We start from the raw sequence: 57,671 nt of genomic DNA, 5'->3' as shown, positions 1-57,671 counted from the left end.
AGCGCTCGGCATCTACGTAGGGCCGGGCCTGGTCCCAGGTGCGCTGAAACTCTTGCACCTGCTGTACGCCGTGGTCGTAGTGCAGCGCCAGCTCATCCCACAGCGTGCGGCCGCTTTTCATCTTGAAATCCCAAGGCAAGTGGTGGAACCACAGCAGGTACGCATCGGGGCAAGTGGCGGGGTTGCTGAACTGCGCAGCCAGCGGCTCGTGGTACTGGCTCACCGCGTCGCTGCCCGTCTTGGTACGGTCGAAGCCCACGCCGTTGGCGTCGGCCTGATGGTAGTAAGGTGGGGTCCAGTCGGCGCGCATTTTAGGCGGCGCCCACCACGGGCCGGGGCCGTAGTGGTCGTGCGTGGCCGACATGATGTGGTGCAAGCCCAGCGGCATCGAGTAATCCACAATGGCCTCGCGGCTGGCCAGCATGAGCTGCGTCATGGGCGTCACGAACTTAACGTTCCAGTCGGCTGCCGTGGTGGCCGGCTGATTGGCGCTGCCGGCGGCGTTTTGGAAAGTCAGCTTCAGCCACTCCTCGGCTATCTGGGGGCTTTTCATGTTGCTGTTCCAAGCCAGCCGCCCGAAGGCGTACCAGTTGGCCTGGGCGAAGTCGTGGCCGGTCCAGTTGGTATCCAAGCCCACGTTGGAAACGCCAGCCATGGCCGAGTGCGCCTGGCGGTACACGCTGCCGTTGGTGCAGCGGGCCACCGTGCTGCCGGGGCCCGCCTGGTAGGTGTCGCTTTGCAGGCACTCTTCCCACATGGGTGCCAGATACGCCAGGTCGATGTTGTGCCCGAGGTACTCTTGCGTAATTTGAAATTCGGGCATCACGGCCGTCTTTTTCAGCGCCCCAAACAGCGGGCTGAATGGCTCCCGCGGCTGGAAATCAACCGGCCCATTCTTCACCTGAATGATGACATTGTCGCGAAATTTGCCGTCGAGCGGCACAAACTCGTTGTAGGCCTGCTTGGCGCGGTCTTTATCGTTGGGACTGTACACGAAGGCGCGCCACATCACCAGACCGCCGTAGGGCTTGAGGGCGTCGGCTAGCATGTTGGCGCCGTCGGCGTGGGTACGGCCGTAGTCCTGAGGCCCCGGCTGCCCTTCGCTGCTGGCCTTCACCAAAAAGCCACCAAAATCCGGCACCTGCCGGTAAATCTCCTGCGCTTTGCCGCGCCACCACTTGATAACGGCCGGGTCCAGCGGGTCAGCAGTTTTGAGGCCTCCCAACAGCACCGGCGAGGAAAACTTCACCGAGAGGTAGGTCTTCACCCCGTACGGCCGCAGCACGTCGGCAATGGCTTTCACTCGGCCCAGGTACTCGGCCGAGAGTATCATCGGCGAGGCATTCACGTTGTTGAGCACGCTGCTGTTGATGCCAATGGACGCATTAGCCCGGGCGTATTCCTGCCACAGCTTCTTGTCTCGAGCAGTCACGACCAAGGCACTGTCCTTACGCCAGAAGATGGATTTGCCCGCGTACCCCCGCTCCACCGACCCGTCGGGGTTGTCCCAATGGTTCAGCAAACGAAGCTCATACGAGGGGTTGGAAACACCATCGGTTATCGGCTGGCCGGTTTGCTGACGCCGCAACAACTCGAACACCCCGTACAGCAGGCCCCGCTCGGTAGTAGCCTGCACACCCTGTGCGCTCAGTTGAAACCCGTCGTATTTGATGGCCCTGTCCTTCTTGAGCGTCAACGTGACAGTGGCCCCGGCGCGGCCCTGCCAGCCTTGCTGCAATTCCTGCTTGGCCGTAGCGATCAAAGCCGAGGTTTTGGTGGGTGCTACCACCGTTACCGGCACCGTCGCGTGCGGGCGCAGCCAGAGCTGGTGGCCGTCTTCGGCACGTAGTCCTAGCGGCGTGCTTAGGAAAAGAATGGAGAGAAAGAGCGTTTTCATGGGTGGGATGCGGAGGGGCGTATGGCGGCAGACAAGTAGTGCAAGCATCTATTTCACTGGTGCTACCCCCTTAGTTGTCTGCACGATAGGCTTGATGGTGCCGTCGGGGTTGTAGTACATGTCGTCCACGCAGATGGAACGCCGGTAGCTGCCGCCGGTGGGCAACGAGCCGTTGTGGTAGAAGAAATAGCTCTTGCCCTTGTAGTCGATGATGCCGGGGTGGGTGGTGAAGCTGTTGGGCACGTTTTCCTGGATGATGCCGCGGTAGGTCCAGGGGCCGGCGGCGCTCGGGGCCGTGCAGTATTCTATCATTTCGGGTTTGGTGCCGGCGCTGGCGTACACCAGGTAATACAGCTTTTTGCGCTTGTACAGCCAGGGGCCTTCAATGTAGTTTTTGGGCGTGAACGTGTTGATGGGACCAGCCAGCTCGGTCATGTTGTCCTTGAGCTTCACCCACTTGCAGCTGCCGTTGCCCCAGTACATGTATACCTGCTTGTCGTCGTCCACAAAAACCGTGGGGTCGATGTCGTCCCAGGCGTGCGGCTTGTCTTTGGTCATCTCATTGACGATAAGGGCCTTACCAATAGCATCTTTGAATGGACCAGTAGGCCGGTCCGACACCGCCACCCCAATGGCCGCGCCGCCCTGGCTCTGGTCATTTTTCTTGTGGAAGGTGGACACAAACCAGTAGAACTTGCCTTTGTGGTAGACGCACTGCGCCGCATAGGCATCACCAGTGGCCCAAGCAAACGTTTTGGGCGAAAGGCGCACACCGTAGTCTTTCCAGTGCACCATGTCGGTGGTGGAGTAGATGCGCCAGTCGGGCATTTTGTAGTTGGTTTCCTGCACCGAAGCCGTATCGTGGCCAGTGTAGAGAAACAACGTGTCGCGGTACACTAGCGGTGCTGGGTCAGCGGTGAAAACGTCTTTGATAATCGGGTTTTGCGCCTGCAAAGGCAGGTAGGCCGCCAAAGTCAGCAGGGCAACAAGTAAGGTCTTTTTCATAAGGCTGAGTGGTAGCTAGGGAGGGTTAGCGGGCTTTCAAGGAATAAGTACGGCCGGCTTCAGTGAGGAAATCGTACACCACCGACGGCGCTAGGGTAGGTTGCCGCGAAGTGGTTTTAGTTGATACCAGTGGGGATTTGACAGGTAGGGTCTGGTAAAACGGATTGGGGTTTTCACCCTGTGCTTCCCGTAGCTTCAAGCCGCTGGCCGCCGCCACAGCGCTGTGCACCCGCACCCGGCAGTTGCCCCCGAGCCGCGAGATGATGCGCACACGCGTGATTTTGCCTTGCTTCCAAGCCAAGTCTACCACATAGCCACCGCGGGCCACCAGGCCAGTCACTTCACCCGTGGGCCAGGCGTCGGGTAGGGCAGGCAGCAGGTCGATGGTTCCGTCGTGGCTTTGTACCAGTAACTCGGCCAGGCCCGCCGTGCAGCCGAAGTTGCCGTCAATCTGAAACGGCGGATGCGCGTCGAGCAGGTTAGGGTAGGTGCCGCCGCCTTCGCCCTGGCTGGCGCCTGCGCCGGAACGCAGGTGCAGTTGCTCGGTGAGCAACTTGTAGGCGTGGTTGCCGTCCTGCATGCGGGCCCAGAAGTTCACCTTCCAGCCCATCGACCAACCCGTGGACACGTCGCCGCGCTGGGTAAGCGTGGTGCGGGCCGCCTCGAACAAGGCGGGCGTACGGTAGGGCGAAATCTGCCCGCTTGGGTATAGCCCGTAGAGGTGCGAAATGTGGCGGTGCTGATCCTTGGGGTCGTCTACATCTTGCAGCCACTCCTGCACCTGCCCGTGCTGCCCGATTTGCATCGGGGCCAGCCGCTCGCGCAGGGTGCGCAGCGTATCGGTAAAGGGCTGGTCGAGGCGCAGCAATTCGGCGGCCCGGATGGTTTTCGAGAATAGATCGAACACCAATTGATTATCCATGGTGGTACCCGCCACGATGGCAATGCGTTTGCCATTAAGCGCATAAGTATTTTCGGGCGAAACCGACGGGGCCACCACCAGCCACTGGTGGGTGGGCTCGGGCTGTAAGGCATCCACCAAGTAAGTGGCGGCGCCCTTGAGCACGGGGTAGTAGTCGCGCAGAAACTGCTCGTCGCCGGTGAACTGGTAATGGTCCCAGAGGTGCTGGCTCAGCCAGGCCCCGCCCATGGGCCAGAGGCCGTACTGCGGCGGGTCCACCTGTCCGGTGATGCGCCAGATATCCGTGTTATGATGCAGCATCCAGCCGCGGGCGCCGTACATCTGGCGGGCACTCTGCTGGCCGGTCACGCTCAGGTCTTTAAGCATGCTGAACAGCGGCTGGTGCAGTTCGGTCAGGTTGGTGACTTCCGCGGGCCAGTAGTTCATTTCGGTGTTGATGTTCACCGTGTATTTGCTGTCCCAAGGGCCCTTAAGCTGGTCGTTCCAAATACCTTGCAGGTTGGCCGGCTGCCCGCCCGGCTGTGAGCAGGAAATGAGTAGGTAGCGCCCGTACTGAAAATACAGCGCCGCCAGGGCTGGATCTTGGCCGTTGGCGAAGTTTTCGAGGCGCTTGTTGGTGGGCAGCGCGGCAGCAGGCGTCACGCCCAGATTCAGGGTCACGCGGCTGAAGTAGCGCTGGTAGGCCGCTACGTGGTCGGCCAGCGCCTGCTTGTAGGGCTTGCGCACGGCCGCGGCTAGGTAGGCCGTAGCCCGCGCGGCCGGGTCGCCGCTCACGTCGTGGTAATTGTTGAAGTTGGTGCCGATGGAAATGTACAGCGTGGCACTGTTGGCGCGCTCTAGCCGGATGCCTGCGTCGGTGGTTTGCACGGTGCCGCCATCGGCCACAGCCTGTACTCGCGTCTGGAAACGGATTTTGCCCTCCTGGCCTTCGTGCTCACTGCCGCGACTATCCAGCACCAGTTGGTTATTTTCGGCGTGCAGGGTGTATTGCAGCAAACTTTCCTCGCTCAGTTGGCAGCTGATTTGGCCCGGCTTGCTAGCTGTGAGGCGCACCACCACCACTTGGTCGGGCAGAGAGCTGAACATCTCGCGGCGGTACGTTACGCCGCCGAGCTGGTAGCTGACCGAGGCCACAGCCCGGTTGATGTCCAAGTCGCGCTGGTAGTTGGTGGCGTTGTCGTGGCCGGGGAAGCTCAGGTACACGTTGGCGGCCATTTGGTAGGGCATACCGCTGTTGCCGGCGGGCTGCATCTTGGCTTGCGCCAGGGCCTGCGCTTCCACCAACTGCCCGGCTAACAACTGCTCCCGAAGCTGCCGCACCACCGGCAGGGCGTCGGGTTTTACGTTGTTGTTGGGGCCGCCAGCCCAGATGGTTTCTTCATTTAGCTGGAGCCGCTCGCGCTGCGGCGCGCCAAACACCATAGCTCCGAGGCGGCCGTTGCCGAGGGGTAGAGCCTCGTTCCAGTTGGCAGCCGGCTTATCGTACCAAAGCCGTAGGGGCGTCGGGGTAGTCTTGGGTGCGCCATAACTGGCCCCAATGCTCATCCAGCAAACCAGCAGTAAGAAAATTCCAAAGAGGCAATTACGCATACGTGAGAGGACGGGTAACGTGGCAAGGCCGCCAAGGTGATGACGAGCGGTTTTGCCAGCAGCAGGACAGCGGAAAGCAGAAATGACGAGCGGGTTTTATTTCTTGTACATTGGGTCGTTGCCTTGGTATTTCAGCCACTTAAAGGCGGCAGTGTTGGTGGTAGGCTGGCCCGAGGAGGTTGCGTACATCCCGAACAGGCAGCCAATGAAGCCCCCGGCCACTTGCGTACTCAGGAACTTACCATCCACTTTGTCCTTGAGCGTCGTCCAAGTTTTGCCGTTTTCCGAGAAATGGAAATTGTAGGTGTCACCCTGAGCCTGGATGCGTAGCTGCACGCTGGCTGTAGCCGACTTAAGCGGCGCTTGAGCCAGCAGTTCTGGCTGCTTCACATCGGCCGTGCTTTTGAACAGTTGAAGCATCGGCTTGCCACCATCTACCGATTTGCAGAGGTAGTAGAAGTGCTTCTCATCCTGGAAAACAACCAGGCCTGCCTTCTCGTTGGCCGTTTTTGGCGCAAACGTCAGCTCGGTTTCAGTGGTGCAGTACATGTGCTGCTGCCGCTTTCCGATGAAGGCCGGATTACCAGTTTCGGCCACCGTTTCAGGCTTCAGCTTCAGGGTGAGGCCTTTGGCTTTGCTCAGCGAAAAATTGGTGCTGTCCACCGTGCGCATAAACAGCAATGCCGGGTCAAGCTGCTTCTCGAAGGTGAGGGTGTAGCTGAAGTTGCCACTTTGGGGTCGGGCGCCGGGCTGTTTCACTTCCGGAAACTTAGCTTGGTAGCTGTACTGCACGCCATTCGGGCCCGGCTCCATCACCGGCCACTCGTCTTTCCAGGTTACGGGCACGATGAACGTTTCGCGGCCGGTGTTGTAGAAATTGCCTTCGTAGGGCCGCACCGCCAGGAAAATAGCGTAGGTTTTGCCATCCGGGCCTTCCACAAACTGCGCGTGCCCGGCCGAGGTGATGGGGTCTTTGCGGTCCTTTGGCAACTCGCGTTGCGAGAGGATGGGGTTTTTCTCGTAAGGTACAAACGGCCCTAAAGGCTCCTTGCTGCGGAATACCACCTCGGTATGGTTGACGGAAGTGCCCCCCTCGGCTGCGTATAGGTAATACCAGTCGTTGCGCTTCATCAGGTGCGGGCCCTCAATCCAGACCGGCTTCTTGCTGAGGTCTACGCCGCCGTTCACCACAATTTTGGCCTCGCCCACGGTTTGCAGCGTTTGCGGGTTTAGCTCAATGATCTTGATGGAGCGGTGACCGTCGTAGAGCGGCTTGTTGTCAGGTGGGTCGCTGTTGTAAATGACGTAGGCCTTGTTGCCCTCGAAATACAGCGAAGGGTCGATGCCACGCACCTGGGGCATAAATATTGGGTCGCTCCAGGGGCCGGCGGGGTTTTTGGCCGTCACTACGAAGTTGCCTTTGTGGTCAATTTGGGTGCAGGTGACATAGTAAGTGCCGTTGTGGTACTCAATGGCCGGCGCAAACAAGCCCCGCGTCATTCGGTCGCCCATGAAGTTCATCTGCGAAGGCCGGCTGATGACGTTGCCCACCTGCTTCCAGTTTTTGAGGTCCTTGCTGTGCATCACCGGAATACCGGGGAAGTAGGAAAACGTGGAGTTTACCAGGTAGTAGTCCGTGCCTACTTTCACAATGCTAGGGTCGGGATAGAAGCCGGTCATGATGGGATTAACCAACTCAACCGATTGTGCAAACAGCCCGAAAGTGGGCAGCAGAAAAGTAGCTGTACCGGCAATAAATGTTTTGATGCGCTTGATTTTCATGCTGGTTCGTCGAATGAAAACGATTGTTTGAGAGTGTAAAAGGGGGAACTGGCAATTAATTTTAATGGCTGCTACGTGCCAGCTTACTGCAACAGGCGCACATCATACACGCCGCCGGCCTCGGCCACCCGCTTGAAGCCGATAACCTTCGGAATTTGGGTGTTGGCGTGCATGCCGTTGAGTGCGTCTTGGCCAGCTAGCAAGAGCTTTAGCACCGCTTGATGCGAAAAGCGCTGGGCCAGCGTCAGGTATTTACGCTCGCCGGTCATGTCGGCTACGTCGGCAAATATTTCATTCAGGCCGCCGTGCTCACTGCGCATCATGTCCTGCAATTGCGCATCGATAAGGTTGGCCGTCAGGTCCAGAAACCAATCGGTGAGCTTGATGAGCATGCCGCGGGCTTTCGCGTTGCCAGCCACCACGTAGGCATCACGCAGGCCGGCGTAGGTTTTGTGCAGGTTGTAGAGTGGTACCCACTTTTGGTTTAGTCCGAAGCTGTTGGCCTTGATGTTGCCAGCCTTCACCTCCTGCCACATGGCCAGGCCGCCGGGCACGCCGCCCAGGTAGCCGTTGCCACTTTTCTGCTGGCAGGCTTCCAATTGGTCGATTAGGTAAGTAAGGCGCTGCTGCACCTGCTCGTTGCCGGTGGCGGCATACATGTAGGCTAGGGCCGAAAGATAGTGCCCGCCCATGTGGCCATCCAAGCCCGTATTTTCCCAGTTGCCGTAGCGCTCAGCCTTGGGTGGCAAACCCGCCGCAGCCAAATAAGGCGCTAGCAGCCGGTCGGGGTTGAGGGCCATTAAATACGCAAGGTCCGTTTGCTGGGCCACGCGGAAGGGGCTGTCCAGCAGGCGCACCGTCGACACCGGAAAGCTTTGTAGCGGCACCGTTTGCCCTATCCCCAATGCAGGAACCAGCCAAAGGGCCAGAATCAAGAATTTACCTTTATTCATTGGTGAGTTTTAAACGACGTGTTAACTGCGCACCAAGTGTTGGTCTAAGTTACCTAGCCCGCTGTTGTATGCTGGATGGGTGGCTTCACTTGGTACACACTTTGGCAATCTTGCGGAAACTGCGCTTCACATCATTTAGGTCAACTAACTGTCTTTTCCGACCTCAATCAGGTGGGGAATACTCAAGGACTTACACCAACCGAAATCTTCTCGCAGGACGTTTCGATGCCATACAGAACGCAACCGGACAGCGGGGCGGAAGCTGCGAGGCCTTGCGGTAGCGCACTAGTTTTGTGCCAGCCAGCACCTACTTAGCAGTTTGCACTACTGCTTGCAAAGCTGGTTTCGGCAAGTAGTCGCGGCCGAAGAGCAAGGGGTAGCTCGTGCGGCCTCTGATGGGCCAGTCGTTGAGCCAGGAATCCGTGTCGGTTACGCCCCACAGAGTAATGCGGTCAATAACGTCGCGGTGCTTATGAAACAGCGCAAACAAGTCGGCGTAGCGTTTCGTCAGTTTTTGCTGCACCGAGTCGGGCAGGCCCGCGGTGTACACGTTGTATTTGGTATCGGCCCCGAAGGTTTCAGCAATGTCGGCGCCCTGGCGCCGGCTCGGATTCGGTAGCACGTCAATGTCAAGCTCCGTGAAATTGACGTGTACGCCCAGCTTCGAGAAAGCCACAATGCTGGCTTCTACCTGCTCAATACTCGGGCGGGTCAGGCCGTAGTGGCCCTGCATACCAATGGCGTCTACTTTGATGCCTTTGGCTTGTAGGCTTTTTACCAGCTTGATCACGCCTTCCCGCTTTTCGGGACGGTAGAGGCTGTAGTCGTTGTAATAAAGTTCGGCCTTAGGGTCGGCTTTGTGGGCGTACTCGAAGGCTTTAGCGGCAAAATCTTCCCCCAGAATTTCCAGCCATTTAGTTTTGCGTAAGTCGCCTTGCTGGTCGTCGATGGCTTCATTCAGCACGTCCCAACCCCCAATCTTGCCTTTGTAGCGGCCAACCACTGTGTTAATGTGGTCTTCTAGGCGCTTAAGTAGCACTTCACGGCTCACTGTTTGGCCGGCTGCGTCTTCAAATACCCATTTCGGGGTCTGCTGGTGCCACATCAGAGTGTGCCCAACAATGAACATCTTGTTTTGCTGCCCAAAGGCCACATAGTCGTCGGCGGGCTTGAAGTTGTACTTGTCGGGTTGCGGGTGCACGGGCCCCCATTTCAGCAGATTCTCCGGGCTGATGGTGTTGAATTGCTGCTTGACAAGCGCGGTAGCCTTAGCATCTTGGCCGCTAATTTGGCGGTAGTTGAGGGCGGCACCTACGTAAAAATCTTTCTTAAACGCGGCCTTCAACGTCGGTTCTGTTTTCCGTCCGAAGCCAGATGCTATGCCAGCCAACGCAAGGCCAATCAGTAACTTAGTGGATTGTATTTTCAAGGGAATAGAAGATAAGCCGGAAATCAGTGTAGGAAGCGTGGGTGTAGGGAGTTGGTACTGGGCGAATGGAGTTGCTTACACTCTACGCCCTCAATTTGCGGCTGCCTAGCCACAATGAACGATGCTCGGTGAAGACTGGTATCAAGCAATAAAACCTTCCCAACTGGCCCTCCCCAGTAGGTTCCCACACCTTGTCTTAGATCAGCCGGTCTGGTTTTACTGCTTGATTCAGTGTTCGGAGTAGCGTTTTTAACTTACAACTACACTTGTTCAAATGTATCAAACAGTAAGGCGCAGGAATGCACATATTATTACAACAGATGTCGGAAAGCCTGCTGCCTGCTATGCCGCGAAAACCGCTGCTATGGGCCATAATGCTTTTACTGCAATACATCTGTTGTGCTCCTGTGAACATCCGTTGGCTTCTAGTGAAGTGCTGTAACAGCATTGATTTATCTACTTGAACATGGATATTGTGCTGTGTGCAAGGTGAGCAATTCACTAGCTCGTGCAGTATTCATGGCTATGTTTGATTAAGAGTACTGAATTGGCAACAGGCTACTTGCAAGTACAGCCATATGCTGTCCTCTACTGATCAGCTTTTATCCTCTTGCACCAAGCTATTTGGGTTGTTACCGTCCAAATGATTGTACTTTTCGCTATACTTTTGGTGATATGCCTGCTAATAAGCAAGTAGGCTGTATAATCGACGGCTAACCAGATGAAGCGAGCAACATGCTTACTTGTGTTTTGTAGCTTTATCTGGGGCTGCTATAAGTTGCTTGCCGCCAAGACTTCTATTTGGCGTGAATACTCCGCAACAGTATTTCTAATTGATTATCAAATGATAAGGCGCGTAAAAGTCAGACAAGAGGCAATGCAAAATTCTAATTCTTGCCATGAGTGATACCTTTCAACGCACTGGTTACGCAGCTACACTTCGGGCTTTATCCGGTGTGTTGTTGCTGCTTGGCCTGCTAATAGCCAGCCATTCTGTGTTGGCGCAGCCACCAGATGTCAAGTTCACTTCATTGTCATCCAAAGACGGCTTAGCTTCCAATACTGTTTATGCTATTCTTAAAGACCGATATGGTTTTCTCTGGATTGCCTCGGATGAGGGCTTACGAAAATACGATGGCTACCAGTTCAGCTTATACCTATTAGGCACGCATAAAACGGCGTCTTTCCAAGCCGTTGATATTTCAACTTTGCACGAAGACCAAGCTGGTCGGTTGTGGGTGGGCACCATGGGCCGCGGGCTATATTCTTACGACCGAGCCCATAATGCCTTTGTGGCATATACCGGATACAATGCACCGGGCCAGCAAATTAGTAGGTACATCAAAGAGGTGGATAGTGATGCGCTTGGCAACCTCTGGATAGTAACCGCTAGCGAAGTCAGGCAGTTGAACCCAAAGACAGGCAGAAGCATTTCCGTACCCTTTGCCCCGACAGCCCGCCCGCCTCGGCCCATAGTACCGCAATGCATGTATGCCGATAGTCAGCACCGCATCTGGCTCGGCACGGAGAGTGGCTTGTATCGCTACAATTCAGCAACTCAGGTGCTAGAGCCGTTTGCGCCGGGCCAAGAGGGCCTTATCGGCGACACCATCAATACCATCACCCAAGACCTGAACGGCCGCTTGTGGGTAGGGACCACCAATGGCTTGAACCGGCTGAGCGCCGATGAGCGCCGCTTCGATACCTTCAAGTTCAGGTACGACGACCCGCACACGCTGGGCAGCAACTTTATTTTCACGCTGGCGGCGGGGCCCGACGGCACGCTGTGGGTGGGCACAGAAGGCGGACTCGATATTATTGACGTGAAATCGGGGCGGGCAACGCGCCATGTGCACGACAGCCGCGACCCGTATAGCCTGAACAGCAAATCCGTGCGCAGCATCTTAATTGACTCGCAAGGTATCCATTGGGTGGGAACGTATAAGGGCGGGGTAAGCAAATACGACCAGAACTTAACCTTGTTCAATGGCCGACGCAACAACGAGCTGGACCCTTTCGGGCTGAATGCGCCTCTGGTTACGTCGTTTGCGGAAAAGCGCAACGGCGACGTATTCGTGGGCACAGACGGCGGTGGCCTGAACGTATATCACGTGAAGACAGGCTTATTTAGCCACCTCGACCTCAAAAGCCAAAAACGTGTCAACCTGGCTGGGCTACCCATTCTGAGCCTGCTCCTTGATAGGCATGAGCAGTTGTGGATTGGCACCTTCGACCACGGGCTGTTCGTGCTCAACACCAAAACCGGTAGCTACCGACAGCTGCTGCAAGGTCCGGGAAAACAACAACTGAGTAGCAATCAAATCTGGATTCTGAAAGAAGACCGCGCCGGTAATGTCTGGATTGGCACGAACGGAGGCGGAGTGAATATGTACGACCCGCAAACCCGCGTAATCACCAGGTTTATAAACGCACCCAAAGATTCGCTCGACCGGCAACTGCCTACCAACAACTACATCCGCGGCATTGAGGAAGACCTGGCAGGTAATATCTGGATTGGCTCCAGTGGGGGCGGGGTTGGCGTGTATCACCCTGGTAGTCGGGACTTTACTACGTACAAAGCAAGCCAAACCGGATTCAACATCGACTACATCACCACTATTGCGAAAGACCATCGGGGCAATATGTGGCTCGGTACAAACGGCAACGGCTTGTATCGGTTTGATGCTCGCACAAGTAAGTTTTCCGTCTATTCGAGCCGTGAAAAGCTGCTGGACGGGTTTGTGCACAAGATTCTGGAAGACGATGCCGGCGCTATTTGGGTAAGCACCAACCGGGGAATCAGCCGGCTGGATGTTAAGCAAGGCCAATTCACAAACTACTCGCGGGAAAACGGCTTGCAGGACAAAGCCTTCCTCAACAATTCGGGCCTTAAAGCAACCAGCGGTACCTTATTCTTCGGCGGCATCGAAGGCTTCAACTACTTCTCGCCACTGCGTCTGAAAGTCAACCGGAATGTCCCCCAAGTGGTACTCACCGGCCTGCGGGTCGATAACGAGCCCGTTGTGGTGGGGAAACAGTCGCCCTTGCAGCAGCACATCACCGTGGCCAAGGAAATCCGTTTGAACTACAAGCAGAACTTCTCCCTGGCATATGCCGCCTTAAACTACACGCTGCCCCAGAAAAACCGCTACGCCTACAAACTGGTAGGCTTTGATAAGGATTGGAACTACGTAGGAACCACCACCAGCGCGTACTACACCAACCTGGACCCCGGCGAGTACGATTTCGTGGTGAAAGCCAGCAACAACGACGGTATCTGGAATACCACAGGCACCCACGTCAAGATTGTCATTCAGCCGCCATTCTGGAAAACCATCTACGCCTACGCCTTGTATGTGGGCCTGGTCGGCGCGGCTCTGCTTTATAGCCGCTACCGCGGAATCAGGAAGCTGAAACAGGAGTTCGAGCAGCAGCAGGAACGCGAAGAAGTGGAGCGGGTGCGTAAGCTTGACTTGCTGAAAATCAAGTTTCTAACCAACCTAAGCCACGAGCTTCGCACGCCTATATCCCTGATTCTGGCACCTACGGCCAAGCTGCTCGCCCAGCAGAAAGATCCGCAGAGCGCGGGGCAGCTACAGGTTATCCGGCGCAATGCCCACCGGCTCCTGCACCTGGTTAATCAGCTGCTGGACTCGCGGAAAATGGAGGAAAACGAGTTGCGTTTGAGTTTGTCGGCGGGGGAGCTTACCGGTTTTGTGCAGGAAGTTTCTTCCTCCTTTCAGGATCTGGCCGAAATCAAGAAAATCGAGCTGTCGTTGCACCTCACATCGGAGAAGCTATACGTGCGCTTCGACTATGATAAGGTAGAACGAATTCTGGTTAATCTGCTGTCCAACGCTTTCAAATTTACTCCCGAAGGCGGGCGGGTGCGTGTGGAACTCTTCGCTTCTGCCGCCACACCTAATGCTTCCCAAAAAACCATCTGCCTCCGGGTAGCGGATACCGGCAGTGGCATCGACGCCAGCCAGCAGGAATTGATTTTCGAGCGGTTCTTTCAGGGCCATGAGCTTTCTACGGTGCTTAACCAAAGCAACGGCATCGGCTTGTCTATTACCAAGGAGTTTGTGGAGCTACACGGCGGCTCTATTGCGGTGGAAAGTGAGCTGGGCAAAGGTGCCACATTTACGGTGCTGCTGCCGCTAGAGTCGGATGTGCCGCTTGCAGAAAACGGCAGCCCGGCCGTTGCCGAAACACTGGCCCCCGTGCCGGACCGCAAGAAGCCGCCCAAGCCGCCGAAAAAGCAAAAAGGTGAGGAATTGCCGCACCTGCTAATTGTGGAAGACGACGACGATTTCCGCTATTATCTGAAAGACAACCTGAAGGACCATTACAAAATTACCGATGTGCTTAATGGCAAGGATGGCTGGTATAAAGCTCTTTCGTGCCATCCCGACCTTATTGTGAGCGACATTACTATGCCCTATATGGATGGTATTGCACTCAGCCGGAAGCTAAAATCCGACAAGCGCACCAGCCATATTCCCATCATTCTGCTCACGGGGCTCACGCGCGAGGAAGAGCACCTCAAAGGCTTGGAATCCGGAGCCAACGACTATCTGTCCAAGCCCTTCAACTTCGATATTCTGCATGTCAGAATCAGGAATTTGCTGGAACTGAACCGCACGCTGAAAACCACCTATACCAAGCAGTTGCAAGTGGTGCCAAGCTCCGTGGAAATAGAGTCGAGTAGTGAGCGGTTTCTCAACAATGTAGTGCTCTACATTGAAAAAAACCTTAAGAACACAAACTTCTCGGTGGAAGAGCTAAGTGAGCATTTTGGTATGAGCCGGGGCTCGATGTACAACAAGATACTGGAGTTGACAGGCATGCCGCCAGTGGAGTTCATCCGCTCGTTCAAGCTAGACCGGGCGGCGGTGCTCTTGCAGGAAAGTGACTTAACTATTTCGGAAGTGGCCTATCAGGCAGGTTTTGCCACACCGCACTACTTCACAAAATCGTTCAAGGCCAAGTTCAACATCCTGCCTTCCGATTATCGCAAAGGCAAGAAGCAGTGAGGCAGCCACCTCGGTTATTATATAATAAAAGCAGCCCCAGCCTAGTATCAGGCTGGGGCTGCTTTTTTACAGGCAGTATATATTTCGCCGTTTACTTGGTAATGATAAGCCGGGTGGTAACGGCCGTGCCGGGTGCGAGTAGCTGGCAGGTGTACACGCCTGCTACTAGCTTGTGGCTGTCGAGAGTGGCCTGATACTGTCCGCCAGCCATAACTGGCCCGTCGTAGAGGGTAGCTACCAAGCGGCCCAATGAGTTGTATACCCGTACCTGCGCTTTACCGGCAGCGGCGGTCCGGAAGTTCAGCGTGGCCTGGTCGGTGGCGGGGTTCGGATAGGCCTGCAACTCGGCAGCTTGGGCGCTGCCTGCATAGCTATTGTTCAGGCTACGCGCTGCGGGGCAGCTGGCATCGCCGTTTACCATTACGGTCACGGTTTGGGTGGCCACGTTGCCCGCATTATCGCGCACAGTAATGGTTACCGGGTTGGGACCGATGTTGGCGCAGGTGAACGTCCGCGGGCTGATGCTCATGGAAGCAATGCCGCAGTTGTCGGTGCTGCCATAGTCCACGTCGTTGACCTCAATGGTGCGCGTGCCGTTATTCAATGTTACGGCAAAACCAGCTGCCATAATCGTTGGCGCCGTGTTGTCTACTACTATTACCGTCACGGTCTGGGTAGCCACATTGCCCGCGTTGTCGCGCACAGTAATGGTTACTTGGTTTGGGCCGATGTTGGCACAGGTGAAGCGGGTTTTGTCGAGGGTCATGGAGGCAATACCGCAGTTGTCGGTGCTGCCATAGTCCACGTCGGCGGCCTCAATGGTGCGCGTGCCATTGGCTTCCAGCCCGACGATAAAGCCGGCGGCCAGAATAGTAGGGGCCTGCGTGTCGGCGTCGCTGCCAACGGTGTAAGTGCTGGTCGTGCTACAGTTGCTGTTAGGTGCCGTTACCGTTACGGTGTACACGCCGGGCACTACGCCCACCAAATCTTCTGTCGTGGCCGTGAAGTTATTCGGCCCGGTCCAGCTGTAGGTATACGTGGCCGTGCCGCCGCCCTGCGCCGTCAGGTTGATAATGCCGTTGTTACCCAGGCACGTAAGCGCATTGGTAATCCGGGCGGTGGTACTCACGTTGCAAGGCAGTATGGTATTGCGCACGTAGTCTTTCAACCACACCAGCGCCGGCCGCTCAGCCCCGTTGGAGTACGCTAGGTATGCTTCTGCATCAGCCCCTGGCAGCCAGCCGAAGTGCGATACGCCTTTCACGGCTGGGTGCTCCCAGAAAATAGGGAAAACCCGCTGGTACTCCGAGAGTTGAACGTCTTCTTCTACGCCATTGATGTCGAGCTCTGTAATGTAGAGCGGCAACCCGGTAGCTGCTAGCACGTCTAGGCTGCTTCTGAGGACCGCCGACGAGGTAGGCCGGGTAGAAAACGAGTGCCCCTGAATACCAATGGCATCAATGAGTTGCCGCTGTTGCAGCAGCGTAATGATGTTACGGTAGCTAGTGGCATTGGCCACCGAGTTTTCCACGCTGTAGTCGTTGAGCATGAGCCGGGTATTGGGGAAATACTCCCGGGCCAGCTTAAACGAGTTGATTACCCAATCCCAGCCGGTTGCGCCGTTGCCGCCCAAGGCGTTAACGTAGTTGCCACCGCCGTTGCCGGGAGTTCCGGGCGGGTCGTGCAGCGGTTCGTTCACCACTTCCAGCATATCGATATCCGGGTAGCGCTGGGCTACGGCCGCAAACCATTCTTTGATTTCTTCCAGTTGCTCGGCTGGCGGCAAGGTTTCAATCCAGGTTGGCTGTTGGTTGCCCCAAATCAGTACATGAAAGCGAAATGGAAACCCATTATCCTTTGCCAACCGATAGGCTGCATCCAAATTGGTCCAGTTGAATACGTCGCGAGTGCCTTCCACGGAGCCCCACTTGCCCGCGTTGCTCGGCACCACCATGTTCCAGTAGTTCGTGAAGTTGGTCAGCTGCGCCGGACTCCAGATGCCCCCGAAATACTTGGACTTACCAGTTGCCAACGGTGGCCCGGTGGGGGTGTAGGGTGGGGGCGGCGGCGGTGTGATACCCGCTTGCCCTAAGTTTAAGTTCTCGACGGTAAACGTGGTGTTTGAAGTACCGAAAGCAAGCTGATCGATATCAAGGCCGTCTTCACGAGCCCCAATTTGGATGGTCTGCGTAAGAGCATTGGCATTTACTGTAAACCGGATGGGTGATTCGCTGCCGCTGTTCACCAGGTTAAGCCGCGAGATATTAATCCACTTCCAGACTCCCGTTGTTGCCGTTCCTGCCCCGGTTACTATGTCAGTCGGCGCAGTAAAACCCGCCACGCCGAGGCCATTGACCGTAATCCAGTCGTTGTCGTTGGTGGGTGATTTCGTGCCGAAGCCGTTGCCGTAATAGAAACTGTCATCGTTGGCACCGGCGGGTCCCACCCGTACCCGAGCGTAGAGGCTATAGGAGCCCGCCGCCGGAAACGTAACCGAGTAAGTGATAATCCGCCCTGGTGTACCCGGATTTTGCGAATTAATGGTGCTGGTTGGCGTAACAGAAACGTAGCGCACGCCCGCATCGTCGAGCACGTTCCAATCGGCACCCACGGTGCCCGATTCGGCTTGTTGCGGAATAGGAAGGTCTTGAGCATGCAGTGCGAAGCTGCACAGCCCTAACCCAATTCCTAATAAAATGGGTCTACAGTTTTTCATAGGCTTACAAGTGGGTTTTAAAGAATGGAGTGGAAAGGAAAACGATTGCGCAAAAGATGATTGCTGAAACTGTTACTATCCAGCCTAGGACTGCCGGCAAAGTGACAGGTGTAATTCGCTTGAAGAGGTAGGAGTAAAGCTGTCATCCGCACTGTTTGGCATCCTGTGGCCGTGCTTTCAACTGGCAGTAGAACTGTCGCTACAGGCAAATCTACCACCGGTTGAAAGCGCCTAGCGCAGTCAAGTAATAAGAGTGCTGGAAGGATGCCGCCAAGTGGTGGCAGTGGCCCAAAGGTATTGGGTTGTGAAGCGCAGAAATGCGCATATTGTTACAATAGATGTCGTGCTATTTGCCTTGTAAAGCAGTCACGAAACAGCCTCAAAAAGGCAATACAGCCCCTAATACAATACATTTGTTGTATTAAAGCGTACATATATTGGATTTATTGCAGGGCTTGCAGTAGCAGTAATCGGCTGTATAAAGTAAGCAGAGCAATTCGCCCGAGAAATGTTTCAAAAACACTTCTTCGGGCAACTTAGAAAAAGTAGGATGGACTATTGAGTAGCAATAATGCAACCGTTGCGCAGATGCGCATGCCGGTACCGATATTCTTGGCGCCGTACGAACTAGCAGTTCGACTACAATAGCAGGAGCTTAGCTCTGGAGTAGTATTTTGCAGCTACTGCCTGCGGATTAATTTACGGCTGCCAGCAGAAATAGCAGACTCAACGTAATTCCGTGTGCCCGAAAATACACGCGTAGAAACTTCAGTGCAAGGCGCATATGTTCTTCCACCGCTTTTACCGAGACGCCTAACTCTGCGGCAATGGTGGCATACGAAAGGCCCTGCTGCCGGCTCATCAGAAACACCTGCCGGCGCTTGGGTGGAAGCTGTTCCAAAGCAACCTTGTATAAGTGCTCCAACTCCTCGTACTCCAGTTCGGTGCTTTGCGGCTCTAGTTCGGTGAGCGTGCTTTCCGTGCATTCTTGATACACCCAGTAATGCTGCCGCCGCAACTGGTTTAGAATAGTGCGGTACGCCGATGTGTATAAGTAGCCTTTGGCCGCGGTTAAATCATTGCCTAGCTCTCGGCGCTGTTCCCAGAATTTAAGAAAGCATTCCTGCACCACTTCTTCGGCCTCTGCCTGTGATTTCAGTTGGCTCATGGCCAACCGCAGTAAGCCAGCGGCATGTTGCTTGAAAAGCGTCTTGAAAAACAGGTATTCCTCACCCGAACGAGCGGAAAACGCCTCCTCCGAAAACTCTCTTGTAATTTCCAAGATGCTGCAGGTATTGAGAAAACAATGTTTCGCTAAACCTACAGAAATACAGGAATAATAACTAAGCGCCTAATAATTAATATTTTGATATGACAGTCAACGTTAGTCAAGGCTGTTTGCACTACTGACCTAGCAGTGAGTATCCACACACACACTCAAGTGCAATGAAGTTAAATTGAGCGTGCCAGCGCATACTCGCAACGTATCGTTCATCAAACAAAACGAGAATATGCGTTTTCATGCAACTGCTTCTTTGATTGATGTAATTTATTGTAATTCAATTGGTTGTAATGATTCAGTCGCTTGCATGAAAAATAATTACAGGAAAAGTGAATACTCGACCTAGGGTAGCGCTCAGGTGAGGTGTTGTATAGAGTAGGGAGCTTATTCCACTACCTATGCTTATGCCGGTTGATTTTGAGGCTTACTTACGGTACTCAAGGGGAGAATCTTCTCCGGAAGAAGCACGCGCGGTACGCCAATGGCTTGCTCAGCCAGCCAACAGCCTGCTGGCACAACACTGGATGAGCCGGTTTGCTGAAATGCTGGACCAAGAGGACGCCCTGCCTGTTGCAACACCCTCTATCCAACGGTTGGAGAGCCGGCTGTTTCACCAGCTGGGATTTGAGATAGAGGAGCCTACTGCTCCTGAGCTGCCGGAACCGGAAAGCATAGTGCGGCCTTTGTGGTATCGGTGGGCCGCTGCGGCAGCCATATTGGTAATGATAGCCGGTGGCGGCTGGCTATGGCAGCACCAGGAGGGGCAAGCATCGTCGGCTATCGGTGGGTATTACGCCACTGCCTACGGCGAAACGAGTACCGTGTACCTGCCCGATGGATCGGAGGTGAAGCTGAACAGCCATTCCACGCTGCGCTACGCCAACAATCTGCTGGACGGCAAAGCCCGCGAAGTATGGCTCGATGGCGAAGGCTACTTCTCCATCAAGCACTTGCCCGACAACCGGCGCTTTATTGTGCACACTACGGCGGGCCTGAACGTGGAAGTGCTGGGTACCAAGTTCACCGTGTTTCGGCGGCGGGCGCAAGCGCGGGTGGTGTTGCTTTCGGGCAAGGTGCGCGTGGACTTTGCCGATAGTAGCAAGCGCAAACCCGTTATTTTGAAACCTGGTGAGCTATTGGAAACGCGCGACGCTCAACCGAAAGTGGTGCACAAAGCTGTACGGGTAGATACGTACGCGGCCTGGAAAGACGACAAGCTCGTCTTCGATGAAACTCCGGTGGCTGAGGTGGCTACCCGGCTCAGTGATACTTACGGCGTGAAAATCATTGTGGCGACGCCTGCCCTCAACCAGCGCACCGTCACGGGTACGTTCCCCGCCGGGGAGTTGAATACAATCCTGCAAGTCTTGGAGAAAAGCTTCAAGCTAACAGTAGAGCGGCAACAGAATCAGATAGTTCTTTCCGAATAGTTTTCCCAAAATTCCCAACGCTTCTTATGAAACCAAATCCTACCCACGCCACGGGCGGAAGGAGGACGCGCGCCGCTTCGTTGACGGTTTGTGCCCTCTGTTTATACGCCGCAAACTCTTCTGCCTTAGCGCAATATGCCTCCAACCAGCAGGTGTCAACTGGCGCAGCGCAGCCAGCTTTAGTACCCCTGAAAAAGGTGCTTGCCCAATGGGAAAAACAGCATGGCAGCACCATTGGCTACGCCAGCGACTTGGTGCGCGACAAGCGCGTATCGCTGCAACTTGGGCAAGGTAGCTTGGAAGAGAACTTGGCAACGGTGCTGGCCCAGGTGAACTTGCGGTTCGAGAAGCTGAGCGCCAACCGCTACGTAGTTGTACCGGCCGCTACGGTTTCGCGTGTTCCTAATGCAAACGATTACGGCATCCAGGATGTCACGGTTACCGGCCGCGTGGTTGATGCCAAAGGGGAAGGGCTGCCCGGCGTTACGGTGGTGGTAAAAGGCACTACCCTAGGTGCCAGCAGCGCGCCAGACGGAAGCTTTACGCTCAACGTGCCTGCGAATAGTACTCTGGTATTCAGCTTCGTGGGTTTTGTGCGCAAGGAAGTGCCGGTAACGGGCGCAGCCAGCAACCTAACCGTCAACATGGTGGAGGATGCTAAGTCCTTGGACGAGGTAGTAGTAGTGGGCTACGGCACCCAGAAGAAAAGCGACCTTACCGGCTCGGTTAGCTCGGTTTCTTCGGAAGATTTCAACGTGGGTCCGCAGCTTAGCCCGCAGCAGCTGATTCAGGGCAAGATGGCGGGCGTGAACATCTCCCAGAACAGCGGCAAGCCCGGTGGGTCCAACACGGTCCGCATCAGAGGAGGTACTTCGCTTACAGGCTCCAACGATCCGCTGTACGTTATTGACGGCGTACCAATTTCCACGACCAGCGGCGTCAGCCAAGCCAACATTCGTGGCAACGGCACCGACGTTTTCGACCAGGAGCCCACCAACCCGTTGATGACGCTGAACCCGAACGACATCGAATCGGTGACGGTGCTGAAAGATGCTTCGGCTACGGCCATCTACGGCTCCCGGGGCGCCAATGGCGTGATTGTGATTACCACCAAGAAAGGCCGCGCCGGCAAAGCGCAGGTAACGTACAACGTAATGGCGGGCGTTTCTAAAGTGGCCAACACGCTGGATGTGCTTTCCGCCGACCAGTACCGTGCGGTAGTGAATGAGTTGGGCCTGACGCTGGATGATAAGGGCGAAAGCACCAACTGGCAGGACAAAATCTACCGGACCGCGAAAAGCCAAGACCACAGCCTTTCCCTGACGGGCGGCACCGACAAAACGCTGTACCGGGCATCGTTGGGCTACGGCGACCAGCAGGGCGTAATGCTGGGCTCCAACCTAACCAGAGCCAATGCCTCCATCAACGTCAACCACGCGGCGCTGAACGACAAGCTGAAGTTTGACTTGGTGGTGAACTACGGCCAAACCAAATCATCGGCGGCGCCGGTGTCCAACACGGTGGGCAGCGAAGCAGGTACCAGCATGAACTACGAGGCGCTGGTTTTCAACCCAACCTATCCGGTGTACGATGCCAACGGAGCCTACAACCACGTAGGGCCTTTCCGGGTCAACCCGGTTTCCTTTTCCACCGACATAACCGACGAAAGAACCGCGCAACGGCTACTGGGCAACCTTTCCACCACTTACAAAATCCTCGACCCGCTGAGCATCAACGTGAGTTTGGGGTACACCCGGCAGGAAGTTGACCGCAATTCCTTTATCCAGAAATCCAGCCCGCTCGGCGAAGGTCTTGGCGGCTACGCCAGCACCCAAAAGCTTTCCGACTACAGCAAGCTGCTGGAAACGGTGCTGCGGTTCAATAAAACCTTCGGCCGCCACGCCTTCGATGCCATTGCGGGGTATTCTTACCAGTATTTCCTGGGGGAAGGTGGCCGTACCACGGCTTCTGGTTTCCTGTCCGATTCTTTTAAATGGTACAGCCTGCAAGCGGCCAGCACCGTGGGCGGCGTCAGCAGCTTCCAAGAAAGTAACACGCTGATTTCCATGTACAGCCGAGTGAACTACGACTTCAACGGCCGTTTCCTGGTTACCGGCACCATCCGGCGCGACGGTTCCAGTCGGTTTGGGTCGGGCAATAAGTGGGGCTTGTTCCCCTCTGGCTCGGTGGCCTGGCGGATTTCGCAAGAGAAGTTCTACCCCACCAACCCAGTGTCGGACCTGAAAGTGCGGGCCAGCTATGGCGTAACCGGCAACCAGGAAATAGGCAACCTAAATTCGCTTACAACGCTGGGCGCCAGCAACCGCGGCTATTTGGTGGGCGGCCAGCGGGTTACCATTGTGCTGCCCCAGCAGTACGCCAACCCCGACTTGAAATGGGAGCAAACTGCTCAGGTGGACGTGGGGCTGGATTTCGGCTTGTTTGATAACCGCATCCACGGCACCTTCGACTATTACCGCAAGGAAACCACCGACCTGCTGCTGCGCATTGCCGTGCCTTCCCCTTCGGTGGTAACCACCCAGTTGGCCAACGTGGGAAGCGTGGAGAACAAGGGCATTGAGCTGGAACTGGGCGCCAACATCATCAGCAAAGGCGACTTCGACTGGAGTGCCGACGTGAACTTCAGCCGCAACCGGAACAAGGTGCTCAGCCTCTCCAACAACCTCTACAAAGGCGACAATATTCAAATAGCGCCGTTGCAGGGTGCCGGCCTGTCGGGGATATATGCGCAGCTGATTACGCCTGGCGAGCCGCTGGGTACTTTCTACGGCCGCAAGTTCATTGGGGTGGAAAACGGGGTAGAGCAGTTCGAGCCCGGCAACCAGGTTATTGGCAGTGCCCAGCCGAATTTCACCTACGGTGTCAGCAACTCCTTCCAGTACAAAGCCTTTAGTTTGTCTTTCAACATCAGAGGCTCCGTGGGGAATGATGTGTTCAACCTGACGGCCAACAACCTGGCGTACGAAAGCAACCTGCCCGGCCGCAACATCTTGGCCTCTGCACTGAACGACGGCATCGGCCGGGAGCAGCCCAAGCAGTATTCGTCGCGCTGGATTGAGGATGGCTCTTTCGCCCGCCTCGACAACATCACCTTGGGCTACACTTTCAACGTGAAGAATTCGCCGCTGTCCAACGCCCGTATCTTCCTGACCGGCCAGAACCTGTTCTTAATCACCAACTATTCGGGCCTCGACCCCGAGGTAAACGCCGAGGTGTCGGGTACCGGGGTGGCGCCGCTAGGGATAGACTACCTGAGTTACCCCCGGGCCAAGACGGTGAGCTTGGGTGCCAGCGTGTCTTTCTAATTGCAGTAAATCCCCTTTCGACTTAAGCAGATGAAACATATCATCACAAAAATACTGGTAGGTGCCGCCGTGGTGTTGGCGGGCTGTACCAACCTGGACGAAGAGCAATTCGGTAGCCTCTCCCCAACAACGTACTACAAGACCGAAGAAGAGGCCTTGTCGTCGGTGGTGGGCGTGTACCAGCAACTGTCTTACGTAGTAGACATTGGCGACCCATTCCGGATTGCTGAATTCGGTACCGACGAATTTCTGGTGCCCGGCCGGGCTAGCGGTGGCTGGTTCGACCAAAACAACATCGATATCATGTTGCACCAGGTGAAGCCTGATAACGCAACCACCGGCCGCGCCTGGGGCTTTATCTTCCAGGAAATAGGCACCGCCAATGCCGTAATTGAAAGCCTGGAAAGCTCCCCCAACAAGGCGAATTTTCCGGGTGTAATTGCCGAAGCGAGGGCACTGCGGGCCTACGGCTATTTCTACGCCATGGACTTCTGGGGCAACGTGCCCATTTTCACGCAAGCCCGGGTCGACCCCAAAAACCTGCCTACCAACAACAGCCGGGCCGAGGTATTTGCCTTCGTGGAAAAGGAGATGCTTGCGGCTCTGAATGACTTGCCCTCGGCCAACAACGTATCCGCTGCCTACTACCCCCGGCTCACCAAAGAAGCTGTGTACACGGCCCTAGCCACCTTGTACCTAAATGCCGAAGTGTACACCGGTTCTCCGAAGCGGACGGAAGCCCTGGCCATGTGTGACAATGTTATCAACTCGCGGGCTTACTCCTTGGAAGCCAACGTGGTGGATAACTTCAAAGCTACCAATGAGGTGAATTCCAACGAGATTATCTTCTCGTTTTCTGTGAACCCAGCCCGCAATGCCGGGGCCAACCAGTTTATGCTGTACGCCCAGCCCGCCCTGGACAAGCAGCGCTACAACCTGCCTTTCACACCGGCCAATGGCTACAGCACCTACCAGGAAGCCCTGGACCGGTACGAAACCGCCGACCGTCGCCGCAACCTGTTGCAGTTCGGTCCGCAAACCTACGCCAACGGCCAGCCGCTGGTAGACAGCCGCGGCGTGCAGTTGAACCTGGTGCCCGTGCGCGACTACATCAGCGCCCAGGACAACGAAGGCTACCGGGTACTGAAATACGTACCCGAAGGCGTCAGCTGGTCGGGCTACAATGCCGACAACGACTTGGTGTTGCTGCGCTACTCCGACATTCTGCTCATGAAGGCTGAATTGCTATTCCGCAACGGCAACGCCGCCGCTGCTCTGCCTTTGGTAAACCAGATAAGAACCCGCAGCAACGCTTCCCAACTTACCGCCCTCACCCTGAAAAACATTGAGGATGAGCGGGCTCGGGAGTTTATCTGGGAAGGCCAGCGGCGGCGCGACATGATTCGGTTCGGAACGTATTTCACTGGCACCTGGACCTTCAAAACCACCCAGACGCCCACGTGGCGGGGCATCTACCCTATTCCGGCCGAGCAGCTTACTGCCAACCCCAACCTAAAGCAGAATCCGAATTATTAATAGAGCAACGCAAGGCGAAGAATAGGGAGCGGCAGCGCGTCCTGTTCTTCGCCTTTTGCTTTTGCAGCTTGCTACACCGCCGAATTAGCAATGTGGCCTGGAGTAAGAGTTACTGAATTGAGAAGGACGCATGAGAAGTAATTTCTGGCTGGTCTGTTGTAGCGCTGTTTTCTGTTTGCTCGCCCCCGAAGTCTTTGCGCAAAAAGGTCCTGGGTTCGACTCGCTGGCTGCCCGAATTGATTTCTCGTACGTCGGGTACCAGGGGCGTAATGCAGTGCCGCCCAAAGTGGCGGCAGTAATCCGGGTAAAGCCCAGCGGAAAAGATGACACCCAGTTGCTTCAGGCCGCCATTGACTACGTAGGCGCGCTGCCGCTGCAAAAGGACGGGTTCAGAGGGGCAATTCAGCTGCTGGAAGGGCGCTACCTGGTGGCGGGGCAGTTAAACCTTGCTAAAGCTGGCGTGGTGCTAAGAGGCACAAGCCAAACGAAAACCGTTGTAGTGGCTACTGGCAACAGCCGCCGGGCGCTGCTTACGATAAGGGGAGAAGAGGCCGCTGCACTGTCTGAAGCGCGGCAAGTGCGAAACACGGTGCCTACCGGCGGGCGGGTGCTGACCCTAGACCAGACAACGGGTTTGCAGGTAGGAGACCATATTCTCATTGTGCGGCCCAGCACCAGCACCTGGATTGCCGACCTAGGGATGAACAAAGCCGAAGGCATGTTCACAGCCGTGCGGGGCCTGCGCTGGCCCACCGGTTCGCGCGACCTTACTTGGCGTCGCCAAATCACGCAGGTTGACCCGCAAACCAACCAGTTTACTCTTGATGCTCCCCTTACCACGGCCCTCGAAGCCCAATACGGCGGTGGTACCGTCCAAAAGGCGAACACCCAAAACCTAGCTCAGTCCATTGGGCTGGAAGGTTTTACTATTGAAAGCAGCTTCAAAAAAGCCAATCCGTTGGATGAGGAGCACGCCTGGATTGGTATCCAGATAGACCATGCGCAGGACGTGTGGGTGCGCGATATTACCGCCCGGCACTTTGTAAGCTCTGCCGTTAGGGTAGGGGCCCAAGCCCGCCGCGTAAGCATTTTGCGCTGCCGGAGTGAGCAGCCCGTTTCGGAAGTAGGGGGTTACCGCCGCATGAGCTTTCTGGTGGAAGGCCAGCAGGTAGTAGTAAGCAACTGCACCGCCGAGTCCGGGCTCAACGATTTTGCCATCGGGTTCTGTGCCGGCGGGCCGAATGTGTTTTTGAAATGCAAAGCCACCAACGCCCTCGGGGCCAGTGGCTCCTTCGAAAGTTGGGCCTCCGGAGTGCTATACGAAAACGTGACGGTAGACAAAGCTGGTCTGCGCCTGACCTACGACATGGACCGCGCCCAGGCGGGCGGCTGGACGGCGGCTAATTCCCTCATCTGGAATTGCAAAGCTAAGGGTGCGGAAGCCCAAGGTCCCATTCGCTATCCGAACCAAGTAGTAACGGCTCCTTATTCCTTGTACCAAACGCAGCTGGAAAGCCGATTAGGAAAGCACCGGTTGCCCGCGGAGAAGACTTCGGACTTATATAAGCCGGCATCTAAGGCTCTCCGAGAGTTTACTCTGCAAAATAGTAGTGCCGCCACCGTCAGCCCTAGCGTGCATCCTCTTCAGTTCGTGAACGGGCGTTTTGTGATAGACGGCCAAGCGGTGTGGAGCGGCACTACTGGCGACCAATTCTGGCGGGGACAAACTTTTCCGGGCGGCGAATTAAACTCAGGCGTCAGCCTGACGCGCTACGTGCCGGGCAAAGATGGCCCTGGCCTAACGGAGATTTTGCCACACCTCGCCAAAACCCTGCGTCAGCAAGACAACCGCTTCTACCAGAGCCTCACCGGCCTGTGGTACGACCGTCGCCGCGACGACCACGCCGTGCTGGCCCGCCCCGATGGCAACGTGTGGGCGCCCTTCTACGAAATGCCCTGGGCCCGCAGCGGCCAAGGCAAAGCCTGGGACGGCCTCAGCAAGTTCGACCTGACCACCTACAATCCCTGGTTTTTCAAACGGGTCAAAGAGTTTGCCTACTTGTGCGATGAAAACGGACTGGTGCTGTATTATAGCCTCTACGACACCCATAACCTGCTGGAATACGTGACGCATTGGGTGGATTATCCGTGGCGGCCCACCAACAACATCAACCAAACGAAATTGCCCGAGCCACTCCCGGCCAAGCCGTGGGCGCGGCTTCACCTCGGCAACGAGTTCTATGACCCCAGCAATGCTTCGTTGCGAAACCTGCACCGGGCCTACATTTTCCATACGCTGGATGAACTGGGAGGTAGCCAGAATATTATCTTCAACCTAGGGTTTCAGTTCAGCGGCCCGTTGGCTTTTCAGCGGTTTTTCCTGCAGACTATTGCCGAGTGGGAAAGCAAAAACAACCGCAACGTGCGGGTCGTGCTGAACACCACCAAGGACATTACCGATGCCATCCTGGCCGATGCCGACCTAGCCAAACAGGTCGACGTCATTGATACCCGCTACTGGCAATACCGCCCCGACGGACTGTTTTCTAACGGGGATGCGCTGTGGGCGCCGCCGAGCGGGCAAAACAGTTCGTTCCGGGAAATGGTAAGTGAAGCCTTCCTGCAAGCCAGCGACTATCCTTTGCCCACTACGCAGGAGCTGATGTACCGCCAAGTGCGGGAGTACACCAACCGATTCCGCGATAAAGCCGTGGTGTCCATTGCCAATGATATCAGCCCCATTCCGAGTTTGATGGCCGGGGGCGCGCAGGTTATCATGGGCAGCGCTAAGGACAGGGGCAACGGGCACCTTACTTTCGCATCCTTCGTGCAGCAACACCTAGCATCTAGGTTGATGCACCTGAAGCCCGACAATTCTTTCCTGAAGGACAGCACCCAAACTTGGTGCCTCACGGAACCAAGCCGTTCAACGGTGCTGCTTTACTCGCTTTCCGGCGCCGAAATAACGTTTTCTCAGCCATTTTCAAACGCCACCTACACCGGCACCTGGTACGATCCGCTCACGGAAAGCATGCTGCCGGCCGCCCCCATTAGAAGGCTGCAAGCCGGCTATTCCATCAAAAAGCCTACCTCCCGGAATTGGCTGCTGCTATTAAGCTCCGTACCCGAGTAGGCAAGCCGCTCGCCTGAAATGCCATTGGTTCTATTATTTTTCGTTGTCTATGCACGCTCCAAATTTCTTGTTCCGGCTAGCCGGGTTGCTGCTAGGCCAAGCGCTGCTGGCAGGTTCGGCGCTGGCTCAGCAGCAGCCGGCTCCGCGTGATACGTCGTTCACCACGTACAGCGCATTCCGCTACATCCAGAAAACGTACCCCGCCGCCCGTGTTGCCCGGCCCCCAGTGCCGGCCAGCATCCAGACGAAAACCAACGTTACGTACTGTACCCTAGGTAGCCGGGCGCTGCAACTCGATATTTTCTACCCCAAAGCCAAGCGGAAGGCAGGCTACCCGGCGGTACTTTTCATTCATGGGGGCGGCTGGCGTTCCGGCGACCGGTCGCAACACGTGCCCATGGCCCAGCAACTAGCCGCCAAGGGCTACGTGACCGTCACGGCCGAGTATCGGCTCAGCACCGAGGCCCTGTACCCAGCCGCTGTGCACGACCTGAAAGCGGCTATTCGCTGGCTGCGCGCCAACGCCAAGCAGTACCCTATTGATACCACCAAAATTGCCGTGTGGGGTTTCTCGGCGGGTGGGCAGCTGGCGGCGCTGGTCGGTACTACCAACGGCGATACGCAGATGGAAGGCAGCGCGTGTAACACTACCCATTCCAGCAGCGTGCAGGCCATCGTAGACGTAGACGGGGTGCTGGCCTTTATTCACCCCGATTCGCGCGAGGGCGACGACAGCAAAAGCCTCTCAGCAGGCACCCAATGGTTTGGGGCCTCTACCGCGAAAAACCCGGAACTATGGCAGCAAGCTTCCAGCCTCAACCACGTCACGGCCCAAACCCCGCCTATTATGTTCGTCAACAGCTCAGTTGATTGGATGCACGCCGGTCGGGAAGACATGATTCAAAAGCTCGATACCTATCATATCTACCATGAAGTGCACCCGCTTCCCAACACCCCGCATACTTTCCCTTTGTTTACGCCGTGGTTCGAGACAACGCTAAACTACACTGCGGCCTTTTTAAATAAGGTTTTCAAGCGGTAGTGAAGGCATATGGTTCGGTTGAACGAGTCGTCAGAACGATATAGAGACACATAGTTGCGTTCGGGCCGGCGCGCTCGACAAGATGCAACTATGCGTCTCTACGTCAGTTTCGCGGGCTTAACTAACTTAAACAGTATCCAAGAAGTCGACTCATCAGTGAATTTATGTCCTCAACTTCGCGCCTGAAATTCCAACTGCTTTTCCTTGCCTGCATGATGCTAGGATTGCTACCTAGCTTGGCCTGCGCCCAAGGGCCGGTAGCGCAGCCCAAAAATCCCGTCCGCCAGCTATTGAATAAGAAGGGCAAAATAGCTATTGCCGGTGCGCAGCTGTATTACGAGGAAACGGGCCGCGGCACCCCAGTCGTGCTGCTACACGGCCATTCCTTCGACCGGCGCATGTGGGACCCACAAGTGGCGGAGTTGGCGCGGTACTACCGGGTCATTCGCTACGATATGCGCGGCTACGGCCTTTCGTCGCTGCCGGTGGAAGGCCAGCAATTCCTGCACGCCAACGACCTGTACCAACTGCTCCAGGCCCTGCATATTCCCAAAGCTCACTTGGTGGGAGTCTCGCTCGGCGGCTTTGTGGCAGTAGACTTGATGGCTCTGCATCCCGAAAGCGTGCTGTCGGTGGTGTCGTGCAGCGGCAGCATCTACCCGAGGCCCGGTCCCGAAGAACCCATCACTGAAGCCGAAATTGCACGCCGCCGCACCGAAATTGCGCAGTTACAAGCGCGCGGTACTTTCGCCTTCAAAACTCAATGGCTGAAGTCTTTACTGAAATCAAGCGGGCCGGATTCCGTGCGGTCGGCGCCGTTGCTGCGCCAGATGGTGCAAGACTGGTCGATGTGGCAGCCGCTGCATGTCGAGCCCCGCGTGTTGCTCGGTCACTCGCTTGTGCCCCGGCTCCGAGCCCACCCGGTGCAAGTGCCGCTGCTGCTACTGGCCGGTGCGCGTGAATCAGCCGCTCGCCAAAAGGACAACGAAACGCTGCAACAACTCGTGCCCGGAGCGCAAGTGGCCGTAGTGCCCAACGCGGGCCATGTTGCCAACCTCGACAATCCGGTGGCCTTTACGCAGGCTGTTTTGCAGTTTTTGGCTACTCTATGAGGGTTGCAAATCATGCGCTACCTATCTGAAAGCCAACGCGTGAACCCATATGGTCTCTCGCAGTACCGAATCGGTAGTATATCCATCAATAACAAGGTTTGCTAATTAACACTAGCCGGAAGCTGCACCCGGTCGAGGATGCGGTGCAATTCCTGCTGTTCAGCGCCAGTCAAGGGCAGTAGCGGCGCGCGTAGCTCACCAGCTTCCTGGCCTAGCAGCTGCAAACCAGCTTTGATGGCGCGGGGCAGCCCTTTAGCCACAATGAATTGTAGTAGCTCAAACTGCTGGTAGAATAGCTGACGCGCTTCGGCTAGGTTCTGGCGCTGCACGGCTTCGTACAGCCCTATGTTTAGCTCTGGAATGAGGTTGGGAGCGGCGGTGCACCAGCCAGTAGCACCAGCCGCGAAAGCAGCCAAGGCCAGTGGGTTGGAGCCGTTGTAGAAGGCCACCTCTTCGCCCAGCAGCTGGCGCAGGGCCTGCATGCGCTGCACGTCGCCACTACTTTCCTTTATCATGGTCACGTTCGGGATTTCCAGCAGGCGCTTGAGCAGCGTGGGCGACATGTCAAGGCCACCCGTGGCGGGGTTATTGTAGGCCATAATGGGCACTGATATAGCAGTAGCTACCCGGTCGTAATGCCGGAAAATCTCGTCATCGGTGAGCTTCCAATAGCTCATCGGGATAACCATCACCGCCGCCGCGCCGGCCTGCTCGGCAAAGCGGGCGTGGCGCACCACGCCGGCCGTGGTGAGGTGCGATACTCCTACTAGCACCGGCACGCGGCCGGCTACTTGCTGCAAAGTCGTCTCGGTTACAGCTTCGCGCTCCTCGTCGGTGAGGTAGGGCAGCACGCCGGTGCTGCCGAGCGGGGCAATGCCATGCGAGCCGCTGGCCACAAGGCGCTCCACGAGGTGGCGGTAGGTGGGTAGGTCCACCGCGTTGTCGGCGGTAAAGGGGGTGATGGGGTAGGCAATGATGCCGTGAAAAGGGACGTTCGGATTCATCGAAGAAATCGGTTTAAGAACAGTGATTTACAGGTCACGGCCGCGCTCTTCGCGCAATGCTACCCCCAGATTTTGCAGCAAGGGTGCGTTTTCGCAGGCGATGTAGCGGGCACCGGTCGTTGTGCTACGGTTGCCGTGGTTGTGCCAGGCCCAGATAGGGATGTAGATGGCGTCGCCGGCCTTCCACTCCACCAAGCGGTCCTCAATCTGGGTGTAGCCCTCGCCTTCGATGACATAAATCACCGTTTCGTAGGTGTGGCGGTGCTGGTTGGTGACCTGGCCGGGTAGCAGCCCACCGATGGTCATGCTCAGAGCCACCGTGGGCAAATCAACGAAGAAGACGGGGTGCTTGCGCTCGGTCGAAAACTGGTCGTGGGCGCCGGCTTGCTCCACATTAGGGTGGTGCAGCTTTTCGGGCATCCGGACTTCGGGCCGGGCGTAGGTGCGGTGAAAATCGGCAGACTGGAACTTGTCTTGGGTTGCGGCCTCAACCGAGTTGTCAAGGGCAGTGTTGTTCATGAAAAAGAGGGGTAGAAAAAATGAAACCATGCGGCGCCGGCAACAACCTGTTTTGTATTCCGGGTTAGGGTAGATACCTGCGTTCGACTCTACAAAAATGTGCGTAGCTTGGCCCCCTCTATTCATCCAGTTTTCACAAACAAACGGGTCCAGTATGTTGCGCGCCTGGGATACCAACTTTCACCCAACCTTCGCGGCGGGCCGCGCCGTGTACTTGCAAATCAGCGAGCTAATTGCCGCCGAAATTCGCCGCGGCCGCCTCCAGCCTGGTACTGCCCTGCCCGGCACGCGGGAGCTAGCCAAGCAGCTGGGCGTGAATCGGAAGACAGCGGTGCTGGCTTATGAGGAGCTGCTGGCCCAAGGCTGGCTGGAGTCGCAGACTACCCGCGGCACCTTCGTATCGAGCCGGCTGCCCGAGACCAGCCCAACGGCCTTCGCGCCCGCTGCCAACGGCCCGGCAGCAGCCCCCGGCTTCCAGTGGCAAGACCCATTTGAGTTAGAGCAGCTGCCCACAGTGATACCCGGCGCCCTGGTGTTCAACGACGGCACGCCCGATGCCCGACTCGCGCCCGTAGCCACGCTGGCCAGCGCATACCGCCGCGTGATGCAGGGCCGCGGCCGCCGCAACCAGCTGGGCTACGACAGCCCCCTGGGCAGCCTACCCCTGCGCGAAGCCTTGTCGCGCATGCTCAACCAAGACCGGGGCCTAAGCACCACCCCGGCCAGCATCTGCCTGACGCGCGGCACCCAAATGGCCCTGTACCTGACCGCTCGCCTACTCATCCAGCCCGGCGACGTGGTGGCCGTGGAAAACCCCGGCTACCCGCCCGCCTGGCAAACCTTTCGGCTGCTAGGGGCCGAGCTGGCCCCGGTAGGAGTCGATGCCGAAGGCTTGTGCGTAGACGAGCTGGAAATGCTATGCCAGCGCCAAACTGTGCGGGCCCTGTACCTGACGCCGCATCACCAGTTCCCAACCACCGTGACGCTGAAGGCAGCGCGGCGGGTGCAATTGCTAGCGCTGGCTGCCCGCTATGGCGTGGCTATTATCGAAGACGACTACGACCACGACTTTCATTTCCACTACCAGCCCATGCTGCCGCTGGCCTCAGCCGACCCGCACGGCGTGGTTATCTACATCAGCTCGCTTTCCAAGCTGATTGCGCCGGCCCTGCGTATCGGCTACGTCACCGGCCCGGCGGCCTTCATCACGGCCTTGGGTCGGCTACGGGCGCTGATAGACCGCCAAGGTGACACCGTGCTAGAGCAGGCCGTGGCCGATCTGATTGAGGAAGGTGAAATCAAGCGGCACACCCGCCGCGCCCACGCCGAGTACCACACCCGCCGCGACGCACTAGCGGAGGCCCTGCGCCGGCTGCCGGGCAACTACGTGGATTTCGTGCTGCCCGCTGGCGGTATGGCCCTGTGGGTGAATTTTCGGGAAGACATAGACCTAGAGCGCGTTACCGAAGAGCTGGCGCGCCGTAAAGTGGTGATTACGCCCGGTAGCCGCTACTACTTGTCTGGGCCGGCCGCTAACGCCGTACGCATGGGCTACGCCGCCCTCACGCCCACTGAACTGGCCCACGGCGTAGAGCAGCTAGGGGCCGTGCTACGTCAGCGCGGAAGCTGACAGCCAGGCCAGCAGCAAGAAAGCCACGGCGCAGAAAGCGTAAATGCAAAAATGCCGCGCTACCAAAGCGCGGCGTCGTGCTCCGGGCAATCAATGCGGAGTTCGTGGCTTTCGAGCGGGATATTGAGCAGGTGGCAGAAGTGCTGACCGGGCCGCCGCCCGTAGTGGCGGCACGAAAAGCACATGCGCTGCACCGGAATGGTACCGGCCTGCTGCAACTGGTGCAGCATCGTCAGCAAGCTCAAATACAAGCTCAGCTTTTGGCGGGGGGGTAGGGCAGCTACAGGCGGGGTAAGTGGCGCGGCAAAGCGGCTGCTCTGGTCGGCTAGCTGCTCGCCGGCGGGGGTAAGCTGGAGCGAATGGCTTCGCAAATCGGCCGGGTCGGTGTGGCGGCTGACCAGCGCTTTTTGAGCCAGGGCTTTCACCGCATCACTGATGGTGGCGCGGCTCACCCGGTACTCGCGGGCTAGGTTGCTCACCGTGCCCTGGCTTGGCGCGTGAAAGCGCAGAAACACCACCACTTGCAATTGCAACGGGCTCAGGCCGCTATGGGTAGCTTCCTGCCAAAGCAAGTGGCGAAACACGCCGCTCAGCCGTTCGAGCGAGGCCACAATCTTGTGGTCGAGGTCTGGCGGATGGTTTTGCCGGTGGGGGTCGAACGGGCTGGCGGAATCAGCAGTCACAGGTGAAATCGTGGTAGTGGCTAAAAGGCGGCGCAAAGGTGCCGTTCACGTTCACCACCCGGTCGAGCCGAATACGCTCGCCGGTGTCGATAACCAGGTATTCGGCGAGGCCCACCGCGTCCCGCTCGCTAACCAGGTTTTTGAGCAGGCCGGTAACGGTGGTGAACTCCCAAAGGTCGGTGAAGTATTGCAAGTGGGTGTATGTGCGCAACGTAATAGTGGCTTCCAGTAAATCGTGAAAGCCGCAATCAATAGGTTTATAAGCAGTTAAGGCCATGGCGGGGAAGGCAAAAGGGGTGCCTACTGGCACCCCTGCATTTCAATGATGTAGTACCCTTGGGCTCTAATAGCGTCCACCACTTCCTGGGTGGGCTCCTCGATGTGGCAAAACCGGCATTCCTTGGCCGCCAAAGGTTGGCTTTCCTGGCCTTTCGTGGCCAGGTATTGGCGACCAAATTGGTAGACCTGCTCCTTGCTGGTTACCTCATCCGATACTAGAATGTCAAAGTGCATAACCGAACCGTCTTTCTTCGAGACGTAGGTGTCATAAACGGCAACTTCCATAAGTGTAAGAAATTGAGGGTTAAGTGTTTTACTGAAATTGATCTTGTTCTGCTTCGGCCAACGTAGCAGTACGCGGTACTAGAATTGTCCTTCCTTGACGTAGGGGTAGGTCCAGAGCGTGGCCGTGAGCGTGACGGCCTTAAACCAGGCCGCGTGCATGGCTTCTACTTCAGCCTCAGGGTGACCGCCGCGCTGCAAAAACGGCTTGATGGTAGCCGTGAGCGGCACGATGAACGCCGTGAGGTAGCGCAGATGAATGAGCGGCTCGGCCGTGGCCCCGTCGGTCGTGTTCTTCTTGGCGCTGGTGTGCCGTAGGCCGATTTCGTGCTGATAATCAAGCCACGCTTGGTCATAGGGCTTAGTGCAGATATCCAAAATCCACTGCCCGAAGCGGGCCCGAACGCGGGCTAGGTAGTCGCCATCGGGCTGCCCGTGCAGCGAGAAATAGCGCAGCAAGTGCGGGTGCGCTCCCACAAAGCCGTACCACACGTCGAGGATAGCATCGGTTTGGGGCGCTAGTACCGGCCCGGCCTGCGCCAGGGCGGCCACGTCAGCGGCCGAGAAAAGGACCGTTTGCTTGAGTAATTCTAGGTCCGCTAAGGTAACTGGGGAGCGGCTGACCTGCCCGTAGGCGTAGCCAGGAATCGGGGAATTTTCCATGGGGTTGGAGAAGTGAAAAGTAGTTGCGTGAGGGCAAAGCGGTGGCTGGCCAGGCAGAAAATCTGGCTAAGATTGTTTCCGAAAGAGAGGAGTTTAGCGGACTTCGGGGTGGTCGCGCCAGTAATTATTGGCGGCGGCGATGGTCGCAAATTCGGCGGCCACCGTCTGGCCGATGCTGATGAGCATCATCGGGTTATCGGCGTAGATGGCGCGCTGCTGACGGCGCTTTTCGTCGTCGGGCTGCGTGAGCTTGATGACCAAGCGGGCGAGCTTAACGGCAAGCTGGCGGCCTTCTTCCGGGGTAGCCGTGCGCAGGCTGTTGCCGGGTACGAGTTGCAAGTCGGACATGACGCGGAGGTTAGTTAGTGGCGGCCACCGAGTAAGGCAGCGATAGATTACCCGATAGCACCCCGTACACCTGGTATACGCCAAGCATGGGCCGCTTTTTATCGGAGGCGTTGACTTCCATGTAGCAGGTCACGAGGTCGAATTTGAAGTTCCGCCGGCGGTTGATGCGGTCGAGCGGCACCACCACGCGGCCGGTGTTGCCTTGCATCGTGACGGTGAAGCCGGGCGAATCCATGTACATGTGCATGCCGGGCGCGCTGGTGGGCGGCAGCTTGGGCGCGGCGCCCATATGGTCAAATTCCTTCACTGAGAAGCCGCCTGCCACGCGGCTGTCCTTGATGAGCACCACCCAGTGGGCGTGCCACACCAAGCCATCGTTGGTGTAGTTGCCGTCGCCATTCTCGTCCCACAGCGGGGTGTCCTCAAAGTCGGGGTGCGAGGTCAGGGCCATAGCTACGATGCCGTCGGTAGCGCCCATGCCGATGTCGGTGGACTTAAGCGTGGTGGGGAAGACATAGCCGAGCACCGGCGCACCGTCGGTTTTGCCGGCGGGCTTGGGCTGGGTTTTGCCAGCGCTGCCGGCCACCTGGAACTCAAATACCAAGGTTTCTAGCTCGGGCAAATACTTGATGGCTGCCTTCTTCGGGGTGTAGTCGGCATTCTGGTATGCCGCGCCTGAAGACTGCGCGACACTGCTGCCAGTCAGGGCGCTAAGCATCGCTAGAGTAAGCAAGGGCTTTTTCATGTGGGACATAAGTTGTAGTTGGAGAACGGGACAAAAGTAGTTGGCACTCCTAACCAGTTAATCACATTTTAGCACTGGACCAGGCAGCATATAAATACTGGCCCGATAGCCCGGAAAGGACTTGTGAGTCACCAAAAAAATATACAGGATAAATTTGTCCGGTATTAATTTGTGCCCTAGCTTTGCCATCAAAACCACCAGGTATGTTCTCCAAGGCGTGTGAGTATGGGATTCGGGCCGCTATTTACATCGGGCAGCAGTCGGCTGGTGGCCGCCGCGTGGGCCTGAAGGACATTGCCGCCGAAATCGACTCACCCGAAGCCTTCACAGCCAAGATATTGCAGCAGCTGGTGCGCGCGCAGCTGCTAACCTCCGTGAAGGGCCCCACCGGCGGCTTCGAGCTGACGCCTGAGCAGCTGCGCACCGTCACGCTTCGCCAGCTGGTGGTGGCCATCGATGGGGGCGCCATGCTGCAAGGGTGCGCCCTAGGCCTGCCGCAGTGCTCAGCCCAGCAGCCCTGCCCCATGCACTATCAGTTTTTGCCTATCCGCGACCAACTCAACGAGCTGTTGCGCACGCACACCATCGGCGAGTTGGCGAGCAAGGTGCAAGAGGGCTTAGGCTTTTTAAAGCAATTCAGCTAGTCCCCTTTTTTTGCTTAAATACCGGACAATTTTATCCTTTAATTTCTTTCTTATGACTACCGAACAAAAAGCCCTCGTGACGGCCACCGTCGGCACCCTCCGCGCGCACGGCGTGGCACTTACCACGCACTTCTACCGCCGCATGTTCGAGCACAACCCCGAGCTGAAGAACGTCTTCAACATGGGCAACCAGCAGAACGGCAAGCAGCAAATGGCGTTGGCGCTGGCCGTGCTGGCCTACGCCGAAAACATCGAAGACCCCTCGGTGCTGGTGTCGGCTGTCACCAAAATTGGCCACAAGCACGTCAGTCTCGACATTCGGCCCGAGCACTATGCCATTGTAGGTCGGCACCTGATTGCCTCCATCGGCGAAGTGCTGGGCGAAGCCGCCACGCCCGCGCTGCTTGACGCCTGGACCGTGGCATACGGCGAGTTGGCTAGCTTAATGAGCGGCCTGGAAAGCGGCCTGTACCAAAAAGCAGTCAGCCAGGAGGGCGGCTGGACGGGCTGGCGTCCCTTCGCCGTGAAGCAAAAAGTGGCTGAATCTGCAGAAATTACCTCCTTTTACCTGCACCCCGCCGATGGGGGTAGGGTAGCCGATTTTCTGCCTGGGCAGTACGTAAGCGTGCGTCTGTTTCTGCCGGAACTGAACCTGTTTCAGCCGCGCCAGTATAGCCTTTCCAGCGCGCCCAATGGCGAGTATTACCGTATCTCGGTGAAGAAAGAAGCCGGCAGCCAGCACCCCAACGGTATGATTAGCAACCGCCTCCATGACTTCGTGCGCGAGGGCGACATCGTGGAACTAGCCGCCCCGGCCGGCGACTTCACGTTGGAAACCACTAAGCAAACCCCCGTGGTGCTGGTGAGCGGCGGCGTGGGCCAAACTCCGCTGCTCAGTATGCTCGACTACCTCACCCTGACCGGCAGCCCACGCCAAGTGGTGTGGGTGCACGGCAGCCGTAATGCCCAGGTGCACGCCTTCCGGGAGCCGGTAGCCGACCTAGCGGTAGGCTACGAGAACGTGCAACAGCACATTTTCTACGATACCCTGGCCCCCGGTCTTGAGGCTAAGAACCACTACGCCGGCATCGTGGACCTGCAACAGCTCAACGGCGGTATACTGCTGCCCGAGGCCGACTATTACGTATGCGGCCCGGCTCCTTTTATCCGCAAGCAAGTGCAGGACTTAGCAGCCTTGGGGGTGCCGCGCGAGGCCATTCACTTCGAGGAGTTTGGGCCGGCTACGCTAAGTGTGTAGATGCTGGTAGACAGCTAGAGGTCGGAAGCGGAATGGCTTACTTCTTTATCTGCTGGGGCTTTAGCTCGTCCGGACTGTTTTTGGTGTACGTGCTGAATTGTTCTCGTGAAGGTGTCTCAAACAAGTCCTTCACCACGTTGAAATCAACTGCCGTAGCCGGCCGGAACTGTGCCGACTGCGCGTAGCGTAACAAGCTGTAATACAGCTGCCGGGCGGCCGGGCGCTGGGCGTCATCGGAGGCGGAAAGGTTGGCGCTGGATACCAGTAAGCGGCCTGACCCAACACGAGCTTCTAGTATTAAGGCTAAGCGGCGGTTGAGAAACCAGGTGTCGATGGGCTGCACAATGGGACGAAAACCGGCCGGGAAATCCTCCAGGTGCATCACCTGCGCCTGATTCACGATTTCCCACCACTGCAGGTTGCTGTGGGTTTCGGTAGGGAAATCAGCTAGGGCGGGGTGCACGGAGTCGGCCACAAACCCCGTGACGTGGGGGGGGCGCATCTTAAACCACGAAGTATTCCAGAACACGGGGGTGAAATTCATGGCTACTTCTTTACCCTTTACCACCTGGCCCGCCGCATTCAAAAATACGCATCCACCTTTAGCCAGTACCTGCCGGGCTTGCTCGTCGAGTTTGGTGCACACGTACACATTGCTTTTGGGCAGAGCGGGGAGGCGGGCCGGGTATACCCAGAACTGCCAGTCGTTGGCTATATCGGTGCCAGGTAGGGCTATTTCCAAGGTCAGGCGCGTGGCTTGGCTGATGGATGACAGAGGGAGGCGTACGTTGCCGAGGGGAGTGTTGGTGCCCGTAGGTACGGCTACCGGTGCAAAGCTGCCTTGCGCTATGGTGGCACCAGTGGCCGTTTTAATTGTCCAGCTTAGTGCGGTGGCGGGTAGTGCCTGCGGGCCGTAGTGGTACAGCTCGGCGGCGGCTTCAAAGGTTTCGTTGCTAGTAAACACGAATTTCGGCAGGCGTGCCAACGGCACTGTGGGCTGGCAAAAGCGCCGGTATTGTGCTGCCGTTACGTACCCTTTTTCTTGAAAAAACGGGTTCAGCACGCCTACCAGCGCCGTGCCCTGGCCCGGAAAATCCTGCAAGCCCAGCAGTTGAAACCCTGCTAAGTTAGGCGTACGGAGTGTGGCCTCAATTTCGTTCTTGTAGCATAGCGCCTGCAATTGGCCCGAGGCCCGCAAGAAGCTTTCGGCTTGGTCTGCCATGCCGTGGTCGGCGAGGTCTTGCTGGAACAGCTCCAGGTTACGGGCTCGGTACGCGCCGGTGTACTGTTTTATTTCCTTGAAATCGGGGAATACGCACCATTGGCCCATTTCGTGCGTCACGTAGGGCATAGTGAACTTCTCGATGGCGGTGCGGTAGTCGAACATGCTGTTCGGGCGCTCTTTCGTCCAGGGAAGGCCCCGCGCCCCGGATTTAATCATGTATTCGTTTTCGGGTACTAGCGGCCAGCTCATAGCTACCGAAGCGCCAGTGTAGAGGCGGCGGGTGTCACGGGCTTGCCAGTATTTCACGAAGTCGGCCAAGTATTTTGCTTGGTTGCGGCCTGCCGGCTCATTGCCGGCTGCCAGCAAGCAGTAGGAAGCATGGTTGCCATAGGCGGTGGCCATACGGTTGGTTTCGTCATAAATGAACTTATCGATGGGGCGCCCGTCGCCGAGCGAGGTGCCGTGGTTAGGCCAGCTGGGGCCTTCGGGTTGCAGGTAAATGCCCAGCTGGTCGGCCGCAACAAAGGCTGCCTCGGGTGGGCACCACGAATGAAACCGTACGTGGTTGAAACCATAATTTTTGAGCACGGTGAGCACCCGAGTCCAGGCGGGCACGTCGGTGGCAGGGTAGCCAGTTAGCGGGAATTCGCCGTTGTGCAGGTTACCGCGCAAAAACACCGGCCGGCCGTTTACCAGCAGCCGGTTGCCTTGGGTTTTGATGTCACGCATGCCGAAGGCAACCTGCTGCTGGTTGGTGGCGCCGTTTTTCAATTGAAGCGTGGCGGTCAGCTGATAAAGCGCCGGGTGAAACTCGTCCCAGAGCTGCACCGCAGTACTCATAGGCAGAGTCAACTCCACGGTTGTCTCGCCGGGGGGCGCCTTAAACGGAGCCTTGATGGGCGCTACCTGGTGCGGCGTGGCCGTATTAAATGCCTGCGCAGTGAGCAGTACGCTGCCCTTTGTAGTTTTGGATAGGGTGTTTTTTATTGATAGTTTAACTCGTGCCGATTGGTGGGCTACATCGGGGTATACCTGCACGCCGAGCAGTGAAACCGGCGGATGCGCTTGCAACTCCAACCGACCAATCAACCCGTTCCAGTTGCCCTGAATGTGGTCGGACACGCTGTGTGAGTCGGGCCCCACGTTCAGGATTTCCAGGCGGTTATCAACGCGCACCGTGAGCGTGTGCGTGCCGCTCGATAAGGCGGCGGTTACGTCGTATTCGTGTGCCGTTACCAAGGAAATCTGCTGCCCTATCTCCTGGTCGTCCACCCACACGCGGGTGCCGTAGTGGGCGCGTTCCAGAAACAACACTAGCCGCTGGCCGCGCCATTTCGCCGGAATGTCAATCGTTTTCTGGTACCAAGCCGGGCCCACGTAATAGGTGTTGGGCGTCAGCCAGAACGGAATTTTGAAGTTGTCGGGCTGGCGGTACTTGGCTAAACGCGGGTTGAAAAACCAGGAGCTGTCGTAGATAGTAGCCGTCCACTTGGTACGCAACGATACCGGGTCGCCGAGGTGGTTGTCGGTGAGGGAGCCGGGCAGGCTTACTTTTTCGGGCAGCGTTGTGGTAAACCAGCGGGCCGCCACGCCCGCGTCCTGCGGGTCGAGGCGGCAGCGCCATTCACCGGCCAGTGGTAGCACCTCAGCAGCTTGTAAGGCACTGGTTGACAAAACAAACCACAGGAAAAAGCCAAGATGGGCAGCTAGGCGCATGGGCAGCAGGGAAAAGTTATTTCGTGATTTTCAACGCAAGCCGATAGCGCGGAATGGCCTCCACGTTCTGTAGCTCGCTGACTTGCCCGCTCGCCGGAAAGGCGGGGCGTCGCCCATCTTCCAAATAGATAGGGGCGTCTTGGCGCAGTGGTAAAATACCAAGCAGCAGGGGCATTTTCAGCCCATCGGCTACCAAATTTCGGTAGCTGACGCGCCACGGAGCCCCATTGTAAAAGTCGTCGGTGAGGAGCCGGGACCCTGCACTCAGGCGGATAACGTCGCCCGCGTAGGTGAAGAGGAGAATGATGTCGTCGAGGCCGTTGAGCTTGGCATTGGTAAGCGTAAGGCGCCACTGCGCAGCCTGCTGGTAGGTGGTGTCGCTGGGTTCCACAACTCCCTTGGCCGGCCCACCAAAGCGCAAGGGCGGCACAATGCCACCGGCTTTCAAGAGGGCGGTTCGCGCCTCAATGCTGCGAACGGACGCAGTGGCCGTGTAGGTTTGAAATACGCCATCAGTGGGGCCTTGCTGCAAGGGCAGGCTGCCGCCGGGCGCGGCAGCTAAGGCCGGAAATATTCCAACTGTAAACGTTGGCTTGCCCTCGGCCTGCAATTGAATCTGGTTGTCTTGGAAGTAGATTTCCTGGGGGGTATACACAAGGCGCTCATTGCCCGCCAACGAGGCTTTCCAAGTCTGGCGGGCTTGCTCTTCGCTAAGCACGAGGATGCTTACGGCAGGCCCCGTGCGTGGCTGCACCGTCAGGGCTATATCGGTGCCCGGCTTAATGTTAGCCACCCGGAACTGCCCGCTGGTTGCCGCTACCGGGCCGGTTGGCGTGGTTACCGCTTGTACGGTGGCAGCATCGAACACCAGCTCGGCGGGAATGCCAGGCTGCGCGAAGAACACATAATAGGGCTCGTTTCCAACCTGTAGCTCAGTGAACAACTGGGCGGTGGCATATTTCAACCGGGCTCCATTCATGTTGAAATTGAACGGCCAGATAAAATAGCTACCTGTGGGCACCGTAGTGGGTGTTTGCGGCAACGTCAGCGTTTCGCCGGGCAGCCGTACCTCGAACTGCACTTCCGGCCGCTCGGGCATAGGATAGTTGCGCACGTAGTTGTTGCAAAACAGAAACCCGCTTTGGCCCTGCGTCCGCACCGACCAGCGTGGTACGGTCAGGTCACTGGCGCTGCTGGGCTGCACCTGGGGCGCGCGCGTGGTCATGGGCGCAAGTAGGCCGCCAAACTCGTTCAGGAAATAGTGTACCAGCTTGAGCTGAGCAAACAGCGGGCTTTCCGCGCCGGTTTCACTGAGGGGCGCCTGAAAGTCGTAGCCGATACGGGGCAAGTCGTTGTAGCTGTTGGTGCGGCTCGACTCCTGCAACCACGACAGTTTGCCCTGCGGATTGCGCCCCCCATGAAACATGTAGTAGCCGTACAGATTCACGCCCGAACCCAGCTGCACGGGCAGCATGGCGGCCACATCGGCAGGCGCCAGCAACGGCCGGCGGCGGTACATCACCGGCACTCCACTACCAAACTCGGCCCCCAAAAAAGGATAGTGCGCCAACTGCGCCGGGTTGTTGCGGGGTGCCGTTTCGCCGCCCTGAATGCCCAGGTTGCCGCCTTCACGGCTCTTGAAGCGGAAGTTATAGACTTCCACGGGCGGCATCTTGGCCGGGCCGCGGCCCCAGGGCTCGTCGGGGTAGCCGCCAAACACGGGAATAACCTCCTGCTCGGGGTAGCGCGCGCCCTGCCAACCCGTAACCGTGTAGAACGGCACATCGAAACCCTCGGCCAGCGCCATTTCCTTGAGCTGCTGGATGTGCACGGCGCCTTGGCCGGTTTTGCCCCGGTTGTATTCGTTTTCAAGCTGAATCCCGATAATAGGACCGCCATCTTTCCACAGTAAACCCTTGCTTTGTAAGCGGAGCTGATGCCAATAGGGTCGCACTGCCGCCAGGTAGGCGGGGTCGTTGCTGCGTAGCGCCGCCGCTGGGACTTGCTTTACCAGCCAGTCGGGGAAGCCGCCGTTGCGCAGCTCGGCGTGGTTCCAGGGGCCAATGCGGGCCAGTACCAGCAGGTCGTGCTTAGCGCAGAGCTGCACAAAAGCCCGAAAGTCCCGGTCGCCATGGAAGTTGAAGTTGCCTTGCTCTTCCTCGTGGAAAATCCAGAACAGGTACGTAGCCACGATTTGCACGCCGCCTGCCTTCATCTTGAGGAGTTGCTCTTCCCACCGGGCTTTAGGCAAGCGGGTGAAATGAAACTCCCCCATCACCGGTAGCCAGGGCTGCCCATTGCGAAGCAAGTACTGGCTGTTAACACCCAGCGTCTGGCCATTGGGGGCGGTGCTGGTGCCCAAGCGCAGATAGCCGGTTTCGGGTGGCGGGGCTGGCGCGGTGGCGTCTACCCTTAGCGGCCCTGGTTGGGCGCAGGCCACACCAAAACTGCCCGCGGCCACCAACAACCCTAAAAGCAAAGAGCGGATACGCATCATAGTTAGCTGGCAAATGGAAAGGAAACCGACTGGCGCAGCAACTGCTGGTGCGTATGGGCACCGGCGTGGCGTCCATCTTGGCGCAGCACCTCGGCGAAGGCCGCTTCCGCTTCCTCATGTTGCCCCAGGCCCAGGTAGCCCAGGCCCATCAGGTAGCGGCAGTGCAAGTTGTTGCGCCGGTTCAGGTCGTCGTCGAAGGTCAATAGGTCGGGTAAGGAAACGGCAAAGTAATCCAGCTTCACTTCGTCGTGCAGGTGCTCTTGGCCGTAGTCCAGCAAGCGGGTGAAGATAAGCTGGGCCTGTGCTGCATCTCCTAGCTTCAGCCAGGCCAGCCCTTGATAGAAAATCTGGTCGGGCTGCTGGTCGTTGTAGAACATGGCCGCGGCCGGTTCCTTGCTGCCAGCCGTGGCTTGCTGCCAAGCCAGTCGAGCCGCGTTGGGTGCACCTAGCACTTCATGGGCGCAGCCAAGCCAGTAGTGCCGGTCGTTTTCCTGCGCGCCGTGCAACTTGCCTTCGCCCAGGCTATGCGGGTACCCGGCGGCTAGGGCTTGCGTTAGTTTGGCTACGGCTACGGTGGGTTGGCCAGTGGATAGGGCGGCTTTGGCTAGTTCGGTGAGGCTGCGCAAATACTCTCCTGATACCTTGCCTTCGCCACCTTCCCAGGGGTGAAATTGTCGGGCCATTAAGAGTTTATAGGCTCGGTTTGGCTGTTCAAGCTGGTTGTAGAGGGCCACGCGCTCCAGGTACAGGTCGTCGCGAAATTCCACTACTGGCAGGTGGTTTTCTAGCAAGGAAAGCTGCTCGGCTAATGTTCGGTTCAGGCGGCGGTACAGCTGCGCCAGCTCCATCAGTACCCGGGCATCGGTGGGGTTCAGGGCAAAGGCCCGCTCAAAAGATTCCAGTGCTTTGGCTGGCTCGTGGCGCTTGTTGAAGTAAGCAATGCCCAGGTTGCGCAAAGGCGTAGCAAATTTCGGGTCGCGGGCGGCGGCTAACTCCCAAGCGGCAATAGCCTCGTTGTACTGCCGCTTGTCGTACCACAGATTGCCGAGCAGATACGGCGCTTGGGCATCGGTTGGGTTGAGGTTGGTGGCTAGTTGCAGGGCCGCAATATCTTCGAGCCGGTTAGGGAAATACCGGCCCGCGGGCGTGGTGGCCCCTTGCCGGGCGGCTACTAGGGCCTGGCTGTCGTCGCCTTCGAGCTGCCGGAAGCGGGCCAAATGGTAGGCTGCCAGCGGGTCGGGGTCGGCAAAGTAGCGGGCAACGGTCAGCAGCTGGATGGCCTCGGCATAGCGTCCCATGGCTCCGTGGTCAAGCGCGTATTCAATGAAATTATGCGCATTGCTGCGTGCCAGCGTTTGTAAGTGGGTTAGGCTAGCCTGCGCGGCCGTGGTATTTGTAAGAGCCCGATGTGCCAAGGCTTGTTCCAACAGCGCCCCCAGGTTGAACCCGTCGCGCTGTAAGGCCTCGGCACAAGTGCTCAGGGCCTCACTGATACGCCCCAACAAGCGCAGCGCAGCGGCTTTCACCACGTAGGCTTTGCTGCTGCGGGCATTGCGGTCCAGCGCCCAGTTGATGTGCTCCAGCGCCAGCGTATAGTGGCCCCGGGCTACATCGAGTTGCGCCACAGCAAAGTAGGCGGCGTCCTGCCAGGCGCTGCTCCAAGTGGCCTTGAAAAAGGCATTGTAGGCCTCGTTCGGGCGGTTTTGGTAGTGCAGGCTGAGGCCTAGGTTGTAATAGGCCTCGCTGTCGTAGGGGTTGGGGTTGCGTTGGGTGAGGGTGGCAATGGCCCGTCGGAAATACTCCTCACTCTTCACAAAGCAGCCTCGGCGCAAATACCAGGCTCCTAAGGCGTTGTTGCAGCGCGCATCCTGCGGGTCGCGGCGCAGGACCTCCTCGTAGTATGGCACGGGGCTGTAGGTGGCGTGGCGGTACTGTTCCAGGTGTTGGCCGGTTAGGAAGAGCTGCTCGTTGTTTGCCACTTCGGCGGGTTCAAGCGCTGGCTTGGCAGGTTGGGGTACCTCGTTTTGCTGGTTGGTAGCTGGCTCGTAGCGCAGCAACTCCATGCCGTAGCTATCCGATACCGTAAGCACCCAGTCATGCGGTGTGGTACCGGTTGGCAAGGCTACGCGCTGCTCGAACCGCTGCTCTGGGGCTAGGGCACGGATTTCGTCGAGAACCAACTGGCTGGCTACCAGCAGCTGCACTCGGCAGCTAGGTTGAGCGGACGTTACGAACACTTGCACTAGGGCCGCGTCAGGGCCAGTTGCTTCCACGTTCACCAGCACATCCTTGCTGGCATTTTTCACCACGCCCAAGGCTTGGTAGGGCAAAAAATACTGCGTGAACGACTTCTCCTCGTAGGGCATCAGCCAGCTAAAATCGGGCTGGTTATCCGTGAACATGCCCGTCATCAGCTCGATATAGGGCCCGTCTTCGTCGGTGAGGTTTCGGTCCCAGGCCTGGCCAAAATCACCGTGGCCCCAGGTCCACTGCTTCTTACCCGGCGACACATGGTGGTTGGCTACGTGCAGCAGTCCGGCCTGCGTGTCGTGCTCATAGCCACCCACAAAGTCGTAGTCGGAGTTGATGGCCATATAGGACGTCGGCACCGGGATATTCTTGTAGCGCGAAATGTCGGTGCCCGGTGAATAATCGACCTTGTAGTACGTGCCGGTGGCAACGGGAAAGGTGGATACGTCGCGTTTGCCGTGGTCGAACACCGCGTTTACATCGGGTGGAAACACCGACTGGTAGTCGTCGTTGACCTTGACGGCCGGATTGGCCCACCACAAAAACGTCTGCGGCAAGGGCGTACGGTTGTAGAGCTGAGCCTTGATTTCCAGGTAGGCTCGGTCGGGGTGCAGCGTGAAGCCGGTCAGGCCCTTGGTCCGGAACATGCGCTCCACCTCGTTCACCCATACCGTGCAACTGCCGTCGGCGTGCTCTTCCAGGCGAAAATCCACCGGCTCGAAGGTACTAGGGCGGTGGTGCTGCGGCCAGTTGAACTCGATACCACCCGAAATCCAGGGGCCGGTAAGGCCAACTAGCGCAGGCTTAATCACCTGATTGTAGTACACGAAATGCCGCTGCTTGAGCTTGTCGTAGGCCATCTGCACCCGGCCACCCAGCTCGGGCAGAATCATGATTTTCAAATACTTGTTTTCCAGAAACAAGCCGATGTAGTCCCGGTCCTGCTTCTCGTCGTAAATCTTGTCGATGACCGGGTGCGGATACACGGCGCCACTGCTGCCCTGGTACACCCGTTTCTCGAAAAACATGGGGTTCGGGTCGGGGGCGCCCACGCCGTAGGTTGGAATGGTTACGGTTTCCTGCCACACCTGCACGGCCCCGGAATCTGAGGTATTCATAAGCTGGTAAAGAATTAATGCCGGGCGAATGTGTCTTCCAACTGCTCTAGCGTCTGGCCCTTGGTTTCCTTCACGCGGGTTCGCACAAACAGAAAGCCCAGCAGGCAGATACCTGCGTAGAGGTAAAAAGGCCCATAGGTACCCATAGCCTGCGCCAGAATAGGAAAGGTGAACACCAGCACGAAGTAGGCGGCCCACAGTGCCACCGTGGCCACCGACGAAGCCACGCCCCGAATGCGGGTCGGAAATATTTCGGAAATCACCACCCACGTCACGGGCGCCAACGACAAGCCGTAGGTGCCAATAGCTGCCAGCACCACCACCGATACCAGCCCCGGCGCAGCGTGGTGTTGCAGCAAAAAGGCTAGCACCAGGTACAGCACCGCCAGCCCCAGCGAGCCAAACAGCAACAGGGGCCGCCGCCCCAGCCGATCTACCAGGAACATGGCAATCAGCGTGAACCCCAAATTGACAACCCCAATACCGACCGTTTCAAGCAGCTGCCGGTTCAGGTCGGCACCCACCGCTGCGAAGATGGTAGAGGTGTAGTTGAACACCACGTTGATGCCGCAGAACTGCTGAAACACGGCCAGCGCAACGCCCACCACTACGGCCGGCCGCACGCTCCGGTCCAGCACATCCCGAAACGATGGTTGTGCTCCGTTTGCCGGGGCGGGTTCCAAACCAGCCAGTGTGGTTTCAACAAAAGCGGCGTTGCCCATCTTGCGCAGCACCGCCTCGGCGCGGGCGCGCTGGCCGACTTGCGCCAACCAACGCGGACTTTCGGGCAGCCAGAGCACGCCTAGCAGAAACAGCCCCGCCGGCACCGCGCCCAACCCAAACATCCAGCGCCAGGCATCGGGGCCCATATCGGCCAGAAAGTAGTTGACGAGGTTGGTTATCAGAATGCCGATAACGATGGTAAGCTGGTTGATAGCCACGTTGCGGCCCCGGACGTGGGCCGGCGACACCTCGGCAATGTAGAGCGGGCTTAGCATCGACGCCATCCCCACCCCAATACCCGCCACAAAACGCGCCGCTACAAACATTTGAAAACCTTGGGCAAAAGCCATTCCCAACGAGGAGAAAGCAAAAATGCCGGCCGCCAGCAATAGCCCCGGCCGGCGGCCGTAGCGGTCGGCCAACTGGCCCGCTATTAAGCAGCCCACCATGCAGCCCAAGGCCAAAGAGCCAGTCAAAAAGCCTTCCCACCAAGCCGTGAGGGCAAACTGCGGCCGCAAAAAAGGCAACGCTCCGGAAATCACGGCAAAGTCGAATCCGAACAGGTAACCTCCCAAGGCCGCAATAAAAGCAATGCCCACAATGTAGCTGGACTGGAGTACCACCGGAGCGGTAGGCATAGGTGAGGTAGGCATAGGCGGGGGTGGGAGGAAGCGGAAACAGAACCGGCGGCAACAGCCAATCGGCAAGCAGGGGCGGCAAGCTGGGCTTGATGGCGTGGCCGTTGTTGGGAAACGAACAGGGGAAACCAGGTGAAGCCAAGCGTCAGCAAATATGGGAGCCTGCCCGCGTTATAGAAATGGTTTTTCCAACGAAAAGATGGACGATACAACGGCAGGCGAAACCCGTACTTTTGCTTGCCATGAAAGAAGGTTTTCAAGGGCAACGCGCCTACAGCCTGCCAGTAAGTTTGTTGCAGGAGGCGCAAAGCCATCCGCTCTGCCAAGGGCTATACGTAACAGATATTGGCTTTTACCCCGTAGCCCGCACGCACAAGCGCAACCGCCGAGCCGGTAGCGCCCAATATATTCTGTTGTATTGCGTGCAAGGGGCTGGCTGGTACCAATTTCAGCCCGAAGAGAAACGGCCTCTTAAAGCCAACCAATGGGTGATTTTGCCGGCGCAAATGCCCCATAAGTACGGTGCCGAAGAAGCTGCTCCCTGGACTATTTATTGGCTGCATTTCACGGGCACGCAGGCTCCGTCGCTCTATGCCTACCTGAAAGCCCAAGCACCAGCGGAGTTGCCTACCATTGTGCCCACCGACGAACGGTTTCGCTTGTTCGAAGACATCTTTTCTTCGCTCACGCTCTCGGCTACCCTAAGTGGCGTGGTGCAGGCCAGCGCCCGTCTGTCGCACTTTCTGCTTACGCTGTTGCCCGGTACTAGCCCATCACCCGCCGCCGATATGGGCAGCATCACGCAATCCATTCGGTTTATGCGGGAGCATCTGGCCCAGAACTTCACGGTGCAAGAGTTGGCGGCGCATACCGGCCTTTCGGCCTCTCACTATTCGGCGCTGTTTCGGGCGCAGGTGGGCCGCTCACCTATTGTCTTCTTCAACTTTCTGAAAGTGCAGCAGGCCTGCCAAGACCTTACTCAAAGCAAGCTGCGCGTCAAGGAAATAGCCACTAAGTTAGGCTTTGCTGATACCTACTATTTCTCCCGCCTGTTCACCAAAGTAATGGGCCTATCCCCGCGGCAGTTCCGCCAAACCGACCGAGCGTAGCCAGCAGCAGCTACTGCTAGATGGTAAGCCAATGGTTACAAGTGCTTAGCTGGCGCCCATTTTCTCGTTCTGGCGGCGCAGGCGTTGGCAGAGCACACGCAATACGTTGCGCAGCACTTCGCCACGTTCCTCCATTACATCATAGAAATCCTCTTGGTCGAGGCGAAAAGCTACTACGGGGCCGCAGGCGGCAGCAGAAGCGGAGCGAGGCTCGGCGTCGAGTAGGGCCAGCTCCCCGAAAAAGTCGCCTTTGCGGAACGTGGCCAACTGCTGGTTACCGTTCATGATGCAGACTTCGCCTTCATACACAATGAACAGCGAAGTGCCCAGGTCACCTTTGGCGAAGATTTGCTCGCCCTCGCTGAACGTCACCTCCTTCATAATCGGGACAATGCTGCTGAGGACGTTTTCCGGCGTTTCAGCAAACAAAGCTGTGTTGTGCAGCACCTGTACCCGCTCCTGGGCGGAAATGTGGTCGGCGTGTGCGTGATGAGCCATGCGTTGGGAAGCTATGGTGGAATTCTCGCTTAAAAGCTGTTGGTGCAGCGAATATTGCTGCTGGGCCAGTTGGTCGATGACAATGAAGGCACTTTCGCGTACCAGCACACTGGCGCTTTGCAGGTGTGGCAGTAGTTGGTCGACGGTGCCGGCGGTGGGGCGCCAGTGCCGCAACGCCACACTCACCGTCCAGTCGGAAAACGTGTTTTCGCCCAGCCGCACCACCAGCGGCCCTACGGTCACGGGTACGGCAGGCGCCCCCAGCAGACGGTCGAAGGTGCGGATTTTATCGGAAACGGGCAGCACGTCCAGCAATGCCTGCAGGCCCTGATACAAGAAGCGCGGAATGATGTTGTCGAGGATTTCGAGGGCGTTGGCCTGCCGCTCGCGGGCGGCGTGGGCTACGCCGCGCTGAGCATCGGCAATGAACTGCGGCGGATACAGCTGGAGTAGCAGGTAAAAAATGCGCTGCTGCACCTTGGTTAGTTCATAGTCGAGGGCGCGGCGCAGTGCGTCGGGGGCAGTGGCTAGGCCGTGCAGCAGCTGTTGTGCTAATTGTAGCTCCTCGCGTACTAGCGCCTGAAAAACCGGCTCGTCGGCAGGTTCCTGGTCGAAATTGCGGAGGGCCCGCAATGCGGCTTCGCGCCCGAACAGGCGCGGCTGCCGGGCTAATGCCACCAGTGCCTGCCGGCTGGCTGGGCCCGGAATCCGGCCGCACACTTGCGCGAGGCGCTGCGTTGTTACTTCATCGGCGCTGAGCAGGGCGTCGGCTAGCTGCGGCACAACTTCTTCGCCAAGCTGCACCAGCCGGGCCGCGGCCGCACGCCGCTTGGTACGGTCGGGGAGGGCGGCAATTAATTCACGAATCTCGTCGGGCCTGGCCGTGGTGGCGTGGCCGTTGGCGCTGAGGGGCTGGTGCCAGCCGGTATCGGTTGGCCCGGCGGAGGCGTCACCGGCAAAGCGGCGGCTGACGGCATGGTGCAGCTCGGCGAGGTAGTGGCCGTAGGTGCGGTGTAGCAGCAGCAGTGCCCCGGCCGCAAACAAGCCCATCCACACGAAGGGTAGCCACTCGTTGGCGCTGGGCAAATGGTGCACTGCAAATAACAGCAAACCGGCCAGGGCCATGCCTAGGGGCTCATAAAAGCCTTTGGCCGTGGTGTGGGCCGCCAGCCGCTCTTCGGCCGAAAGTGCCTGAAACAACACTAGAAATACCGGGTCGAAGACGGCACGGCGCAGCACTTCCAGTACCAGAAACAGACCGCAGAAATAGAGCAGCATCACCGCATCAGAGGCGTTGCCAGCGCGCAGTCCCCCAAACAGCAGGACCGCCAGCAGCACCATGCCCGGCAGCGCTAGCAGTAGCCACCGAATACCTAGCCGCTCCACCGTAAACTGCGAAAACAGCACCTTGAACAGCATGGCCACCAGGTAGGTAAGCGTCAGGACGGTGCCCACGTAGCGCATCAGGGTGGTTTGGTCGTGAAACTTGTGCTTGACGTTGACGAAAAACGAGTATTCCACCGTGATGGTAACGGCAGCAATGGCCATCAAACTCAAACACATAGCCAGTACCAGCTGGCTGTTGCCGAACCAGCGTTGCAGCAGGGGTGCCGTACCCACCTGCCGTTCCCGCCGCCCCACCGACCGGGCCTCGACTACGTGCGAGGAGATGGTAGTGCGCAATACCAGCAACGCCCCCACGTAGGCGCCAAACGCCAGCAGCAGCAGCAGCAGCAAATCGGTGTGGGCGTGCACCAGAATGGCTAGCACGGCCCCCAGGGCCTTGGCCGGCATGTCGCCGGAGCTGATGAGGCTGAACAGGCGCTTGCTCTGCCGCACGTCAAACACCACCGCCGATACACCCCAGAACTCCAGGTTGGTGAGCAGATAAATAATGCGGTATCCCGCCATAATAGCTACGGCCGCCGCCACCGAATTGCCGGCTACTACCAACACGCCCAGCACGCCAGTTAGGGCTACCACGGCCAGCAGCACCCGCACCGCTAGCTTTTGCAGCTGCAAGCGGTGCTCGAAATGAGTGTATACCCGGCCCACGCCCATGAGTGCCAGCGCCGCCACGCCATACGCCAGCGGCAGATTACGCTCGGGGTTGTTTTCGAGTAGGATAACGTTGGCCGCCACGTACACCAAAATGGTGCCGATGCCCAGCAGAAAGTTGTGCAGAAAGAACAGCCACACCGTCTTTCCCTCATCGGGGCGGATACCCAGAAAGCGGTGCCAAGTGGAAAGAAGCATCAGGTAACCCGTAATTAGGAAGTCGTAGCGGCAAGTTAGCGGCTTCAAGAAGGAATACCAGCTACTACCGTGTTGGAAGGAGTAAGTACAGCTGGGCAAGCAATAAGAACGGTCATGCCGAGGCGGAGCCAAAGCATCTCGCTCGAATCGTTGAGTTTGGCAACGTCGGCGTGCGAGATGCTTCGGCTCCGCCTCGGCATAATTTATAACTCGACTTTACTTTTTCGTTACCAACTGCGTGTGCTCCGGGAATAGCTGTACGTCGCCGCGCTTGTAAAGCGTGCCGAGAGCTTTCTTAAACACTTTCTTGCTCATGCCCAAGCGCCGGTAGATGTCGTCGGGCTCACTTTTGTCGCCGAGGGGAAGGCGGCCTTCGGGAGCTTTGTGTAGGGCATCGAGCAGGGTGTCGGCGGCGGCCAGGGCTTCGTCGTAGCCGGCGCGCTGCAGGCTAATGTCTAGCTTGCCATCTTCCCGAATCTGGCGCACGTAGCCGGTGGGCGTATCACCGAGGCGCAGGGGCTTAAATACTTCGTTGTGATATAGCAGGCCTTGGTGCGTACCGTTCACAATCACCTTGTAACCCATGTCGGTTTCGTCGGCCACGAACAGCTTCACTTCGTCGCCGGGGCGGCCCTGGAACGGCTCGTCGTACGGTAGTTGCCGCTCCCATTTGGCGGTGGCTACAATCCGGTCCGAGGTATCGTCGAGGTACACATACACGGTTTCGCGCTGGCCCACGCGCAGACTGCGGCGCTGGTTGCGGTAGGGCAGAAACAGATCTTTCTCCAAGCCCCAGTCCAGGAACGCGCCCAGTGGCGTCACGTCGCGCACCGTGAGGGCTGCAAAGTCGCCGACTTTGGCCAGCGGGTCGAGGGTGGTGGCAATCAGCCGGTCTTCGGAGTCGCGGTACACGAATACGCGCAGCACGTCGCCCACGCGGGTGCCTTCCGGAATGTATTTGCGCGGAATCAGCATGTCGCCGTCGTCGGAGCGCAGGTACATGCCAAAATCGACCTCACGGTCCACTTCCAGTTCGTTGTAGTCGCCGAGTTGCATAAGTAGCGGGGTAGGGGAGAAGGGAGTGCAAAGATAAGGTGTCTTGATACGGCGCTGACATGTTGCAGACACTATACCATCCGGATAGTGGTTTAAGAAGTGGTAAGCTGCGCTACTTACTTAGGGCATAGCCTAATAGTTGTTGGGAGTTTTGGGGTTCTTTTCTTTTGTATCCTGCTAGCCCGTAACTTGGCGCGGCAGCCGAAGCTTCCTGGAGCTGCGGCAGTTCTTGCTTCGCTCGACAACCCCTTTTCCCATACACTTTTCTCATGTCTGAACAAACCTCCACTGGCCTGCGGGCTGGCGTCCTGCACGGCGACGAAGTGCAGGCTCTCTTCCAGAACGCCAAGGCTAACGCCTACGCCCTGCCCGCCGTCAACGTGACCGGCACCAATACGGTGAATGCCGTGCTGGAAACCGCCGCCGCCGTCAACTCGCCGGTGATGATTCAGTTTTCCAACGGTGGCGCCCAGTTCTTCGCAGGCAAGTCCATCCCGAACGGCGACCAGCGGGCCAGCATTGCCGGTGCTATTTCCGGCGCACAGCACGTGCACCAGATGGCTGAGCTCTACAACGTGCCCGTAGTGCTGCACACCGACCACGCCGCTAAAAAGCTGCTGCCTTGGATTGATGGCCTGCTCACGGCTGGCGAAAAATACTACCAGACGCACGGCCAGCCGCTCTACAGCTCGCACATGCTGGACTTGTCGGAGGAGCCAATTGAGGAGAACATTGAAATCTGCAAGCGCTATTTGGAGCGCATGAGCAAGATTGGCATGACCCTGGAAATCGAGCTGGGCGTAACCGGCGGCGAGGAAGACGGCGTGGACAACTCCGACGTGGACAGCTCCAAGCTCTACACCCAGCCCGAAGAAGTGGCGTACGCCTACGAGCAGTTGAGCGAAGTGAGCCCCCGCTTTACGGTAGCTGCCGCTTTCGGCAACGTGCACGGTGTATACAAACCCGGCAACGTGAAGCTGCAACCGGTTATTCTGCACAACTCGCAGGAGTTCCTGCGCGAGAAGCACAACATCACTGAGAAGCTGCCTATCAACTTCGTGTTCCACGGTGGTTCGGGCTCCAGCCAGGAGGAAATCCGCGAGGCTATCAGCTACGGCGCCATCAAAATGAACCTCGACACCGACTTGCAGTGGGCCCTGTGGGAAGGCATCAAGGACTATTACGTGAAAAACGAAGGCTTCCTGCAAGGCCAGATTGGCAACCCCAGCGGCGCCGACTCGCCAAACAAGAAGTACTACGACCCGCGCGTATGGCTGCGCAAAGGCGAAGAAACCTTCATTGCCCGCCTCAAGCAGGCCTTTGAGGATTTGAATGCCATCAACCGCCGGTAGGCTTTTTGGCTATTAGCTGATGGCTATTAGCTTTTCGTTCAAGAAAATCAGCCACTCCTGGCCCTCACCTGAGGATGCCGGTAGTGGCTGATTTTTTAAGGCGTTTCATGATCCAACGAAAAAACTATCTGCTAAAAGCCAGTAGCTAGCAGCTCAGAAAAGCTATTCGTATTGCGCGATACCGGGCTGGCCGAAGCTGAAGTCGCTGAAGTCGTAGTAGGGGCGGGAGCTTTCGTAAATGCGGTAGCCGCTGGCATCGGTGAGGCCGCGCGGATAGTAGCCCAGCAGAATCTGGAAGGTGCGGATGGGCATGTACTCGTTGCGTAGCCGGAGGCCGGCGCCAAAGCCTAGGTAAGGCTTCTCGTGAATGGGCAGGGTGCGCTTGGTTTTGGTGTTCAACCAAGCGGCATCGGCAAACAGCACGCCCGCCAGTCGGAAGCCCAGAAACGAAACTGGGGTATATACTGTGGTTTCGTAGTTGAGGACCAAGCGGCTGGTGCCGCGCAAATCGTACGGCCCGCGGAAACCACGCAGGCCCCGTTCCCCATCAATGGAAAGCAGTAATTCGCCGGGCCGGCGGTGCAGCCCAATGGCATTGCGGCTCCACAGGAAATGCCGCCACTGGTAGTTGCCGGTATGGTAGAGCCGCGTGAAATACAGCACTTCGGTGCTGATGAGGCCTTGTTGCCAGTCGTTGGTTGCGGGCCGCACATAAGAGCCAAACTCCCCGCTTAGGTATAAATAGCCTTTGCGAGGGTTGTAGCTCGCCGTTGAAATGCGGGCACCGTAGTAGTTGCGGCTGCCTTGGTCGTTGAGCTCGTAGCCGAGCGTGGCACTCAGCAACGTGCCCGTCGGAATATCCTCGGTGCGTCCGAATCCAAATAAGTACTTGTCCTTGTAATAACGCCGCACGCTGTAGCCAATAGTGCCCAGAAATGCGCTGGAGTTGAAGTAATTAGGGTCGGGGCGGGTAGTATAGTTGGTGCGTAGTAAGCGCCCCGATACAATCATGCGTCCCGGATTCTCGTAGCCCAAATCGTAGCTGCGCAACGGCAGGGAGCGGCCCACCCACAAATCCTGCGTGCTGTACTTGATGGGCGAATAGATGGGTAACTCACCAGGAGCCGGGAGTTTCAAGACCAGACCGTAATCGTAGGAATTCAACGATAGCGCCCCAGCGTACTTGGTGTTGATAGAGTAGAAGTCGCGGCTGACGGTGATGCCGCCTATACGGCGCTGGAACTCGTTCTCGTAGCGGGCTTCTCCATAAATAAAATTCCGAAACGGCACCCGATAACTGCCGCGGTAGCTCCAGGTTTGGGGTTGGTTGCGGCCGTACTCATACCGGTTGCGGAAGCGGTGGCCCTGGCCCAGAAAGTTCTGATCGCGCAGCCCGATAACGCCCGCGCCCACGTCGCGCACTTCAATCGAGCCGCTTAAGCTGAATACGTCTTTGGTGATGATTTCGATGTCTACGCTGTCGGTGGTGCTGGTGCGCTCGTTCACAAACACCCGCGCATCTACCAACTCGTCGGTTTGGCGCAGCAAGCGTTCCGACTCAGTGAGGGCCTGCGGCTCTAGTTCCTGCCCGGCCCGGAACAGCAACACCTGCCGGACCCGCGCCTTTGAGGTTTTCATGTGGAACGCATTGCCGGCTTTCTCCAGCACGTTGCGCGGAACTCGGGTGGTATCAGAAATGCTGTAACCGAAAGCCGTGAGGGTGCGGATATTGATGTTCCGCACGATTTTGTAGTTGTGTCGGTCGTACTGGCGGTCCAGCAGAGCGGCATCGAGGCCGGCCTGGTCCTCGCGGCGTGGCGTGAAGTTGAACAGCGCCGCCGCGGCTTTGCCGGCAATGGTTTTACGCTTGGTGTAGGCCTTGATACCATTTAGCAGCCGTTCCTGGTCGAAGCGGCGCCGCAAGGAGTCGGTGCGGACGGCTGTGCGGCGGACGGTATCGGTAGGCTCGATGATACGGTTGGGGCTGGGCGCGGGCGTTTGGGCCAGGATAGGCGACGCCCCCAACCACAACAACGCCCATACCAGCACCACATACTTCATAAACAGCAAACCAATTAGCGCAAGTTACTGGGTTCGGGAGTGGTTTTATGCCTACTCGACAATGTCGTTCGGTTGTTATTTCGACCTAAAAGGAACCTGAGCGGAGTGGTTGAATAGATTAGCTCGAATTCCTTCTCGGGCGGACAGAAAGCCGCATAAATAGTCGGGCTTCGGGGAACAATTCCAACGAAATTAGTCTTGATAGATAGTGTTAGTTTCAACACAAGCCGCTATTTTTAAGCCCAGATACAGCCCGATGAACGACCAGCGCATTCAGGAAAAGCTAAGCATTTTGGCAGACGCCGCCAAGTACGATGTATCGTGCTCGAGCAGCGGGGGCAAGCGCAAAAACGAGTCCAAAGGACTCGGCAATGCCGAAGGCATGGGCATCTGCCACAGCTACACCGAAGACGGTCGTTGCGTGAGCTTGCTCAAGATTCTGCTTACCAACCATTGCATTTTCGACTGCGCCTACTGCGTGTCCCGCAAAAGCAACGACGTGAAGCGCGCCGCCTTTACCGTGGACGAAGTTGTGGACTTGACCATGAACTTCTACCGTCGGAATTACATCGAAGGGCTGTTTTTAAGTTCCGGTATTTTCTCGTCGCCCGACTATACCATGGAGCGCCTCGTGCGCATCATCAAGAAGCTGCGCACCGAGCACAATTTCAATGGCTACATTCACGTGAAAGCTATTCCGGGTGCTTCGGAAGAGCTAATTCAGGAAGCCGGCCTATACGCCGACCGCCTGAGCGTGAACATCGAACTTCCCTCGGAGATGAGCTTGCAGAACCTGGCGCCCGAGAAAAACTACAAGGAGATTCTGACCCCGATGGCGCAGATTCGGGACGGCATCACCAAGAATAAAGAGGAGAAGGCGCTGTTCAAGAAAGTACCGCAGTTTGCCACGGCCGGCCAAAGCACCC

General features: G+C 57.6%; 36 protein-coding genes and 1 pseudogene (2 of these 37 only partly in view). 14 read left to right on the top strand and 23 right to left on the bottom strand.

Features of this window, described 5'->3' with window-relative positions; genetic code table 11:
- From G536_RS27855 to G536_RS0113790, 6 genes are all read right to left on the bottom strand, one after another.
- Positions 1-1,897, bottom strand: partial view of an alpha-glucuronidase gene (locus tag G536_RS27855; RefSeq protein WP_022824194.1) — the 5' portion only. 194 nt of this gene lie to the left of the window's left edge; only the first 1,897 of its 2,091 coding nucleotides appear in the window; its start codon is at positions 1,895-1,897; its stop codon lies off the left edge, out of view.
- A 48-nt stretch (positions 1,898-1,945) separates the two neighbouring features.
- Positions 1,946-2,902: a glycoside hydrolase family 43 protein gene (locus G536_RS0113810; protein ID WP_022824193.1), complete on the bottom strand. Its 957-nt coding sequence runs from the start codon at positions 2,900-2,902 to the stop codon at positions 1,946-1,948.
- 25 nt (positions 2,903-2,927) lie between these two features.
- Positions 2,928-5,414 carry a glycoside hydrolase family 95 protein gene (locus G536_RS27850; RefSeq protein ID WP_033370123.1) on the bottom strand — a complete coding sequence of 829 codons (2,487 nt, stop codon included), beginning with the start codon at positions 5,412-5,414 and terminating at the stop codon, positions 2,928-2,930.
- Positions 5,415-5,510: 96 nt separating this feature from the next.
- A complete protein-coding gene (locus tag G536_RS0113800) occupies positions 5,511-7,196 on the bottom strand; it encodes a glycoside hydrolase family 43 protein (protein WP_022824191.1) in 1,686 nt (561 codons plus the stop codon).
- A gap of 83 nt (positions 7,197-7,279) precedes the next feature.
- Positions 7,280-8,149, bottom strand: a complete 870-nt coding sequence (locus G536_RS0113795) for a beta-L-arabinofuranosidase domain-containing protein (protein WP_022824190.1) — start codon at positions 8,147-8,149, stop codon at positions 7,280-7,282.
- A 307-nt stretch (positions 8,150-8,456) separates the two neighbouring features.
- Positions 8,457-9,494, bottom strand: coding sequence for an endo-1,4-beta-xylanase (locus G536_RS0113790; RefSeq protein ID WP_245575826.1), 1,038 nt, complete (start codon positions 9,492-9,494; stop codon positions 8,457-8,459).
- A gap of 983 nt (positions 9,495-10,477) precedes the next feature.
- Between G536_RS0113790 and G536_RS33080 the strand changes: the two are divergent.
- Together G536_RS33080 and G536_RS0113785 are read left to right on the top strand one after the other, a co-directional pair.
- A pseudogene (locus G536_RS33080) lies at positions 10,478-10,687 on the top strand (two-component regulator propeller domain-containing protein); the annotation flags it as partial.
- A 378-nt stretch (positions 10,688-11,065) separates the two neighbouring features.
- On the top strand, positions 11,066-14,614 hold the full coding sequence (locus G536_RS0113785) for a hybrid sensor histidine kinase/response regulator transcription factor (RefSeq protein WP_245575825.1): 3,549 nt from the start codon (positions 11,066-11,068) through the stop codon (positions 14,612-14,614).
- 91 nt (positions 14,615-14,705) lie between these two features.
- Here G536_RS0113785 and G536_RS30690 read toward each other — a convergent pair whose 3' ends face one another.
- Both G536_RS30690 and G536_RS27840 read right to left on the bottom strand, forming a co-directional pair.
- Positions 14,706-17,330: a T9SS type A sorting domain-containing protein gene (locus tag G536_RS30690; protein WP_022824187.1), complete on the bottom strand. Its 2,625-nt coding sequence runs from the start codon at positions 17,328-17,330 to the stop codon at positions 14,706-14,708.
- A gap of 694 nt (positions 17,331-18,024) precedes the next feature.
- The gene (locus tag G536_RS27840; RefSeq protein WP_022824186.1) at positions 18,025-18,612 is read right to left on the bottom strand and encodes an RNA polymerase sigma-70 factor; all 588 of its coding nucleotides are present in this window, start codon (positions 18,610-18,612) and stop codon (positions 18,025-18,027) included.
- 524 nt (positions 18,613-19,136) lie between these two features.
- On the opposite strand from G536_RS27840, the gene G536_RS0113770 reads away from it, so the two are divergent.
- The 6 genes from G536_RS0113770 to G536_RS27830 all read left to right on the top strand — a co-directional run bounded on the left by G536_RS0113770 (position 19,137) and on the right by G536_RS27830 (position 30,191).
- Positions 19,137-20,042 carry a FecR family protein gene (locus tag G536_RS0113770; RefSeq protein WP_022824185.1) on the top strand — a complete coding sequence of 302 codons (906 nt, stop codon included), beginning with the start codon at positions 19,137-19,139 and terminating at the stop codon, positions 20,040-20,042.
- A 26-nt stretch (positions 20,043-20,068) separates the two neighbouring features.
- A complete protein-coding gene (locus G536_RS0113765; RefSeq protein ID WP_084708618.1) occupies positions 20,069-23,368 on the top strand; it encodes a SusC/RagA family TonB-linked outer membrane protein in 3,300 nt (1,099 codons plus the stop codon).
- Between the two features lie 30 nt (positions 23,369-23,398).
- Complete coding sequence (locus tag G536_RS0113760) at positions 23,399-24,904, top strand: RagB/SusD family nutrient uptake outer membrane protein (RefSeq protein ID WP_022824183.1); 1,506 nt, start codon at positions 23,399-23,401, stop codon at positions 24,902-24,904.
- Positions 24,905-25,079: 175 nt separating this feature from the next.
- Positions 25,080-28,037, top strand: coding sequence for a DUF6298 domain-containing protein (locus G536_RS27835; protein WP_022824182.1), 2,958 nt, complete (start codon positions 25,080-25,082; stop codon positions 28,035-28,037).
- A 49-nt stretch (positions 28,038-28,086) separates the two neighbouring features.
- On the top strand, positions 28,087-29,079 hold the full coding sequence (locus G536_RS0113750) for an alpha/beta hydrolase (RefSeq protein WP_022824181.1): 993 nt from the start codon (positions 28,087-28,089) through the stop codon (positions 29,077-29,079).
- 164 nt (positions 29,080-29,243) lie between these two features.
- A complete protein-coding gene (locus tag G536_RS27830) occupies positions 29,244-30,191 on the top strand; it encodes an alpha/beta fold hydrolase (protein WP_022824180.1) in 948 nt (315 codons plus the stop codon).
- A gap of 101 nt (positions 30,192-30,292) precedes the next feature.
- Here the strand turns inward: G536_RS27830 and G536_RS0113740 are convergent, their stop codons facing one another.
- Together G536_RS0113740 and G536_RS0113735 are read right to left on the bottom strand one after the other, a co-directional pair.
- On the bottom strand, positions 30,293-31,195 hold the full coding sequence (locus tag G536_RS0113740) for a dihydrodipicolinate synthase family protein (RefSeq protein ID WP_022824179.1): 903 nt from the start codon (positions 31,193-31,195) through the stop codon (positions 30,293-30,295).
- Positions 31,196-31,222: 27 nt separating this feature from the next.
- Positions 31,223-31,714, bottom strand: coding sequence for a cupin domain-containing protein (locus G536_RS0113735; RefSeq protein ID WP_022824178.1), 492 nt, complete (start codon positions 31,712-31,714; stop codon positions 31,223-31,225).
- 154 nt (positions 31,715-31,868) lie between these two features.
- Between G536_RS0113735 and pdxR the strand changes: the two genes are divergently transcribed.
- The gene (gene pdxR, locus G536_RS27825; protein WP_022824177.1) at positions 31,869-33,344 is read left to right on the top strand and encodes a MocR-like pyridoxine biosynthesis transcription factor PdxR; all 1,476 of its coding nucleotides are present in this window, start codon (positions 31,869-31,871) and stop codon (positions 33,342-33,344) included.
- Positions 33,345-33,403: 59 nt separating this feature from the next.
- On the opposite strand, the gene G536_RS0113725 is transcribed toward pdxR, so the two are convergent.
- The 6 genes from G536_RS0113725 to G536_RS0113700 all read right to left on the bottom strand — a co-directional run bounded on the left by G536_RS0113725 (position 33,404) and on the right by G536_RS0113700 (position 36,344).
- The gene (locus G536_RS0113725) at positions 33,404-34,027 is read right to left on the bottom strand and encodes a MarR family winged helix-turn-helix transcriptional regulator (RefSeq protein ID WP_022824176.1); all 624 of its coding nucleotides are present in this window, start codon (positions 34,025-34,027) and stop codon (positions 33,404-33,406) included.
- Positions 34,017-34,304 (bottom strand): hypothetical protein, encoded by a 288-nt coding sequence (locus tag G536_RS0113720; protein ID WP_022824175.1) that lies wholly within the window; start codon positions 34,302-34,304, stop codon positions 34,017-34,019. Before G536_RS0113720 ends, G536_RS0113725 begins: the two co-directional genes overlap by 11 nt.
- A 23-nt stretch (positions 34,305-34,327) precedes the next feature.
- Positions 34,328-34,591 (bottom strand): DUF2024 family protein, encoded by a 264-nt coding sequence (locus G536_RS0113715; protein ID WP_022824174.1) that lies wholly within the window; start codon positions 34,589-34,591, stop codon positions 34,328-34,330.
- Between the two features lie 78 nt (positions 34,592-34,669).
- Positions 34,670-35,251, bottom strand: a complete 582-nt coding sequence (locus G536_RS0113710) for a protoglobin domain-containing protein (protein ID WP_022824173.1) — start codon at positions 35,249-35,251, stop codon at positions 34,670-34,672.
- A gap of 93 nt (positions 35,252-35,344) precedes the next feature.
- Positions 35,345-35,599, bottom strand: a complete 255-nt coding sequence (locus tag G536_RS0113705; protein ID WP_022824172.1) for a hexameric tyrosine-coordinated heme protein — start codon at positions 35,597-35,599, stop codon at positions 35,345-35,347.
- A 10-nt stretch (positions 35,600-35,609) separates the two neighbouring features.
- Entirely contained in the window at positions 35,610-36,344 is a 735-nt protein-coding gene (locus G536_RS0113700; protein WP_026880164.1) for a hypothetical protein, read from the bottom strand.
- 203 nt (positions 36,345-36,547) lie between these two features.
- Between G536_RS0113700 and G536_RS0113695 the strand changes: the two genes are divergently transcribed.
- Together G536_RS0113695 and hmpA are read left to right on the top strand one after the other, a co-directional pair.
- Complete coding sequence (locus G536_RS0113695; protein WP_022824170.1) at positions 36,548-36,988, top strand: RrF2 family transcriptional regulator; 441 nt, start codon at positions 36,548-36,550, stop codon at positions 36,986-36,988.
- 52 nt (positions 36,989-37,040) lie between these two features.
- Positions 37,041-38,246 (top strand): NO-inducible flavohemoprotein, encoded by a 1,206-nt coding sequence (gene hmpA / locus G536_RS0113690; protein ID WP_022824169.1) that lies wholly within the window; start codon positions 37,041-37,043, stop codon positions 38,244-38,246.
- A 37-nt stretch (positions 38,247-38,283) separates the two neighbouring features.
- On the opposite strand, the gene G536_RS0113685 is transcribed toward hmpA, so the two are convergent.
- From G536_RS0113685 to G536_RS0113670, 4 genes are read right to left on the bottom strand one after another with little or no spacing between them, the layout of a single operon-like run.
- Positions 38,284-41,187 (bottom strand): exo-beta-1,4-galactosidase, encoded by a 2,904-nt coding sequence (locus tag G536_RS0113685; protein WP_022824168.1) that lies wholly within the window; start codon positions 41,185-41,187, stop codon positions 38,284-38,286.
- A gap of 16 nt (positions 41,188-41,203) precedes the next feature.
- Positions 41,204-43,684, bottom strand: coding sequence for a beta-galactosidase (locus G536_RS0113680; protein WP_026880162.1), 2,481 nt, complete (start codon positions 43,682-43,684; stop codon positions 41,204-41,206).
- Between the two features lie 2 nt (positions 43,685-43,686).
- A complete protein-coding gene (locus G536_RS27820) occupies positions 43,687-47,052 on the bottom strand; it encodes a DUF5107 domain-containing protein (RefSeq protein WP_022824166.1) in 3,366 nt (1,121 codons plus the stop codon).
- A 14-nt stretch (positions 47,053-47,066) separates the two neighbouring features.
- On the bottom strand, positions 47,067-48,428 hold the full coding sequence (locus G536_RS0113670; RefSeq protein WP_245575824.1) for a sugar porter family MFS transporter: 1,362 nt from the start codon (positions 48,426-48,428) through the stop codon (positions 47,067-47,069).
- Positions 48,429-48,655: 227 nt separating this feature from the next.
- On the opposite strand from G536_RS0113670, the gene G536_RS0113665 reads away from it, so the two are divergent.
- Complete coding sequence (locus tag G536_RS0113665) at positions 48,656-49,522, top strand: AraC family transcriptional regulator (protein ID WP_051166953.1); 867 nt, start codon at positions 48,656-48,658, stop codon at positions 49,520-49,522.
- A gap of 45 nt (positions 49,523-49,567) precedes the next feature.
- Here G536_RS0113665 and G536_RS0113660 read toward each other — a convergent pair whose 3' ends face one another.
- The gene (locus tag G536_RS0113660) at positions 49,568-52,324 is read right to left on the bottom strand and encodes a cyclic nucleotide-binding domain-containing protein (protein ID WP_022824163.1); all 2,757 of its coding nucleotides are present in this window, start codon (positions 52,322-52,324) and stop codon (positions 49,568-49,570) included.
- A 168-nt stretch (positions 52,325-52,492) separates the two neighbouring features.
- Positions 52,493-53,332, bottom strand: a complete 840-nt coding sequence (locus G536_RS0113655) for a CvfB family protein (RefSeq protein WP_022824162.1) — start codon at positions 53,330-53,332, stop codon at positions 52,493-52,495.
- 269 nt (positions 53,333-53,601) lie between these two features.
- Here G536_RS0113655 and fbaA point away from each other — a divergent pair, with 269 nt between their 5' ends.
- Positions 53,602-54,684 carry a class II fructose-bisphosphate aldolase gene (gene fbaA, locus G536_RS0113650; protein WP_022824161.1) on the top strand — a complete coding sequence of 361 codons (1,083 nt, stop codon included), beginning with the start codon at positions 53,602-53,604 and terminating at the stop codon, positions 54,682-54,684.
- 162 nt (positions 54,685-54,846) lie between these two features.
- Here the strand turns inward: fbaA and G536_RS27815 are convergent, their stop codons facing one another.
- Positions 54,847-56,754 carry a BamA/TamA family outer membrane protein gene (locus G536_RS27815; RefSeq protein ID WP_169515098.1) on the bottom strand — a complete coding sequence of 636 codons (1,908 nt, stop codon included), beginning with the start codon at positions 56,752-56,754 and terminating at the stop codon, positions 54,847-54,849.
- 247 nt (positions 56,755-57,001) lie between these two features.
- On the opposite strand from G536_RS27815, the gene G536_RS0113640 reads away from it, so the two are divergent.
- On the top strand, positions 57,002-57,671 hold the 5' portion of the coding sequence (locus G536_RS0113640) for a putative DNA modification/repair radical SAM protein (protein ID WP_022824159.1). It continues 599 nt past the right edge of the window; the window shows 670 of its 1,269 coding nt (coding positions 1-670); its start codon is at positions 57,002-57,004; its stop codon lies beyond the right edge, outside the window.

Origin of the sequence: Hymenobacter norwichensis DSM 15439 (genome assembly GCF_000420705.1) — a bacterium.
GTDB classification, from domain to species: domain Bacteria; phylum Bacteroidota; class Bacteroidia; order Cytophagales; family Hymenobacteraceae; genus Hymenobacter; species Hymenobacter norwichensis.
This window is presented reverse-complemented; position numbering and strand designations above follow the sequence as displayed.

Coding starts and splice junctions, on each gene's coding strand:
- G536_RS0113700 (WP_026880164.1), bottom strand. CDS start 36,344: ATGAAAAAGCCCTTGCTTACTCTAGCGATGCTTAGCGCCCTGACTGGC.
- G536_RS0113770 (WP_022824185.1), top strand. CDS start 19,137: ATGAGCCGGTTTGCTGAAATGCTGGACCAAGAGGACGCCCTGCCTGTT.
- G536_RS0113750 (WP_022824181.1), top strand. CDS start 28,087: ATGCACGCTCCAAATTTCTTGTTCCGGCTAGCCGGGTTGCTGCTAGGC.
- G536_RS0113800 (WP_022824191.1), bottom strand. CDS start 7,196: ATGAAAATCAAGCGCATCAAAACATTTATTGCCGGTACAGCTACTTTT.
- G536_RS0113740 (WP_022824179.1), bottom strand. CDS start 31,195: ATGAATCCGAACGTCCCTTTTCACGGCATCATTGCCTACCCCATCACC.
- G536_RS0113765 (WP_084708618.1), top strand. CDS start 20,069: ATGAAACCAAATCCTACCCACGCCACGGGCGGAAGGAGGACGCGCGCC.
- G536_RS30690 (WP_022824187.1), bottom strand. CDS start 17,330: ATGAAAAACTGTAGACCCATTTTATTAGGAATTGGGTTAGGGCTGTGC.
- G536_RS27820 (WP_022824166.1), bottom strand. CDS start 47,052: ATGAATACCTCAGATTCCGGGGCCGTGCAGGTGTGGCAGGAAACCGTA.
- G536_RS27830 (WP_022824180.1), top strand. CDS start 29,244: ATGTCCTCAACTTCGCGCCTGAAATTCCAACTGCTTTTCCTTGCCTGC.
- pdxR (WP_022824177.1), top strand. CDS start 31,869: ATGTTGCGCGCCTGGGATACCAACTTTCACCCAACCTTCGCGGCGGGC.
- G536_RS0113705 (WP_022824172.1), bottom strand. CDS start 35,599: ATGTCCGACTTGCAACTCGTACCCGGCAACAGCCTGCGCACGGCTACC.
- G536_RS0113680 (WP_026880162.1), bottom strand. CDS start 43,684: ATGATGCGTATCCGCTCTTTGCTTTTAGGGTTGTTGGTGGCCGCGGGC.
- G536_RS27850 (WP_033370123.1), bottom strand. CDS start 5,414: ATGCGTAATTGCCTCTTTGGAATTTTCTTACTGCTGGTTTGCTGGATG.
- G536_RS0113715 (WP_022824174.1), bottom strand. CDS start 34,591: ATGGAAGTTGCCGTTTATGACACCTACGTCTCGAAGAAAGACGGTTCG.
- hmpA (WP_022824169.1), top strand. CDS start 37,041: ATGACTACCGAACAAAAAGCCCTCGTGACGGCCACCGTCGGCACCCTC.
- G536_RS0113785 (WP_245575825.1), top strand. CDS start 11,066: ATGTATGCCGATAGTCAGCACCGCATCTGGCTCGGCACGGAGAGTGGC.
- G536_RS0113810 (WP_022824193.1), bottom strand. CDS start 2,902: ATGAAAAAGACCTTACTTGTTGCCCTGCTGACTTTGGCGGCCTACCTG.
- G536_RS0113795 (WP_022824190.1), bottom strand. CDS start 8,149: ATGAATAAAGGTAAATTCTTGATTCTGGCCCTTTGGCTGGTTCCTGCA.
- G536_RS0113720 (WP_022824175.1), bottom strand. CDS start 34,304: ATGGCCTTAACTGCTTATAAACCTATTGATTGCGGCTTTCACGATTTA.
- G536_RS0113685 (WP_022824168.1), bottom strand. CDS start 41,187: ATGCGCCTAGCTGCCCATCTTGGCTTTTTCCTGTGGTTTGTTTTGTCA.
- G536_RS0113655 (WP_022824162.1), bottom strand. CDS start 53,332: ATGCAACTCGGCGACTACAACGAACTGGAAGTGGACCGTGAGGTCGAT.
- G536_RS0113710 (WP_022824173.1), bottom strand. CDS start 35,251: ATGGAAAATTCCCCGATTCCTGGCTACGCCTACGGGCAGGTCAGCCGC.
- fbaA (WP_022824161.1), top strand. CDS start 53,602: ATGTCTGAACAAACCTCCACTGGCCTGCGGGCTGGCGTCCTGCACGGC.
- G536_RS0113695 (WP_022824170.1), top strand. CDS start 36,548: ATGTTCTCCAAGGCGTGTGAGTATGGGATTCGGGCCGCTATTTACATC.
- G536_RS0113735 (WP_022824178.1), bottom strand. CDS start 31,714: ATGAACAACACTGCCCTTGACAACTCGGTTGAGGCCGCAACCCAAGAC.
- G536_RS0113760 (WP_022824183.1), top strand. CDS start 23,399: ATGAAACATATCATCACAAAAATACTGGTAGGTGCCGCCGTGGTGTTG.
- G536_RS0113670 (WP_245575824.1), bottom strand. CDS start 48,428: ATGCCTACCTCACCTATGCCTACCGCTCCGGTGGTACTCCAGTCCAGC.
- G536_RS0113665 (WP_051166953.1), top strand. CDS start 48,656: ATGAAAGAAGGTTTTCAAGGGCAACGCGCCTACAGCCTGCCAGTAAGT.